Source organism: Nitrosospira sp. Nsp1 (assembly GCF_900100985.1).
Lineage (GTDB): Bacteria > Pseudomonadota > Gammaproteobacteria > Burkholderiales > Nitrosomonadaceae > Nitrosospira.
The window spans coordinates 55,511-113,181 of record NZ_FMUF01000010.1 but is presented as its reverse complement, the minus strand read 5'-3'; the positions used below and the strand labels follow the sequence as shown (position 1 = coordinate 113,181).

56 protein-coding genes (1 of these 56 cut by a window edge) are annotated in these 57,671 nt (G+C 53.7%); 32 read left to right on the top strand and 24 right to left on the bottom strand.

Features of this window, described 5'->3' with window-relative positions; translation table 11 throughout:
• Positions 1-50: 50 nt before the first annotated feature.
• The 3 genes from dnaG to rpsU all read right to left on the bottom strand — a co-directional run bounded on the left by dnaG (position 51) and on the right by rpsU (position 2,704).
• On the bottom strand, positions 51-1,832 hold the full coding sequence (dnaG, locus tag BLP78_RS08410; protein ID WP_090458367.1) for a DNA primase: 1,782 nt from the start codon (positions 1,830-1,832) through the stop codon (positions 51-53).
• Positions 1,833-1,979: 147 nt separating this feature from the next.
• Positions 1,980-2,426, bottom strand: a complete 447-nt coding sequence (locus BLP78_RS08405) for a GatB/YqeY domain-containing protein (protein ID WP_090458365.1) — start codon at positions 2,424-2,426, stop codon at positions 1,980-1,982.
• 65 nt (positions 2,427-2,491) lie between these two features.
• A complete protein-coding gene (gene rpsU, locus BLP78_RS08400) occupies positions 2,492-2,704 on the bottom strand; it encodes a 30S ribosomal protein S21 (RefSeq protein WP_004179462.1) in 213 nt (70 codons plus the stop codon).
• 150 nt (positions 2,705-2,854) lie between these two features.
• Here rpsU and tsaD point away from each other — a divergent pair, with 150 nt between their 5' ends.
• On the top strand, positions 2,855-3,898 hold the full coding sequence (gene tsaD, locus BLP78_RS08395) for a tRNA (adenosine(37)-N6)-threonylcarbamoyltransferase complex transferase subunit TsaD (protein WP_090458364.1): 1,044 nt from the start codon (positions 2,855-2,857) through the stop codon (positions 3,896-3,898).
• Here the strand turns inward: tsaD and plsY are convergent, their stop codons facing one another.
• The gene (gene plsY, locus BLP78_RS08390; RefSeq protein WP_090458362.1) at positions 3,899-4,495 is read right to left on the bottom strand and encodes a glycerol-3-phosphate 1-O-acyltransferase PlsY; all 597 of its coding nucleotides are present in this window, start codon (positions 4,493-4,495) and stop codon (positions 3,899-3,901) included. It lies immediately after the preceding gene.
• Between the two features lie 273 nt (positions 4,496-4,768).
• Between plsY and BLP78_RS08385 the strand changes: the two genes are divergently transcribed.
• On the top strand, positions 4,769-5,128 hold the full coding sequence (locus tag BLP78_RS08385) for a dihydroneopterin aldolase (protein WP_090458361.1): 360 nt from the start codon (positions 4,769-4,771) through the stop codon (positions 5,126-5,128).
• A 137-nt stretch (positions 5,129-5,265) separates the two neighbouring features.
• Here the strand turns inward: BLP78_RS08385 and BLP78_RS08380 are convergent, their stop codons facing one another.
• The 7 genes from BLP78_RS08380 to aroA form a co-directional block, all read right to left on the bottom strand.
• Positions 5,266-5,853, bottom strand: a complete 588-nt coding sequence (locus BLP78_RS08380) for a CBS domain-containing protein (protein ID WP_090458359.1) — start codon at positions 5,851-5,853, stop codon at positions 5,266-5,268.
• Between the two features lie 275 nt (positions 5,854-6,128).
• The gene (gene pyrF / locus BLP78_RS08375; RefSeq protein ID WP_090458357.1) at positions 6,129-6,833 is read right to left on the bottom strand and encodes an orotidine-5'-phosphate decarboxylase; all 705 of its coding nucleotides are present in this window, start codon (positions 6,831-6,833) and stop codon (positions 6,129-6,131) included.
• A gap of 176 nt (positions 6,834-7,009) precedes the next feature.
• On the bottom strand, positions 7,010-7,267 hold the full coding sequence (locus BLP78_RS08370; protein ID WP_090458355.1) for a LapA family protein: 258 nt from the start codon (positions 7,265-7,267) through the stop codon (positions 7,010-7,012).
• Between the two features lie 180 nt (positions 7,268-7,447).
• Positions 7,448-7,732, bottom strand: coding sequence for an integration host factor subunit beta (locus BLP78_RS08365; RefSeq protein ID WP_036575864.1), 285 nt, complete (start codon positions 7,730-7,732; stop codon positions 7,448-7,450).
• A 9-nt stretch (positions 7,733-7,741) separates the two neighbouring features.
• Positions 7,742-9,457, bottom strand: coding sequence for a 30S ribosomal protein S1 (rpsA, locus tag BLP78_RS08360; RefSeq protein WP_090458354.1), 1,716 nt, complete (start codon positions 9,455-9,457; stop codon positions 7,742-7,744).
• 410 nt (positions 9,458-9,867) lie between these two features.
• A complete protein-coding gene (cmk, locus tag BLP78_RS08355; RefSeq protein WP_090458352.1) occupies positions 9,868-10,554 on the bottom strand; it encodes a (d)CMP kinase in 687 nt (228 codons plus the stop codon).
• A 39-nt stretch (positions 10,555-10,593) separates the two neighbouring features.
• A complete protein-coding gene (aroA, locus tag BLP78_RS08350; protein WP_090458351.1) occupies positions 10,594-11,907 on the bottom strand; it encodes a 3-phosphoshikimate 1-carboxyvinyltransferase in 1,314 nt (437 codons plus the stop codon).
• Positions 11,908-12,482: 575 nt separating this feature from the next.
• Between aroA and cysK the strand changes: the two genes are divergently transcribed.
• The 7 genes from cysK (at position 12,483) to BLP78_RS08315 (ending at position 20,813) form a co-directional block, all read left to right on the top strand.
• A complete protein-coding gene (cysK, locus tag BLP78_RS08345; protein WP_090458349.1) occupies positions 12,483-13,460 on the top strand; it encodes a cysteine synthase A in 978 nt (325 codons plus the stop codon).
• A complete protein-coding gene (gene epsC, locus BLP78_RS08340; protein ID WP_090458381.1) occupies positions 13,460-14,410 on the top strand; it encodes a serine O-acetyltransferase EpsC in 951 nt (316 codons plus the stop codon). Before cysK ends, epsC begins: the two co-directional genes overlap by 1 nt.
• A 311-nt stretch (positions 14,411-14,721) precedes the next feature.
• Complete coding sequence (locus tag BLP78_RS08335; RefSeq protein ID WP_256330178.1) at positions 14,722-15,477, top strand: tetratricopeptide repeat protein; 756 nt, start codon at positions 14,722-14,724, stop codon at positions 15,475-15,477.
• A 302-nt stretch (positions 15,478-15,779) separates the two neighbouring features.
• The gene (locus tag BLP78_RS08330) at positions 15,780-17,195 is read left to right on the top strand and encodes a dihydrolipoyl dehydrogenase (protein WP_090458345.1); all 1,416 of its coding nucleotides are present in this window, start codon (positions 15,780-15,782) and stop codon (positions 17,193-17,195) included.
• 152 nt (positions 17,196-17,347) lie between these two features.
• Positions 17,348-17,917 (top strand): hypothetical protein, encoded by a 570-nt coding sequence (locus BLP78_RS08325; RefSeq protein ID WP_256330177.1) that lies wholly within the window; start codon positions 17,348-17,350, stop codon positions 17,915-17,917.
• Positions 17,918-17,919: 2 nt separating this feature from the next.
• On the top strand, positions 17,920-18,312 hold the full coding sequence (locus BLP78_RS08320; RefSeq protein ID WP_090458343.1) for a SirB2 family protein: 393 nt from the start codon (positions 17,920-17,922) through the stop codon (positions 18,310-18,312).
• Between the two features lie 176 nt (positions 18,313-18,488).
• A complete protein-coding gene (locus BLP78_RS08315; RefSeq protein WP_090458341.1) occupies positions 18,489-20,813 on the top strand; it encodes a penicillin-binding protein 1A in 2,325 nt (774 codons plus the stop codon).
• A 92-nt stretch (positions 20,814-20,905) separates the two neighbouring features.
• Here BLP78_RS08315 and hemB read toward each other — a convergent pair whose 3' ends face one another.
• The 4 genes from hemB to BLP78_RS08295 all read right to left on the bottom strand — a co-directional run bounded on the left by hemB (position 20,906) and on the right by BLP78_RS08295 (position 24,621).
• Entirely contained in the window at positions 20,906-21,913 is a 1,008-nt protein-coding gene (gene hemB / locus BLP78_RS08310; protein ID WP_090458340.1) for a porphobilinogen synthase, read from the bottom strand.
• 85 nt (positions 21,914-21,998) lie between these two features.
• The gene (gene yihA, locus BLP78_RS08305; RefSeq protein ID WP_090458338.1) at positions 21,999-22,733 is read right to left on the bottom strand and encodes a ribosome biogenesis GTP-binding protein YihA/YsxC; all 735 of its coding nucleotides are present in this window, start codon (positions 22,731-22,733) and stop codon (positions 21,999-22,001) included.
• Between the two features lie 152 nt (positions 22,734-22,885).
• Positions 22,886-23,647 carry a type III pantothenate kinase gene (locus BLP78_RS08300; RefSeq protein WP_256330176.1) on the bottom strand — a complete coding sequence of 254 codons (762 nt, stop codon included), beginning with the start codon at positions 23,645-23,647 and terminating at the stop codon, positions 22,886-22,888.
• On the bottom strand, positions 23,632-24,621 hold the full coding sequence (locus BLP78_RS08295) for a biotin--[acetyl-CoA-carboxylase] ligase (protein WP_090458336.1): 990 nt from the start codon (positions 24,619-24,621) through the stop codon (positions 23,632-23,634). Before BLP78_RS08295 ends, BLP78_RS08300 begins: the two co-directional genes overlap by 16 nt.
• 153 nt (positions 24,622-24,774) lie before the next feature.
• Between BLP78_RS08295 and BLP78_RS08290 the strand changes: the two genes are divergently transcribed.
• Complete coding sequence (locus BLP78_RS08290) at positions 24,775-26,478, top strand: glutamine--tRNA ligase/YqeY domain fusion protein (protein WP_090458334.1); 1,704 nt, start codon at positions 24,775-24,777, stop codon at positions 26,476-26,478.
• Here the strand turns inward: BLP78_RS08290 and BLP78_RS08285 are convergent.
• Entirely contained in the window at positions 26,452-26,712 is a 261-nt protein-coding gene (locus BLP78_RS08285; RefSeq protein ID WP_090458332.1) for a hypothetical protein, read from the bottom strand. The genes BLP78_RS08290 and BLP78_RS08285 overlap by 27 nt on opposite strands.
• 75 nt (positions 26,713-26,787) lie before the next feature.
• Here BLP78_RS08285 and trxA point away from each other — a divergent pair, with 75 nt between their 5' ends.
• The 4 genes from trxA to BLP78_RS08265 all read left to right on the top strand — a co-directional run bounded on the left by trxA (position 26,788) and on the right by BLP78_RS08265 (position 30,475).
• The gene (gene trxA, locus BLP78_RS08280) at positions 26,788-27,114 is read left to right on the top strand and encodes a thioredoxin TrxA (RefSeq protein WP_025041072.1); all 327 of its coding nucleotides are present in this window, start codon (positions 26,788-26,790) and stop codon (positions 27,112-27,114) included.
• A 142-nt stretch (positions 27,115-27,256) separates the two neighbouring features.
• Positions 27,257-28,516: a transcription termination factor Rho gene (rho, locus tag BLP78_RS08275; protein ID WP_025041073.1), complete on the top strand. Its 1,260-nt coding sequence runs from the start codon at positions 27,257-27,259 to the stop codon at positions 28,514-28,516.
• 135 nt (positions 28,517-28,651) lie between these two features.
• Entirely contained in the window at positions 28,652-28,876 is a 225-nt protein-coding gene (gene rpmE, locus BLP78_RS08270) for a 50S ribosomal protein L31 (RefSeq protein ID WP_090458330.1), read from the top strand.
• A gap of 114 nt (positions 28,877-28,990) precedes the next feature.
• Entirely contained in the window at positions 28,991-30,475 is a 1,485-nt protein-coding gene (locus tag BLP78_RS08265; protein WP_256330175.1) for a M48 family metalloprotease, read from the top strand.
• Positions 30,476-30,554: 79 nt separating this feature from the next.
• Here the strand turns inward: BLP78_RS08265 and BLP78_RS08260 are convergent, their stop codons facing one another.
• Together BLP78_RS08260 and BLP78_RS08255 are read right to left on the bottom strand one after the other, a co-directional pair.
• Entirely contained in the window at positions 30,555-31,217 is a 663-nt protein-coding gene (locus BLP78_RS08260) for a glycerophosphodiester phosphodiesterase (RefSeq protein WP_090458329.1), read from the bottom strand.
• 45 nt (positions 31,218-31,262) lie between these two features.
• On the bottom strand, positions 31,263-32,084 hold the full coding sequence (locus tag BLP78_RS08255) for an alpha/beta hydrolase (protein ID WP_090458327.1): 822 nt from the start codon (positions 32,082-32,084) through the stop codon (positions 31,263-31,265).
• Between the two features lie 166 nt (positions 32,085-32,250).
• Here BLP78_RS08255 and ppa point away from each other — a divergent pair, with 166 nt between their 5' ends.
• From ppa to BLP78_RS08240, 3 genes are all read left to right on the top strand, one after another.
• Complete coding sequence (gene ppa, locus BLP78_RS08250; protein ID WP_090458326.1) at positions 32,251-32,799, top strand: inorganic diphosphatase; 549 nt, start codon at positions 32,251-32,253, stop codon at positions 32,797-32,799.
• 82 nt (positions 32,800-32,881) lie between these two features.
• Positions 32,882-33,514 carry a GNAT family N-acetyltransferase gene (locus BLP78_RS08245; protein ID WP_090458324.1) on the top strand — a complete coding sequence of 211 codons (633 nt, stop codon included), beginning with the start codon at positions 32,882-32,884 and terminating at the stop codon, positions 33,512-33,514.
• 142 nt (positions 33,515-33,656) lie between these two features.
• Positions 33,657-34,385: an intradiol ring-cleavage dioxygenase gene (locus tag BLP78_RS08240; RefSeq protein WP_256330174.1), complete on the top strand. Its 729-nt coding sequence runs from the start codon at positions 33,657-33,659 to the stop codon at positions 34,383-34,385.
• Between the two features lie 91 nt (positions 34,386-34,476).
• Here the strand turns inward: BLP78_RS08240 and lon are convergent, their stop codons facing one another.
• The gene (gene lon, locus BLP78_RS08235; RefSeq protein WP_256330173.1) at positions 34,477-36,900 is read right to left on the bottom strand and encodes an endopeptidase La; all 2,424 of its coding nucleotides are present in this window, start codon (positions 36,898-36,900) and stop codon (positions 34,477-34,479) included.
• A gap of 386 nt (positions 36,901-37,286) precedes the next feature.
• Between lon and BLP78_RS08230 the strand changes: the two genes are divergently transcribed.
• Both BLP78_RS08230 and BLP78_RS08225 read left to right on the top strand, forming a co-directional pair.
• On the top strand, positions 37,287-37,598 hold the full coding sequence (locus tag BLP78_RS08230; RefSeq protein ID WP_090458321.1) for a hypothetical protein: 312 nt from the start codon (positions 37,287-37,289) through the stop codon (positions 37,596-37,598).
• A 26-nt stretch (positions 37,599-37,624) separates the two neighbouring features.
• Positions 37,625-37,996: a cupin domain-containing protein gene (locus BLP78_RS08225; RefSeq protein ID WP_090458319.1), complete on the top strand. Its 372-nt coding sequence runs from the start codon at positions 37,625-37,627 to the stop codon at positions 37,994-37,996.
• A gap of 192 nt (positions 37,997-38,188) precedes the next feature.
• Here BLP78_RS08225 and BLP78_RS08220 read toward each other — a convergent pair whose 3' ends face one another.
• From BLP78_RS08220 to BLP78_RS08210, 3 genes are all read right to left on the bottom strand, one after another.
• Positions 38,189-39,097, bottom strand: coding sequence for a DUF1259 domain-containing protein (locus BLP78_RS08220; RefSeq protein ID WP_090458317.1), 909 nt, complete (start codon positions 39,095-39,097; stop codon positions 38,189-38,191).
• Between the two features lie 158 nt (positions 39,098-39,255).
• On the bottom strand, positions 39,256-40,167 hold the full coding sequence (locus BLP78_RS08215) for a DUF6209 family protein (protein WP_090458315.1): 912 nt from the start codon (positions 40,165-40,167) through the stop codon (positions 39,256-39,258).
• A 27-nt stretch (positions 40,168-40,194) separates the two neighbouring features.
• Positions 40,195-42,927, bottom strand: a complete 2,733-nt coding sequence (locus tag BLP78_RS08210; protein ID WP_090458313.1) for a 3-keto-alpha-glucoside-1,2-lyase-like domain-containing protein — start codon at positions 42,925-42,927, stop codon at positions 40,195-40,197.
• 276 nt (positions 42,928-43,203) lie between these two features.
• Here BLP78_RS08210 and BLP78_RS08205 point away from each other — a divergent pair, with 276 nt between their 5' ends.
• From BLP78_RS08205 to BLP78_RS08190, 4 genes are all read left to right on the top strand, one after another.
• Positions 43,204-43,581, top strand: coding sequence for a hypothetical protein (locus tag BLP78_RS08205; protein WP_082204643.1), 378 nt, complete (start codon positions 43,204-43,206; stop codon positions 43,579-43,581).
• A 374-nt stretch (positions 43,582-43,955) separates the two neighbouring features.
• Positions 43,956-45,395, top strand: coding sequence for a TolC family protein (locus tag BLP78_RS08200; protein ID WP_090458312.1), 1,440 nt, complete (start codon positions 43,956-43,958; stop codon positions 45,393-45,395).
• Positions 45,392-46,933: an efflux RND transporter periplasmic adaptor subunit gene (locus tag BLP78_RS08195; RefSeq protein ID WP_176752821.1), complete on the top strand. Its 1,542-nt coding sequence runs from the start codon at positions 45,392-45,394 to the stop codon at positions 46,931-46,933. The genes BLP78_RS08200 and BLP78_RS08195 overlap by 4 nt, the downstream gene beginning before the upstream one ends.
• Before the next feature lie 62 nt (positions 46,934-46,995).
• Positions 46,996-50,163 carry an efflux RND transporter permease subunit gene (locus tag BLP78_RS08190; RefSeq protein WP_090458308.1) on the top strand — a complete coding sequence of 1,056 codons (3,168 nt, stop codon included), beginning with the start codon at positions 46,996-46,998 and terminating at the stop codon, positions 50,161-50,163.
• A 37-nt stretch (positions 50,164-50,200) separates the two neighbouring features.
• Here BLP78_RS08190 and BLP78_RS08185 read toward each other — a convergent pair whose 3' ends face one another.
• Positions 50,201-50,386 carry a hypothetical protein gene (locus BLP78_RS08185; protein ID WP_090458306.1) on the bottom strand — a complete coding sequence of 62 codons (186 nt, stop codon included), beginning with the start codon at positions 50,384-50,386 and terminating at the stop codon, positions 50,201-50,203.
• A 65-nt stretch (positions 50,387-50,451) separates the two neighbouring features.
• Here BLP78_RS08185 and BLP78_RS08180 point away from each other — a divergent pair, with 65 nt between their 5' ends.
• From BLP78_RS08180 to BLP78_RS08145, 8 genes are all read left to right on the top strand, one after another.
• On the top strand, positions 50,452-50,823 hold the full coding sequence (locus BLP78_RS08180; protein WP_090458305.1) for an exosortase system-associated protein, TIGR04073 family: 372 nt from the start codon (positions 50,452-50,454) through the stop codon (positions 50,821-50,823).
• 249 nt (positions 50,824-51,072) lie between these two features.
• Positions 51,073-51,375: a putative quinol monooxygenase gene (locus BLP78_RS08175; protein WP_025041092.1), complete on the top strand. Its 303-nt coding sequence runs from the start codon at positions 51,073-51,075 to the stop codon at positions 51,373-51,375.
• 160 nt (positions 51,376-51,535) lie between these two features.
• Entirely contained in the window at positions 51,536-52,753 is a 1,218-nt protein-coding gene (locus BLP78_RS08170; protein WP_090458303.1) for a DUF2863 family protein, read from the top strand.
• An 88-nt stretch (positions 52,754-52,841) separates the two neighbouring features.
• On the top strand, positions 52,842-53,249 hold the full coding sequence (msrB, locus tag BLP78_RS08165; protein ID WP_090458302.1) for a peptide-methionine (R)-S-oxide reductase MsrB: 408 nt from the start codon (positions 52,842-52,844) through the stop codon (positions 53,247-53,249).
• Positions 53,250-53,523: 274 nt separating this feature from the next.
• Positions 53,524-54,069: a septation protein A gene (locus BLP78_RS08160; RefSeq protein ID WP_025041095.1), complete on the top strand. Its 546-nt coding sequence runs from the start codon at positions 53,524-53,526 to the stop codon at positions 54,067-54,069.
• Positions 54,069-54,368 (top strand): YciI family protein, encoded by a 300-nt coding sequence (locus BLP78_RS08155; protein WP_090458300.1) that lies wholly within the window; start codon positions 54,069-54,071, stop codon positions 54,366-54,368. Before BLP78_RS08160 ends, BLP78_RS08155 begins: the two co-directional genes overlap by 1 nt.
• Before the next feature lie 250 nt (positions 54,369-54,618).
• On the top strand, positions 54,619-54,882 hold the full coding sequence (locus BLP78_RS08150; protein WP_090458298.1) for a BolA family protein: 264 nt from the start codon (positions 54,619-54,621) through the stop codon (positions 54,880-54,882).
• 26 nt (positions 54,883-54,908) lie between these two features.
• Positions 54,909-55,706 carry a peptidylprolyl isomerase gene (locus BLP78_RS08145; RefSeq protein WP_090458296.1) on the top strand — a complete coding sequence of 266 codons (798 nt, stop codon included), beginning with the start codon at positions 54,909-54,911 and terminating at the stop codon, positions 55,704-55,706.
• A gap of 117 nt (positions 55,707-55,823) precedes the next feature.
• On the opposite strand, the gene alr is transcribed toward BLP78_RS08145, so the two are convergent.
• Positions 55,824-56,897: an alanine racemase gene (alr, locus tag BLP78_RS08140; RefSeq protein ID WP_090458295.1), complete on the bottom strand. Its 1,074-nt coding sequence runs from the start codon at positions 56,895-56,897 to the stop codon at positions 55,824-55,826.
• A 199-nt stretch (positions 56,898-57,096) separates the two neighbouring features.
• Here alr and lplT point away from each other — a divergent pair, with 199 nt between their 5' ends.
• Positions 57,097-57,671, top strand: partial view of a lysophospholipid transporter LplT gene (gene lplT, locus BLP78_RS08135; RefSeq protein ID WP_090458293.1) — the start only. It continues 700 nt past the right edge of the window; 575 of the gene's 1,275 nt are visible here — the first part of the coding sequence; the start codon lies at positions 57,097-57,099; its stop codon lies off the right edge, out of view.

Here is a 57,671-nt window from a genome sequence, read left to right as displayed (position 1 = left end):
TATTATATCAAGATTCAATTACACTGTCCGTATGCTGTCCCACATCGCCTTCAAGAAATCGCCATTCGCTGGAGCTCCTGCTTTTCCTCAGGAGTAAGCGCGCTCAAGGACTTGTTGTGTAATGTCGCCATTCGCTCTTTACGTTTCATTTCACGCAACCGGGCCATTGCGCCGGAAAACTCTGCTTCCAGATCTATCTCACTATCCCACGTGAGCGTGTTGCTCTCCGCCTTCTCCAGGAGAATGCGATGGGAACTATCGTGAAAATATGCGATAGCCGAAGGTATTGCCGTGTTTCCTCCAACGTTGGGGTGCGTATCGATAAATTCAACCAGAGCCTTCAGCGCTGCCAATTCTTCAGCATATTCCTCGTTCTGTATGAGCAACTCTCTATCCAGCTTCTGGATATAGCCGGGGTCGTATAACAATACCTGCATCAACCAGCGATAAGGTGAGGCAGGTTGTGGTCGAGGAGCCCTTTCACGCGACCGGGAAGCTGAAACGCGCTTGATCTTTAACAGCCCTTCCAGCTCCCTCTGATCGAGGCCGCTGATCTCCGCCAATCTTTTTAACAGCATCAGCGCGAGCCCCGGCGCAGTAACCTTTGCAAGCAACGGCTTGGCATCCTGTACCAGTTTAGCTCGCCCTTCGCTAGTTTTGATGTCCGCACGCCCCGACAGTTCCCTAAACAGAAAAACGGATAACGGCAATGTCTGTTTTAACAAGGCTTCAAAGGCATCCTTGCCGAAATTGCGAACGTAGCTATCCGGATCTTCACCCTCGGGCAGGAAAAGAAAACTGACATTCTTACCGTCCACAAGTTGCCCAAGGCTATCCTCTAACGCCCGCCACGCCGCTTTCCTGCCTGCGTTGTCGCCATCGAAACAAAATACGACATTATCGGACTGGCGCAGAAGTTTCTGGACATGGTAAGGCGTTATTGCCGTGCCCAACGCGGCAACTGCGTACTCGATGCCATGCTGAAAAAGCGCCACCACATCCATGTATCCTTCTACCACGATGACACGTCCCGCCATGCGGATTGCCCTGCGGGCGGTGAAGAGGTTATAGAGTTCGTGGCCCTTCTGAAACACGGGTGTTTCGGGAGAGTTAAGATATTTGGGCTCACCCTGTTCCAGCACCCGCCCACCGAAACCTACAATCGCTCCTTTGAGGTTAAGAATGGGAAACATGATGCGATCGCGGAACCGGTCGTAGTATTTACCATCGTCGTTTGCGATTACCAGCCCGGACTCCACCAGCAGATTTTTCTGTGCCTTTGTCGGGGCGTCGGAAAATATGGCATCCAGGTTTCGCCAACCGGCCGGCGCATAACCAATGCTGAAGCGGGCAGCAGTCTCGCCCGTCAAACCACGCTTCTTCAGATAAATAATGGCATCTTTCGAATGCTTGAGCTGTTCCCGATAAAATCGGGCAGCCACATTCATTACCTCGAGCAAATCCCCGGAAGAGTTTTGGCCTCCTTGCGGCTTGTCTTGCGCCGACCCCGATTCCGCTGCTCCAGAACGGGGTTCCGTTTGTTGCACAGGAACCTGAAGCCCGATCCGGGCCGCCAGATCATTCACCGCTTCGACAAAATTCATGCCGTTGTATTCCATCACGAAGCCGATGGCGCTGCCGTGAGCACCACAGCCAAAACAGTGATAAAACTGCTTGGTGGGGCTTACCGTGAAAGAAGGTGTCTTTTCGCTATGAAACGGGCAGCACGCCGCATAATTTGCGCCGCCTTTCTTAAGCGGCAGGTCCCGCTCGATGACGTCGACGATATCTACACGGTTGAGCAGTTCGTGAATGAATGATTGTGAAATCATTTATAGTGGATCAAGCAATATTGTCCAAGGCAGGGCGCGAACAGGAAGTATTTTGTTGAAAGCAGGTACACGTACACTCCAGCAATCTCGATACGCGTGATATTTGTAACAGCCTTTGCAGCCATCCTGCGGCGATAAGCTGCGATATCAGGTGATGAGCCTGTTTTTTACCAAGGCCGATACTTTTCCCATATCGGCGCGCCCTGCAAGTTTGGGTTTGAGTATCGTCATCACCCGTCCCATGTCCTGCTGTCCTTTGGCGCCAACAGCGGCAATCGCTTCGCTTACGGCGCTTTCCACTTCGCTGTCGCTCAAAGCCTGGGGCATATAATGTTGCAGCACGCCCATTTCGTATTTCTCTACATCGGCTAAATCCTGACGATGAGCAGCCTCATACTGGGCAATGGAATCCTTGCGCTGTTTCAGCATCTTTTCGATCACAGCGACTACCGCAACGTCATCCAGCTCGATACGTTCATCCACCTCGCGCTGCTTGATAGCCGCCTGCAACAGCCGGATAGCATCCCGTCGCCGCGTATCGCCTGAACGCATGGCGGCCTTCATGTCTTCGGTGATTTGTTTTTTCAGATCCACAATGAACCAAACCGGACAGCGCTTATTATTATGGAAGTTTTACTCGTTTTTTTGACTGACTCTGACTAATAAAGTTTCGGAGGAAGCAATTGGCTGCGCAGACGTTTGTAAGTACGCTTAACTGCTGCTGCCAGCTTGCGCTTGCGTTCGGCCGTCGGTTTTTCGTAGAATTCCCGGGCACGCAACTCAGTGAGCAGACCGGTTTTTTCTATGGTACGCTTGAAACGTCGCATGGCAACTTCAAACGGCTCGTTTTCCTTGACTTTAATAGTGGTCATGAAGATTTGGTTCCTTTCTGGAAATGTTAAATGATTGACAAAGAGGGGCTGGATAAACAGTATCGTATGGTTGATCTAACTATAGACAGCGCACTATTATATAACAAGTGCCAAATGCTGTCGTGAAAGAGTAATTTCTCCCATATTCCATTGCTCATACTTGGCATTGAAACATCCTGCGACGAAACCGGGGTCGCGCTTTATCACACTCAGCAGGGACTGTTGAGCCACGCGCTTCATTCCCAGACGGAAATGCACGGGGAGTATGGTGGCGTGGTACCGGAACTTGCCTCACGCGACCACATCCGGCGGGTATTGCCTCTCGTCAGGCAAACGTGCGCGGCGGCCGGGCTCGACCTGAAAGCCCTCGACGCCATCGCCTATACTCAAGGACCGGGACTGGCGGGAGCGCTACTGGTAGGGGCGAGTATCGCAGCCGCCCTGGGTTTCGCACTGGAAATTCCCGTACTGGGCATCCATCACCTCGAGGGGCATCTCCTTTCTCCGCTGCTATCCGATCCCGCGCCGGCTTTTCCATTCGTGGCGCTGCTCGTATCGGGCGGCCATACCCAGTTAATGGAAGTGAGTGGCCTCGGGCTATATAAATTACTCGGTGAAACCGTGGATGATGCAGCAGGAGAAGCTTTCGACAAGACCGCCAAGCTGCTAGGACTGGGTTATCCCGGTGGTCCGGCGCTATCGAAACTTGCTGACGAGTTTTTTCAGTCAGGCCAACCAAATCAATTCAAGCTTCCCCGCCCCATGCTCCGCAGCGGCGATCTCAATTTCAGCTTCAGCGGGCTCAAGACAGCAGTATTGACGCTGGCCAGAAAACAACCCCTGACCCAGCAAACCCGAGGTGCCCTTGCTTCTGCTTTTCAGGAAGCCGTCGTTGACGTCCTGACGGAAAAGTCACTGGCGGCACTTTCAAGAACGGGTCTTACTCAACTGGTGGTTGCAGGTGGGGTGGGCGCAAACCATCAATTGCGAAGTAATCTCTGCCGGAAAGCCGAAAAAACGGGTGCCACTGTTTTTTTTCCCGAACTCGAATTTTGTACGGATAATGGCGCCATGATCGCATTTGCGGGAGCGATGCGACTACAGGCGCCAGAAACATGGAATAAAAAGCTGGATAATACGTTTACGATAAAAGCACGATGGGATCTGGAGATGCAGGACGCCGCGGGGGGATAATCATGAGGCGCTGTGCTTGCCGATGCGTGGTTCACCACCCGCAATCAAGCTGGCGATATTTGATTTATGCCGCCAGACAAGCAATACGGACATGATAAAAACGACAACGGTACGGGCTTCAAAACCGAAAAAAAACACGGTGAAAATTGGTGCGAACCCCGCCGCGGCTAAGGCGGCTAGCGATGAGAAGCGCCAGATCGCAGCAACGATGATCCAGGTCGCGATTGCCAGCAGCCCTATCCAGGGGTTAAACCCCAATAATACGCCCAGTGCCGTCGCGACCCCTTTCCCACCTTTGAAACGCAGGAATATCGGGAATAAATGCCCCAGAAACACTGCCAGCGCCACTACGGCAATCGCTTCCTCACCGAGCGAAAAACGTTGCGCCAAGACAACCGACAGCCAGCCTTTGCCGACATCCCCCAGCAGCGTGAACACGGCTGCCGCTTTCTTTCCACTGCGCAGCACATTCGTGGCCCCGGGATTTTTTGAGCCGTATGTACGAGGGTCGGGCAAGTGGAAGAGCCGAGCTGCCAGCACCCCAAAGGAAATGGATCCCAGCAAATAGGCCAGCAGGACAAGGGCCGGCAGCATCATTTAATTAGCGACATCTCTGCAGACAGAAGAATAAAAATTCCCGTGATTCTACGTTAAAACAGCTTCTGCCACGCGCACCCTTGTTTCTGCTGGAGCCTTTAATAAAGACTCCAGGATTTAATCGACGACTGAACTGGTAGAATTTGGGCGGTTCCAAGGGCGCGGCGACGGTTATAGCTGGACCTTTTCCTGGGGGAATCTGGTCTTGTCATGCTGCTGCACCGCTGTCGCGCCCCTCCGGCAAACCCGGGGATTTATTCAGAGACTTCATATATGGACATTATTTTTTTGCATGAGCTCAAGATCAAAACCTTGATTGGGATCTATCCATGGGAGCTCAACACTGCACAAACCATCCAACTCGATTTGGAGATCGGGCTGGTGACAAGCCGGGCTTGCCAAACTGATAATATCGAGGATGCGCTGGATTATGCCTTTATTGTCCAGCGCATCAATGAAACCCTTTCACAGAAGCATTTTTCTCTGCTGGAAGCCTTGGCTGAGCATATCGCGCAAATCGTCTTGACCGAATTCAAATCACCCTGGATAAAAGTCAGCGTTGCGAAACTCAGCGCGATACGCGGCGTGAAAAAAGTGGGAATATGCATCGAAAGAGGATCGAAGCTCGCGTAGAAACACGAATGCTTCAGGTTAGGTACGTTCAGTCAGCCAATACAAGCCCGGATGGGCTCGCATGCCGGGTAATTACGCCCCGAGAGTAGTTGAATGGAGCCTATCGCTCGCCAACTACCCCGCAACACACCCACATGCTAACTTGTGATCAATGCTTCTTCAATTTCGGTAAAAGTCCTCGCCACCTCTATCGGCAGAATAGCGGCACCAAGTTGCTTCTCGATCTGCGTCAACGAAAAAATACCGCACACCTCGAGATTGCCCTCGTGATCGCTCTCTATCACTAAAGAATGCTGCCGCCCGGCATTGCGTAAGCTGGCAACAACATTTGCGACTTTGCCATGCTGAACCTGTTCGATCGGAATAGCTTCCAGATGATCGAGCGGTGTCATGATATCAGCGACGAGAATCTCATTATGCTTCATGTGCCGCTCCTGAATGAAGCGGAGCGGCTTTTCACCGAGAATATCGGCCGCGGTAATCATGCCCACCAGAATCTGATCCTGGTTCAGCACCAGCAGTGAACGTATACCTCGCTCCATCATGTGTGTATTTGCGCGTTCCATCGTTTCATTGGGTTCGGTTGTACCCGCCTCGACAGTACGCAGGTCGGTCATCACATCAAAAGCGGGTGACATCAGAGTGACAAATTTAGGCGGAATGGGACGGACGACCCGGATAGCGCCCGCCAGACGCTGTGCAGGGAGAGGGTGATATTCGGACATGGCATTATCCTCCAGTAGTGGTGGATGGGATGCGCTTGAAATCTGAAAATACAATGCAAGCCTTCCCGTATTTGAACTCTACGCGCAACGAGACGGCGGGTCAATTCGGTAAGCAGCATATATCATCGCCGCCAAACCGAGGGCGTTCTTAAACTTGGGAGTGATAATTGGAAACGATCGGGGAAACGGAAGTTCTGGCAGGAACCAGGGCATTTCAAATTTAACCAACCGCAGGGTTATTGCGGAATTTCAAGCAGATAACCCCTGCCCATCCTTCAATTCACCGATTTCCTCGCGCCGATTTCCTCGTTTAGTCGCCGCAGCATTCCTACCGGGTCTTCTGCCTGTGTGACCGGCCTGCCAATGACGAGGTAATCCGCGCCATTTTCAATTGCCTGGCGCGGAGAAGTTACCCGCTTCTGGTCTCCCTGAGAAACGTCGGCCGGACGTATTCCCGGTGTGACGAGGCAAAAGCTCTCTCCCATCATTTTCCTGAGCATGGGCGCCTCCAGTGCTGACGCCACTACCCCATCCAGTCCGCAGTCGCGCGCCAGCAAGGCCAACCGCTGGACTACATCCTCAGGGTCGCCTTTCAGGCCAATCTCGTTCATATCCTCCGGCCCCATGCTGGTGAGGAGGGTGACGGCGATGAGCCTGGTATTTCCCGCCGGCACGGCTTCCCGGGCTGCCGTGAGCATTTTTCTCCCCCCAAGCGCATGGATATTCATCATCCAAACGCCCAGCCCTGCTGCAGCCTTGCATGCACCCGCCACAGTGCTGGGAATATCGTGAAATTTCAAATCGAGGAAAACCTCAAATCCGTTATCCATCAATTTCTCGACCAATTGCGGGCCCGTAGCGGTAAAAAGCTCCTTTCCCACTTTGACCCTGCATGATGCAGGGTCAAGCTTGGCTGTCAGGTCCAGCGCTTGCTTTGCGTCAGGAAAATCCAGGGCAATAATGATTCTTGGGTCGTTCATACGATCAGTCAGGCGTTCTCAATGAATTTGGCTGAAGCACTTACAGCTGCTCAGTATTGGATAGACGGGGCTTTCGATAGATATTGTAGCTTCGCAAGTCTTTGATGGCGCGCATATGCACGTTGACTCATTCCCGCTCTGCCTGAATAAGCGGAACGGATTGGTTCTTTTTTATCTTATCGCTGTTCATCCAGCAAAGGATATTTTTTTCTATATATCGAAATTTCCCGCCTCTGGCTGAATATCTTGCCGAGGCAGGATCCGATGCCAATCGCCACGCCGAGGGCGAAAAACAATAATATTATCAATACCAGCGGCGCGTGCCATTCATAACCGAAATAATAATGTAGCGTTACCGTTTCGACATTTCTCACGGTAAAGCCAAGCAGCAACAGAAACAGCGCGATGCGCAAGAACCATCTCAGGTAACGCATGATTCCTTTTCCCCGGGGCCAGACATCGTTAACAGCATGAACCGTGCAAATACCTCGAACCTCAATTTCTTCGCATTGCACCGATTGAATCGCACCAATTGAATCGCTTCACATAAGTTAAAAAAACGGCATGGTCCTTCGACCCTGCCGTCATTATACCTATCCATCCAATACGATTTTTCAGGTTTTGTTATCGACCCGCTCACGCATTTCCTTCCCCGCCTTGAAATGGGGAACATACTTTTCCGGCACCTTGACCTTCTCTCCGGATTTCGGATTACGCCCGACACGCGGCGGCCGGTAGTTGAGATCGAAGCTGCCGAATCCACGAATTTCAATACGCTGTCCCTGCGCTAAACTCTTGGCCATCGCATCAAGTATCACCTTGACTGCAAGCTCGGCATCCTTCGCGCCCAACTGCGGATAACGGGCTGCAAGCCTCGAGATCAGTTCAGACTTTGTCATGGATGCCCTTTATTGTTCAGTATTTTTAACATCCATCTTGGCTTTAAGCAACGCGCCCAAACTGGTGGTTCCCGCGCTTGCAGCACTATCCACTGTAACCTTGTGCATGGCGTCGGATTCCTCTGCGATATCCTTGGCCTTGATGGAAAGATTAATGCCGCGATTCTTGCGATCGACGTTGATTATCATTGCCTCGACCGTATCGCCTTCCTTCAAGTGCGAGCGGATGTCCTCGACTCTGTCGCGCGAAACTTCGGATGCACGCAGGTAGCCTTCGACATCATTCTCCAGCGCAATTACCGCACCCTTGGCATCAATCGACTTGACTGTGCCTTTGACGAGGCTATTCTTGTCGTTTATCGAGACAAAGCTGTTGAACGGGTCGCCTTCCAATTGCTTGATACCCAGCGAAATGCGCTCACGCTCGACATCGATGGATAACACCATGGCCTCAACTTCGTCGCCTTTCTTATAATTGCGGACTGCTTCTTCACCCGGTTGGCTCCATGAGAGATCGGAAAGATGCACCAACCCATCTATCCCACCCTGCAGTCCGATGAAAACACCAAAATCGGTGATGGACTTGATTTGCCCACGCACTTTGTCGCCTTTTTGATGGTTCATGGCAAAGTCGTCCCATGGATTGACCTTGCATTGCTTCATGCCGAGCGAGATACGCCGCCGTTCCTCATCGATTTCCAGGATCATCACTTCCACTTCGTCGCCCAACTGCACCACTTTAGAGGGGTAAACGTTTTTGTTGGTCCAATCCATTTCAGAGACATGCACGAGCCCTTCGATACCCTGCTCGATTTCAACAAACGCGCCATAATCGGTCAGATTGCTGACTTTTCCGAACAGGCGGGTATGCGGCGGATAACGCCGGGAGAGCCCTACCCATGGGTCTTCGCTCAATTGCTTCATGCCCAGCGATACGCGATTCTTTTCCTGATCGAACTTAAGCACTTTGGCAGTGACTTCATCACCGACGCTGATGACCTCGGAAGGGTGTTTCACACGCCGCCATGCAAGATCCGTGATGTGCAACAGGCCGTCTATACCGCCCAGGTCCACGAATGCGCCATAGTCCGTTATGTTCTTGACAATACCCTTGACTATCGCACCTTCCGTCAAATTCGCCAGCAAGGTCTGGCGATCCGCACCCTGGCTTTCTTCCAGAACTGCGCGACGCGATACAACCACATTGTTGCGCTTGCGATCAAGCTTGATGACCTTGAATTCCATCTCCTTGTTTTCGTATGGAGTCGTGTCCTTGACCGGACGGATATCCACCAGCGAACCAGGAAGAAAAGCGCGTATGCCGTTGATCATGGCAGTCAGACCACCCTTGACCTTGCCGCTTACGATGCCGGAGACGATGGCGCCGCTTTCCATCGCAGCCTCCAGGTCATGCCAGGCAGTGAGCCGTTTGGCCTTGTCGCGCGATAAACGGGTTTCGCCGTAGCCATCTTCGAGCGCTTCGATGGCGACACTCACGAAATCGCCGGACTTGACCTCGATTTCGCCTTTATCGTTCTTGAATTCTTCGACGGGAATGAAGCTTTCCGATTTCAGTCCGGCGTTTACAACCACAATGTTGTAATCAACACGAACAACCTGGGCGGTGATGACTTCACCGACACGCATTTCCTGGCGGGAAAGACTTTCTTCAAATAAGGCCGCAAAACTTTCGGAAGAATCTATAGCGGGGGAAGCAATAATCATTGTGGAAGATACCTGATTTGGGATCCCGTCAAAGAAAATCGACGGGGTTAAAAGTTAATAATAAGTGCCCGACCAGACCGCGCGCTCCTTTTGCTCGGAAAAAGCGCGATCAGACAGCACCAGCCATACTCCTTGACTACTTGACTACTTGACTACTTGACTACTTGATCCATTACCTGGACAACTCTATTTTCATATTTCAACTATTTTTCATGCGCCGAGACATGAATTCTTGCCATAAAAGCAACGTTTTATCCATAACACGTATTAGTCGAACGTGCTATTATCACACCGTAGCATTTGCGGCGTCTGCATTCTTCCTTTATTTTCCATTCTTTTTTCCGGCTCGCTTGCTGCGACTGCGGCCATCTGATGCAAGTGCATCGAGAGGCGAGGCTGACTTCAGTTTTTCACCTGCGACCTTTTGCACAGATTTCAATATATTGCTTTAGTACGCTATCCACGGCTTGTGTTATGTCGAGGGAAGTCGTATCCAGCAACGTTGTATCCGTACCCAGTTGCAAGGGCGCCACGCTCCGATTACTGTCGCGGGCATCGCGATCCCGTATATCCTGCAAAAGGGTGGCAATATTAGCACCTATCCCTTTTTCCATCAACTGCTTATGGCGCCGCTGGGCTCGCGTTTCAGCACTTGCCGTGAGAAATATTTTGAGAACGGCTTCGGGAAAAACGACCGATCCCATATCGCGGCCGTCCGCCACCAGACCGGGAAGCTGGCAAAATGCGCGCTGCCGCGCTAATAGCGCGGCTCTGACCAGCGGATAAGCAGCTATTCTGGAAGCCGAGTTACCGCACGCTTCCGTGCGGATCGCATCGGTGACGCTTTCGTTGCCCAACCAAATTTCTTCATCCTTAAAGACGACATCCAGGCTCGCGGCAACATCGCTTATTGTCCCTTCATCGCTCAGGTCGACCCCGGCACGCATCGTTGCCAGCGCTACCAACCGGTAGAGCGCACCACTGTCGAGATAGTGAAACCCCAGTTTTGCCGCCACCCGTTGTGCAACGGTGCCTTTGCCGGAAGCAGAAGGGCCATCAATGGCGATAACGGGAACATCATTAATATTCGTATTCATGAAAAACCGCCTCGATAAAATTTACCCGGATTCTGCCGGTCAGGGACTGACGATGGCCGCGAACTTTTCAAAATAGTCGGGAAAAGTCTTGGCGACGCAATCGGGTTCGTTGATACGCACAGGCGCGCCAAAGGACGCCAGCGAAAAGCACATAGCCATCCGGTGGTCGTCATACGTATCAATCGCTGCATCCCCGGTGAGTCTACCGGTTGGCGGAGTGATACGCAGAAAATTCGCGCCCTCCTCCACCACCGCCCCCAGCTTGCGCAATTCCTTTGCCATTGCCGCGAGGCGATCGGTTTCTTTCACCCGCCAACTGGCGATATTCCTGAGCGTGGTGGTACCAACGGCGAACAACGCCGCCACTGCAAGCGTCATTGCGGCGTCCGGAATATGGTTGCAGTCGAGATCAACGGCCCGCAGACCACCAGACGCAGGGGCGCTTGCCTCGATCCAGTTATTGCCCACGCTGATGCGTGCTCCCATTTCTTCCAGCACTTCAGCAAAACGGACATCTCCCTGAAGGCTGCCATGACCGATACCCTCTACTCTCACCGGGCCGGCACCGATGGCGCCGGCGGCGAGGAAATACGAAGCGGAGGATGCATCGCCCTCGACAAATATCTCCCCAGGGCTGAGATAGCGTTGGCTTGAGCGCATAGTGAAGCGGTGCCATTCCTCACGCTCCACCTGCACGCCGAAACGGGCCATCAGCGCTATGGTCAACTCGATATAAGGCCGCGAGATCAATTCTCCGACCACCGTTATCGTCGACGTATGATTGAAACGCATTGCGGACAAGGGCAAAGCCATCAGCAGACCCGTCAGGAACTGGCTGGACACATCGCCCCTCACCGTAATTTCCTCTCCGTGGATCCGTCCTGGCTTGATTTGAAGCGGCGGAAAACCTTCATTGCCCAGATAGGTTATATCCGCCCCCCACTGGCGTAGCGCACTCACCAGATCGCCGATAGGGCGTTCGTGCATGCGCGGTACACCCGATAATTTGTAATATCCCTGAGCCAGCGCCAGCACGGCGGTCAAAGGACGGAAAGCGGTGCCTGCATTGCCCAGGAATAAACTCGCTTCACTGATGGGGAAACGGAGAGGCAACTTTCCGCCTATGCCTTGCACCCGATAACAATTTTCATTGATCTGGGCGATGGGCACACCCAGCGCCTCAAGTGCTTCCAGCATTCGCGCCGTATCGTCGGAAATAAGCAGGTCACGTATAACCGTCGCGCCGTCGGCCAATGCAGCAAGCAATAGAATGCGGTTGGAAATGCTTTTGGAACCAGGCAGGCGCACCGTGCCCTGAGCAGTCTTGACGGCCGGGAGATCAATAAAACTCACGCCGTGCCTTAGGGATCATTGGGATCATCTTTGCCGATATGAATAAGAGTTGCATGAAGACTCGGGCAATCGCCCTGCCCTGTCTTTGAGATTCAATGCAGTGTCAGTGTCAAGAAGCGGCATCGTTCCTGGTTTACAATACTTGCAAATGCTGGACGCCCGGCTTGAATAAGCGGTCTCGTTTCCGGAGCAGGCTGCAAGCATCAAAGTAGTGCCTGAAGAGTGGGACGTCGCCTGCGTTCCACGATAGACCTCAGTCAAATGGTTACTCCGACGCTTATACTCATGTTAAAATAACTCAATGATTTCAGCGAGATATTATAGTGAAGGCAGCGTAAACCCTGCGATAAACCAAGTATTATAATCAATACGTCTTGAATAAACATTAAACCTGCCGTTCTGATGAACGCGCAACTCCTGGATGCGCCTCATCCCACGGTTGCAAGAAAGCCCATCTCGAACGGATTGGGCGGGTTGAAACGATTTTAAGTTCTGTCTTCCAAACATGTCCATCCTCACGGGCGTCATATTCGTGAACAGGCTTGCCCGGAACCCATACTGAAGGAAATCGCAGCATGACGCATTGGTTCAAGGATAACTCGCAGTCCATGGGGCATACCCCGTTGGTCCGGCTCAACCGCATTACCGACGGCGCTCCCGCAACGGTGCTGGCAAAGATCGAGGGGCGTAATCCCGCTTATTCCGTAAAATGCCGTATTGGCACGGCGATGATCGAGGACGCGGAAGCGCGCGGACTGCTCCTTGCAGGAAAAGAACTGGTGGAACCGACCAGCGGCAACACCGGCATCGCACTGGCGTCCGTTGCGGCCTCCCGCGGCATACCGCTGACCTTGACCATGCCTGAAACCATGAGCCTGGAACGGCGTAAACTGCTTGGCGCATATGGGGCAAAACTGGTATTGACGGAAGGGGCGCGGGGAATGAAAGGCGCCGTGTTGAAAGCCGAGGACATCGTTGCTTCCGATCCTGGCCGGTATGTACTGCTTCAGCAATTCAACAACCCGGCCAACCCGGCCATCCATGAACGCACTACCGGACCGGAAATCTGGAACGATACCGAGGGCGCCATTGATATTTTTGTTTCCGGCGTGGGTACAGGCGGTACTATAACCGGCGTTTCGCGCTACATCAAAAATACAAAGGGGAAAACGATCATTTCGGTTGCCGTTGAACCATCCGCCAGCCCGGTATTGACCCAATTGCGCGCGGGTGAGCCGCTGAAACCCGGACCGCACAAAATTCCTGGAATTGGTGCCGGTTTCGTTCCGGAAAATTTAGACCTGGCGCTGGTGGACGATATCGAGCAGGTCAGCAATGAAGATGCGTTGCGCTATGCCCGCCGCCTCGCACGCGAAGAAGGCATTATTTCCGGAATTTCATGCGGAGCGGCTGTGGCGGTGGCGATACGTTATGCCAAGCGTCTGGAAAACGCAGGCAAAACCATTGTGGTCATCCTTCCCGATTCGGGAGAACGTTACTTGAGTTCCATTCTCTTCGAGGATGCGCTCGATGGTCAGGGTTCGGTGCAATGATGGCAAAATCAGGAAAAACAGGATACTCATCATCGAAAGGGAAAAGTTTGGAAATCGACAAGGTTGTGGCCGAGCTGCGCGCCTTGCGTGTGAAATCACTGGAAAACCGGCAAAGGCGCGACAGGCCGCCTAAACTGCCCTCCCGCAAGATACTGGTCGGGATCGCGGATGGGCTGAGTGCCGTGTTGTTTCCGAACCGTCTGGGCTTACCCGAACTCACCAATGAGAGCGTCGATTATTACGTCGGACACACCCTGGATGTCACGCTCCGTGAACTGTTGGTTCAAGTGCGCCGTGAATTGCGCTTTACTTCCGGCCTGGAAACCACAAGCAATTCGGATCGAGAACAGGCTGCGGCCATCACCCAGGCATTCGCCCGGCAATTACCTCATGTACGAACGCTGCTGGAAAGCGACATTCAGGCGGCGTACGAGGGTGATCCGGCTGCCCGCAGTCTCGACGAGGTACTGGTCTGTTATCCCGGCATCACGGCCATAACGCATTATCGCCTCGCGCATGAACTGCACTGCCTGGGCGCGCCGCTGATTGCACGCATGATTTCGGAAATTGCCCATTCCGCCACCGGTATAGAGATCCATCCAGGGGCAAAGATTGGAGGCAGTTTTTTCATCGATCACGGCACCGGCGTAGTCATTGGTGAAACCGCTATCATTGGCGAACACGTACGCCTGTATCAAGCCGTGACGCTGGGCGCCAAACGCTTCCCCACGGATGAGCATGGTGCGCTGGTAAAAGGGAATATTCGGCATCCTATTGTCGAGGATGATGTAATTATCTACGCTGGCGCCACCATTCTTGGCCGTATCACCATCGGGCGCGGCTCGACCATTGGCGGCAACGTCTGGCTTACGCGCAGCATTCCGCCTGGCAGCGTTATCTCGCAGGCGCAGATACGTAATGAGGTATATGACGGTGGCGCCGGCATTTAAGCAGGCAAACCATATCGACATTGATACTGAACTTGAAATCATCCAGATCCGCTGGATCAGGCTGGGGATGGGTAGCCTGAATGCGCAGCCAACCTGAACTCATCAGCGAGCTAATCGTGCTGAGATGTGCCTGGTATTCCTGCCTGGGTTGACGTTCGGTCAGCCACTACTTAGACTCCACGAGATACAGGAACACCCACTTTTCGAGTAGAACAGCAACAATACCCAATATTATGTACCCGAAATGCATTAAGTGCGGAAGTAAAAAAACGCACGGCTCTCGTGTCCGACCCGGGGAACGGACAGTATCCATGCTGTTCCTTCGCCCCGTGCGCTGCCGCGATTGCAGAGAGCGCTTTTGGGTGCGAAATCCCCATGCTTATCTTGTAACGGGATCGACACTAACCCTGGGCGCGCTACTGATTGCGTTGGTCTGGCTGATCATAGAACAAAACATGGCTGACCTTTACGTCGGACCCGTATCTGAAAGCAAGCTGGAGAAACCCGCTATTCCCGGCGATGGCAATTCCGGACGCGATCATGAGGAACACTTTAGTGCGGCAACCACCGGCGTCAAACCCCCTGCCGGAGCGCCAGCGACGCGTAACACAGGGCCAGCCTCTCTTTCAGCACCAGGGCCAACGGATGATCATTATTTTACGGTACGGTTGTATCAAGACAGTGCGGAGAAGGGGGATAGCGATGCGCAATATAAGCTCGGTCTGTTATATTTGACTGGAAATGGCGCCCTTCAGGATTTTGCCGAGGCAGCGAAATGGCTTAAACTGGCAGCAGAACAAGGCTACGGACTTGCACAGTATGAGCTAGGCCTCATCTACCGCACCGGATATGGTCTTGCTGTCGATCAGGTACAGAGTTACGTATGGCTGAATCTCGCGGCTGCCGCCGGGGTTCAGCAAGCTGTAGCGGCTCGGGACGAAATCATGCGCTCTCTTAGCCCCAAACAACTTGCGCAAGCGCAAAAAACCTCGCGTGATTGGCTCGCCGCAAGGCCCAAGCCCAAAACAACCGGCGAAAAAGCTAACCAGGCGAAGCCGGAAGCGTAGCCAATATATTAAAGATAAAGACCATGCATCCCTGCAAGATCGCCTTAACACCAAGCATAACGCCGGGCAATACAGCGTTCCCGGAAACGGCAGGGATTGCGTCTGTGAAAACAGCATCGGCTTACTGATTACTTCAGCGAGCTTTTCGATTCGCATTGCCGCATTTGTCGTCAATTACCTGAAGTTATTTGAAGTTACAAGCCATCTCAGGCAGCCGGTTGAGCTAACTTTCAGCCCGTTACCATGTCATGTTCTTGCCCGTTCACCTTACCAACCACTAAGGGTCAATAGGAGAAGCCGTCATGAATGAATCATACGATGTCGCTATTGTCGGGGCCGGTACGGGGGGTTTGGCTGCATTGAATGAGGTGAAGAAGCGAACATCCAATTTCATCCTCATCAACGATGGACCATGGGGAACGGTCTGTGCCCGGGTGGGTTGCATGCCTTCCAAAACGCTGATCGAGGCAGCGAATGCCTTTCACACCCGTAACACGTTTGAGGAATTTGGTATTCGGGGAGCGGGTTCTCTCACACTCGACATTCCCGCTGCGCTGCGGTATGTACGCCGGCTGCGCAATGATTTTGTTGCCAGCACGCTGAAGACCACAGAAGCACTGGGCGAGCGCGCGATTTCCGGTCGCGCACGTTTGCTTGGAGCAGGAAAACTGGAAGTAAACGGGCGCGAACTCCGCGCACGCAGCATTATCATCGCTACCGGCTCACGCCCGGTCGTGCCTGAGCCATGGCATGCCTTCGGAAGGCAATTGCTCACTACGGATACATTATTCGAACAGCAAACGCTGCCTTCCCGTATGGCAGTGATAGGCTTGGGCCCGGTCGGCATGGAAATGGCCCAGGCACTTTCGCGGCTAGGCGTGAATGTAGCGGCGTTTGACCAGAAAACTGCCATTGCGGGATTGAGAGATCCCGGCGTCAATGCCGTTGCGACAGAACTTCTGCAACAGGAATTCCCCGTTCATCTGGGGCAAAAGGCTGATCTGCACGCTTCCAACGGTGGTATGCAAGTCCGTGCCGGAAGCAAAGAGGCCGTGGTTGACAGTGTTCTCGTTAGCTTGGGCCGGCGGCCAAATATCGACAACCTTGGGCTGGAAACGTTGGGTATCGAACTCGATGAGCACGGGCTGCCTCCAGTCGATCCTCATACTATGCAAATAGCCGATCTGCCGGTTTTCATGGCCGGCGACATCAATGACCGGATACCTCTTCTGCATGAGGCGGCGGATGAGGGACATATCGCCGGAATCAATGCGACCCGTCGCGACCCGATGTATTTCAAGCGTCGCGTCCCGCTTGCGATAGTCTTTACCGATCCTAATATCGCAATGATAGGCAGGCGCTTCAATTCACTCGACGCCAATAAAATACTGACGGGAGAAGCGTGTTTTAAACACCAGGGCCGCGCCAGGGTAGGTCAGCGCAACAAGGGCATCCTGCGTCTTTATGCCGAACCGGAAAGCGGTCGGCTGCTCGGCGCCGAAATGTGCGCCCCTGCCGGGGAGCATATGGCACATTTGGTGGCGCTGGCTATCGACCGTTCGCTCACGGTGCATGATATGCTGCGCTTGCCGTTTTATCACCCCACTCTGGAAGAAGGCCTGCGCAGCGCTTTGCGCCAACTATCGGCACAAGTTCCCGCTTGCGGCAAATCCGATCTTGCCAACTGTGACGCATTCGATTGCGAGGCTCTTGATTGATTCCACTTGGTTAAAATCAAACTGGGGGCGACGACTCCGCTGCATGTTTATGTGTGAAATACTTGAACATTTTAGCGCCTGGGCTGCCAAACTCAATCACAAGCACTAACGACCTGCGGGTCAGGGAGTAGCAACGCAAGCAGACAACAGGGGTGAGCCTTGGCATATTTGTGCTGGCATGGGTATCGAGAACATTTTTGCATAAGCGTTTCGAGCAGGAAGACCGGGAGATTATTTCTATGGATGAGTTCGCCTTTGCCAGAGTGGTCCATGTATTGGGCGTTGTGCTATGGATTGGTGGCGTGGCGATGGTCACTACCGTGCTGATTCCAGCCATGGCACAGATGAGGTCGGCATCCGAGCGAACGGAGTTTTTTGCGCGTATCGAAGGCCGCTTTGCGCCACAGGCTCGCGTCGTCACGTTGCTCGTCGGCTTGAGCGGATTCTACATGGTGCATTTTCTGAACGCATGGAGCCGTTTTGCCGAATTGGGCTTCTGGTGGATGCATGCCATGGTTCTGGTCTGGCTGATCTTTACCTTGATGTTGTTTGTGGTGGAACCGCTGGTGTTACGGAAACAGGCCCCGAAAACGGCGCAGCACGACGCCGAGAAGACTTTTCGCCGGATGCGGCGCATGCATTGGATATTACTCGGGTTAAGCCTCGTCACTATTGCGGGCGCTGTGGCGGGCAGCCATGGCTGGATGTTGAGTGGGGAGTGAGCATGAGTTACGCGGCGTTAAAAATGATTCATGTCACCAGCGTGGTAATCAGCTACCTGTTGTTTTCGTTGCGCAGCATATGGAAAATGCGTGAATCTTCCGCTTTGCAGCAGCGTTGGGTAAAAATTACACCGCACGTGGTGGATACCATACTGCTGACGAGTGCCATCGTACTGGCTACCAGGATTCACCAGGATCCGATACATGATTCATGGCTCAGCGCCAAAGTCATCGGCCTGCTGGTTTATATCGGTCTCGGAATGATGGCGCTGAAATTCGGCAAAACCCGTAAAGCAAGAATCTATGCGTGGATCGCGGCTCAGTTGACTTTTCTTTATATCGTACTGGTCGCCGTGACTAAAAATCCGGCGGTAGTTTCCTTTGCATCCCCGTAAACAGACAAGCCTGCAAGTTGAGACCTCCCGCCTCACTTCCCTGAAAAATACTCCAAAATGTGCCGTAGCGTTCCCAGCATTCGCTTCTGCCACATTGCTTCACGTAATACTGCGTCACGTAATGCCTTATAATTGCATATGTTCGTCTTAACTCTCTTTTTCAAAATTCTTCCTACATGCTAGCACGTTGGTGGGTTTACCTGCTCGCCGCATTTTTAGCGCTAGGTCTTATTGGAGTCTTGCTGACCGGCTTTGCCGCGCTGGTTACCATTCCCACATTGCCCTCGCTTGAAGCGCTGACCGATTACCGTCCGAAAATCCCTTTACGAGTGTACAGCGCTGAAGGTCTCCTGATCGGGGAGTTCGGCGAAGAACGTCGCGAGGTGGTCAAGATCAGCTCGGTCCCGGAGCGCCTCAAACAGGCGATTCTGGCCGCTGAGGACGACCGCTTCTATCAGCATGGCGGAGTGGATTATCCTGGCATATTGCGGGCAGCCTATTCGAATTTCACTTCCGGCGGTGCGCGGCAAGGGGCCAGTACCATTACCATGCAAGTCGCACGTAATTTTTTCCTGACCAAGGAAAAAACACTCACTCGGAAATTCAGCGAGGCTTTGCTGGCATTCAAAATTGAACACAGCCTGAGCAAAGACGAGATTCTTGAACTTTACTTCAACCAGATATATCTCGGGCAGCGCGCTTATGGCTTTGCTGCCGCATCGCAGGTCTATTTCGGAAAGAGCCTGGAGAAAATCAACCTTGCAGAAGCTGCAATGCTGGCGGGACTGCCCAAGGCGCCTTCACGCTTCAATCCGGTAGTCAATCTCAAGCGTGCGAAAACCCGGCAGCTTTATGTCCTCCGGCGCATGCGCGAACTCGGCTATATTTCCGATACAGCGTTCAAGGAAGCGGAAAAACATCCGCTGCAGGTCAAACGCGAATCACAGGAATTCGCAATGCACGCCGGTTTTGTGGCAGAAATGGCAAGGCAGGCAGTATATGAACGCCATCGTGAAGATACCTACACCAAAGGTTTCAAAGTCTATACCACGATACGACGACTGGATCAGGATGCAGCCTACAACGCGGTGCGGCAAGCCGTGATGGATTATGACAGCCGGCATGGGTATCGCGGCCCTGAAGCATTTATCAATCTGACACAAACTGGCCAGGATCGCGAAGAGATACTGGAAGACGCGTTACAGGAAGTGACCGACAGCGACGATATCCAGGCTGCCGTGGTGCTGGCGGCCAGCACGAAATCGGTCAAGGCGTACCGGCGGGGTGGGGAAATCATCGAGATTACCGGTGATGGTCTCAAGTTTGCCCAGAAATCCCTTTCCAGCAAGGCAGGCTCTGGTCAGCAATATATTCGTCCGGGCTCGCTCATCCGGATACGGAAGAACGAAAAAGGCGTGTGGCATATCGTGCAACTTCCTCAGGTCGAAGCCTCGCTGGTCGCAGTAAACTCGCATGACGGGGCAATTCGCGCCATTGTAGGCGGGTTCGACTTCAACCGGAACCAGTTCAACCATGTTATGCAGGCATGGCGCCAACCGGGCTCCAGTTTTAAACCGTTCATTTATTCCGCATCCCTGGAAAAAGGCTTTACGCCAGCCACCGTCGTCAACGACGCCCCCCTCTCCTTTACCGCCGAGGAAACAGGAAGCGATCAGTGGGATCCCCGAAATTACGAGGACACCTACGAAGGACCGGTACGCATGCGCGAAGCGCTCGCCAAATCCAAAAATCTGGTTTCCATTCGCATTCTTCAGGCAATTGACGTTCAATACGCGCAGGATTATGTTGCCCGCTTCGGCTTCGACCCCAAACTGCACCCCGCCTACCTGCCGATGGCGTTGGGTGCCGGGTCGGTGACCCCGATACAAATGGCGGTGGGTTACGCCGCGTTCGCCAATGGGGGCTTTCTCGTAACACCCTATTTCATCCAGCGCATCGAGGATGAGAGAGGCAACATACTGGAGCAGCCAAAACCCGTGCTGGCGGGAGAAAGCGCCAAGCAGATCATAGATCCGCGCAACGCCTTTCTTATGACCAGCATGATGCAGGATGTGGTACAGCGGGGAACCGCGACCAGAGCAAAACAGCTCGGCCGTGCCGACCTGGCCGGGAAAACCGGCACCACCAGCAATTATGTCGATGCATGGTTTTGTGGCTACCAGGCCGACCTGGTCGCTATCGCCTGGATCGGCTTTGATAACCCGAAATCACTGGGAAACAACGAAACCGGTGGCCGGGCTGCCTTGCCGATGTGGATGAGCTATATGAGCAAGGCATTGAAAGGCGTCCCGACAGCAGCCTATACACCGCCTGCCGGCATCACCACGGCGAAAATCAACCCTGAAACCGGTTTGAGGGAAGCCCACGGTACCATGACCGAATATTTCCTGGAAGAGCAGCTACCGCCCGAAGCGAACGACAAGGTGGACGAAGCGATAAAATCGGTGGAGGACGTGATCAGGGAGTTTTTGTCACCGTGAAATGATGAGGTCCATACCTCACACCAACCCAGGAAACAAGTAGGTCGGGCTCTGCCCGACAATCAAAGAAACGATGTCGGGCGGAGCCCGACCTACTTGATGCTGCTCAGCCACTCCGCCGCATCGAGGGCGTAATAGGTCAGGATGCCGTCAGCGCCGGCACGCTTGAAAGCCAATAACGATTCAAGAACGCAAGTTCTTTCGTCAAGCCAGCCGTTTTGCGCAGCAGCCTTGAGCATGGCATATTCACCGCTTACCTGGTAGACAAAAGTAGGAACGCCAAACCGATCCTTCACGCGGCGCACGATATCCAGATAAGGCAAACCAGGCTTTATCATCACCATATCGGCGCCTTCTTCCAGATCCAGACCTACCTCCCACAGCGCCTCGTCTGAATTGGCCGGATCCATCTGATATGTATACTTGTTACCCGCGCCCAGATTGGCGGCTGAGCCCACTGCATCGCGAAAAGGGCCGTAAAAAGCGGAAGCATATTTTGCGGAATAAGCAAGAATACGGGTATGAGTACACTTCTGACCTTCAAGCGCCTCCCGGATCGCTGCAATGCGCCCATCCATCATGTCGGAGGGTGCCACTATGTCCGCACCGGCCTGGGCATGCATCAGCGCCTGCTGTGCCAGCACGGTGACGGTTTCATCGTTCATCACATAGCCATGGGCATCGATCAACCCATCCTGGCCATGGCTGGTATAGGGGTCGAGTGCAACATCGGTAATAACGCCCAGCTCCGGAAATTCCTTCTTCAGCTCCCTTACTACCCGTGGCACGAGCCCTGCGGGATTGAAGGCTTCCGAGGCGGTGAGATTCTTGAGACCGGGCTCGATAACCGGGAATATCGCGATAGCCGGTATGCCGAGCCGCAGGCATTTTTCCGCTCGATGCATCAGCACATCCAGGCTTTGCCGCACAACACCCGGCATCGAGGATACGGTCTCCTCCCGATTTTCTCCATCCAGTACAAATACCGGATAAATCAGGTCGTCCGGATGCAGACGATTCTCCCGCATCAGGCGACGAGAAAATTCGTCGCGACGCATGCGCCGCATCCTCTTCTGTGGAAACTGGTTTAAAACTGGCATTGGTCTACCTAAAAAAAGAAAATTGATAAAAAATGAAAAACCGGGAACTTGTACTCGAATTCTGCGTCTTACTTGCAGACGTTGCTTAATTGTCTCCCGCTTTTCCTCCCTGAGCGGGTACCTTAATCCCTATTAAGGTATGTTTGCCCCCGGTTTTATTCCCCTTTAACCGGGGGTTTTTTATTTTTTGCTTCGGAACAGCATTCGATTCCCGAATCGAATCAGCTTCCAATCCCAGCCACGTGCCTAGCAAGGCCGTGGCGTCTTTCACCCCTTCCCTGGTTTTACTGGAAAATAACTGCACGCTGCATTGCGGATAAGCTTCGCGTAAATAAGCCAGCACCTCTTTGAGTATTTTCTCTGCCTGCTGTCTGGTCAGCTTATCCGATTTCGTGAGCAGCACATGCACCGGTTTTCCTGTTGACGCGAACCAGACCAGCATCTGGCGGTCAAGCGGGGTCAACGGGTGCCGCACATCCATGATAAGTACCATTCCACAGAGCGATTCCCGCGTCTGGAGATAAGTGCTGAGCAGGTGTTCCCAATGCCGCCGCACATCGATGGGTACTTTGGCGTAGCCATATCCGGGGAGGTCCACCAGAAAACGGTCGCCCCCCAGCTGAAAAAAATTCAAATGCTGAGTGCGTCCGGGCGTTTTGCTGACGAAAGCAAGGCGGCCCCGAGTAGCCAGCGCGTTGATTGCGCTGGATTTGCCCGCATTCGACCGCCCGGCAAAGGCTATCTCCACCCCGTTGGGTGACGGCAAATGGCTCAACTGATTGACAGTGGTGTAAAACGTTGCATGCTGAAAAACGGACATATTTCAACCAAAAGAGTAAATGCAGACAGCTAAAAACAAAATTTCCAAATAGCCTCTAAACAAGTCCACAAGGATACGAACGGACCGACAATCGCATTGAAAGGACGAAACCTGTTCAGAGGTTTCCAACTTGCTGCGGATAAAAGCTGAATTTACAGCGGTGCTTGCGAGTTCTCCTGGGCGATTGCCAGAAGGCCTTGCAATACCAGATTATCCATCACTTTGGCATTGACGTTAAGTTGCGGCAGCAGCCGCTGCGCTGAGCCCCCGCATAAAATACAGTCAGGCACGCGACCCAGGGTACCTGCGAGCGTCACGGCCATCCGCTCGATGGCGCCGGCCATTGCATGCATCGCGCCGCTGCATATGGCGTCCGCGGTGCTGTCGGGGTAATCGCAAAATTTCCCCTCTCCGGATTTCAGGGATACGATATCCCTCATCAGTATTTGCTGCATCAGATCAATACCCGGAGTAATAATGCCGCCAAGAAATTCACCTGTGTCGGTAAGAGCGTCAACCGTCATTGCGGTTCCGGCATCCACAACCAGGCATCCTTGCCGTTCCGATTCCCATGCGCCAATCAGGGCCGCCCAGCGATCACTGCCGAGTTGGGTGGGGTCCGCATAGTAGTTGCGCACGCCGCACTGGTAAGCAACCGCATGGACCCATTCCGGTTGGGTTTTCCATCGGACAAACAGCTCGGACAGATCGCTCCCGGCCTGCGCGTCGGCAACATGGGATACCATGATACGCGAGGGTTCCTCCAGAACCCCCCATTCTCGCTTCAGCAGCGCCTTTTTTCCTTGTGCCACGACTCCTTGTTTCAGCCGGTTGCTCCCGTCGTACAGTCCCCACTTGATATGGGTGTTGCCGGAATCAACTGCCAGCAAAATCGGCTTCAGGCTATTCTGCATAGCGTAATCTCGCCACCGCTGTAGCTACGAATACCTGCCGAGGTTTGCAGCAGCAACGATCCGTCATCCGCCACACCATGGACGGTGCCCTCCTGACTTGAGCCGTCGGGGAAGCGAAGTTTGACAATCTTGTTTTCGCAAAGATGGCGACTCACCCATTCTTCCTTGAATGGCGCAAAGCCTCGGCGCTCAAACTCTCTCAACGCGGCTGCGAGATCAATCAACAGCGCAGCCAATAATTCATTGCGGTCAGGCATTTTACCGGTAATCGAGTACACGTCCGTCACCCCCTGGTCTATACGCGCTTGTATATTATCCGACAGCTTCAGGTTTACGCCCACGCCAATGACGGCAGCGGAGGGACCCAGCATATCGCCGTGCAATTCGATGAGTATGCCTGCAAGCTTGCACAGGTTGTACATGACGTCGTTGGGCCACTTGAGTACCGCGCCCTCGATTCCCGCGGACTCGAGCGTGCGTATGATCGCCACTCCAATCGCGAGGCTCAGGCCGGACAGGAAGCTGGCACCCTGCTGAAATTGCCATGACATCGAAAAAGCAAGGCTGCCGCCCAAACCCGAATGCCATTGCCGTCCGCGCCGTCCACGTCCGCTGGTTTGCAATTCTGCCGCAACCACATGAATACCGGCCCTGCCGCAATTTATCCCTCTCGAAGCTTCATGGAGCAAAAAAGTGTTGGTCGAGTCGATGCTATCCATCACCTCAAGGTCGAAATTGCCTGCCTCGCTGCCGAGATGCTTCAGAATAGCCCCCCGTTCCAGCCATTGCACCGGGTCGAGCAGGCGATAGCCACGACCGTGAACCCTGTGTACCGTCAGACCGGCTTCATCCACGTCTCGTAGCGCGTTGGACACGCTGGCCCGGGAAACACCCAGGGTTTGTGCAATGGCAGCGCCCGAATGGAATTCGTTATCGCTCAACAGGCGCAGAATAGAAAAAGTGAGCGGCTTCATATTAACCCAGTGTAGTGCAAATTTTTCCGGCCTGCGCTACAGCTTGCGCATTAATCGGCGTGAAGGGTTTTTATCGGATTTAGCGTAATGCGCCAATCTCTCTATAATAGGTGAACCCAGGCTAAGCATAATGAATGACATGAGAGGCTAATTTTGAAAGATAACCCTGCAACCGGGCCCGCGGCGCTGCCCGTTTCCAACTTCATCCGTAATATCATCGAAGAAGATAACAGGACGGGTAAATGGAACGGACGCGTAGAAACCCGTTTTCCGCCTGAACCGAATGGCTACCTGCACATCGGCCATGCCAAAAGCATTTGCCTGAATTTTGGCCTTGCCCGTGATTATAACGGTATATGTCATTTGCGCTTTGACGACACCAATCCTGAAAAAGAGGAGCAGGAATATGTCGATTCAATACTTGATTCGGTTGAATGGCTGGGCTTCAGCTGGGGCAAGCACCTCCATTACGCCTCCGACTATTTCGATAAGCTTTACGAGTTTGCCGAGCACCTCATCAAGCGAGGCAAAGCGTATATAGACAGCCTTACTGCCGAGGAAATCCGTGCACTACGCGGAACACTGACCGAGGCTGGCGAGAATAGCCCTTATCGTGAACGCGCCACTGAAGAAAATCTTGACTTGTTTCGACGGATGAAAGCAGGGGAGTTTACGGATGGGACGCATGTTTTGCGCGCCAAAATCGACATGACGTCTCCCAACATCAACCTGCGCGACCCGGTTATATATCGCATCCGCCATGTTCATCATCACCGCACCGGCGATAAATGGTGCATTTACCCGATGTACGATTACACGCATTGCCTTTCCGATGCGCTGGAGAAAATCACTCACTCGCTTTGCACGCTGGAATTCGAAGATCACCGTCCACTCTATGATTGGGTATTGGATCAATTGGCGGATATCGTTCCCTGCCACCCGCAGCAAATCGAATTTGCGCGATTGAATCTCACCTATACCGTCATGAGCAAGCGCAAGCTGATCGAATTGGTTGAGGGGGGGGTCGTCGATGGCTGGGATGACCCGCGCATGAATACACTGGCGGGGGTACGACGCCGGGGCTACACGCCCGAATCCATCCGCCTTTTTGCCGAGCGTATCGGTGTCAGCAAGGCCGATTCATGGATAGAACTGGGTATGCTGGAAGATTGTCTTCGTGAAGACTTGAATGAACGTGCTCACCGGCGACTGGCTGTCCTGGAACCGCTAAAGGTCGTTATCGATAATTATCCGGAAAACAGCGAGGAGGATTGCGTGGCGCCCAACCATCCGCAAAAGCCGGAGTGGGGAAACCGCATCGTGCCCCTGTCGAAAATCATCTATATCGAGCGCAGCGACTTCATGGAAACACCATCGAAGGGCTACTTCCGCCTCTCGCCTGGCGCGGAAGTGCGGTTGCGTTATGCTTATATCGTAAAATGCGTGAATGTCGTGAAAGACGCCGCCGGGGAAGTCATCGAAATTCACTGCACTTATGATCCCGACACCAGGAGCGGCACCGCAGGCGCGGATAAGCGCAAGGTGAAGGGCAACATACATTGGCTTTCAGCAAACCATGCGCGACAGGCCGAAGTGCGGGTTTATGACCGTCTGTTTTCCCATGTCCAGCCCGACGCGGGGGGGCAGGATTACAAGGCTTTTCTGAACCCCCATTCGAAGAAAATTATCAATGCCTATGTAGAACCGGCACTCGGCCAGGCTGAACCGGAAGACCGTTTTCAATTCGAACGCCACGGCTACTTCATCGCCGACCGTGAGAGCTCGAAACCCGGAAAACCGGTGTTCAATCGAGCGGTTACGCTGCGGGATTCATGGAGCAAGCCCGCCAAGGCCTGAAACACGGCGGTTGAAATTACGATTGACGCCGATACCGAACTTGCTCAGTTCTACTGTGATATAATGCGAATTCAACTCAAGCCCGTCTTTCTTGAAAAAGCTGCTTCCCTTTCCTGCATTTTTTCGATAGCATATAAAAAATACAAAAGCAAAGCATCCGGAAAAGAAGCGATATATAATTTCTGATATTGCCACAGACCCCTGACTGAACTGCAGCTTCTTCATTTTCAGCATTATCGCATCGGTGTCGTTTGGCCCTGCCTGCCGTAGTCATTAGCCGCATATATTTAACTTGGACGAGAAAGTCACATGAGCCAGCATATCCTTTATATTTCCGATGGGACATTTGAAGCCGAAGTACTGCAATCCGCCGTGCCGGTGCTGGTTGACTACTGGGCTGAGTGGTGCGGACCCTGCAAGATGATCGCGCCGATCCTGGATGAAGTGGCCAAGGAATATGGAGATCGGCTGAAAGTGGCAAAACTGAATATTGACGAAAATCAGGCTACCCCGCCAAAATATGGCATCCGTGGCATTCCCACGCTTATGCTTTTCAAAAACGGCAATATCGAGGCAACCAAGGTTGGTGCACTATCAAAGTCCCAGCTTACCGCTTTTATTGACAGCCATATCTAAAATCGCTAATCTTGTAAATAACCGCCTCCCCAAGCGGAATCCTATTCGATCTACCGCTTCTAATTCTCGCTCTGCCCCATCAGTTTTTTCCAACGCGTCCTGACGCTTTACGCCCCTGTTCTTCACCCACGAGTTCCGCTCAATGCACCTATCCGACCTTAAGAACTTCCACGTCACCGAACTGGTGGAAATGGCTATCGCCAACGAAATTGACGGCGCCAACCGGCTGCGAAAACAGGACCTGATTTTCGCCTTACTGAAAAACCAGGCTCGTAAGGGGGAGAGCATCTACGGCGAAGGCACCCTGGAAGTGCTCCAGGATGGCTTCGGCTTCCTGCGATCTCCGGATACCTCATATCTGGCCGGACCCGATGATATTTATGTCTCCCCCAGCCAGATAAGGCGCTTCAACCTGCACACCGGTGATTCCATAGAGGGCGAAATTCGCACTCCCAAGGATGGCGAACGCTATTTTGCCCTGGTCAAGGTTGACAAGGTCAACAGCGAACCGCCGGAAAATTCCAAGCACAAGATTCTGTTTGAAAACCTCACCCCGCTATTCCCCACCGAGCGACTACTGCTCGAACGTGACATCAAGGCCGAAGAAAACGTTACCAGTCGCATCATCGATCTCATTGCTCCCATCGGGAAAGGCCAGCGCGGCCTGCTGGTAGCGAGCCCCAAGTCGGGAAAAACGGTCATGCTTCAGCATATCGCTCATGCGATCGCGGCCAATCACCCCGACGTCATCCTGATGGTATTGCTGATAGACGAGCGTCCCGAGGAAGTAACGGAGATGATCCGCTCGGTCAGGGGTGAGGTGGTTTCCTCCACTTTCGACGAGCCTGCGGTACGTCACGTGCAAGTGGCCGACATGGTGATCGAAAAAGCCAAGCGGCTGGTCGAACACAAGAAAGATGTGGTGATACTGCTGGATTCCATCACGCGACTGGCGCGCGCTTACAATACCGTGGTTCCTGCTTCCGGCAAGGTATTGACCGGTGGCGTCGATGCCAATGCATTGCAACGCCCCAAGCGTTTCTTTGGGGCCGCACGCAACATTGAAGAAGGCGGCTCCCTTACCATCATCGCCACCGCCCTGGTGGATACGGGCTCGCGCATGGACGATGTGATCTATGAAGAATTCAAGGGTACCGGCAACATGGAAATCCATCTTGACCGACGCATGGCGGAAAAACGCACTTACCCCGCCATCAACGTAAACCGCTCCGGCACCCGCAAGGAAGAATTGCTCATCAAACCGGATGTATTACAGAAAATCTGGGTGCTGCGCAAATTGCTCTACCCGATGGACGACATGGAAGCAATGGAATTCTTGCTCGACAAGATCAAGGCCACGAAAAATAACGCGGATTTCTTCGATTCCATGCGTCGGGTATAGTATTCCCGGAACAAAAACCGCGCCTAATGGAATACATTGTTGCAACCTCTCCCCGGATTATAAGATAATAAGAGTTTTTCCTGCTCCGCAGCTATCTACTGCCGACCGGGCACAGCTCAGCTCAAGGACTACGCCATGAAAGCAAACATTCATCCAAACTACCAGGAAATCACCGTTACCTGTAGTTGCGGTAACATATTCCAGACTCGCTCCACCATGGGCAAGCCTTTGCATATCGAAGTATGCTCGGTCTGCCATCCTTTCTATACCGGCAAGCAAAAAATTGTTGATACTGCCGGGCGAGTAGAAAAATTTCGCCAGAAATATGGAAAAAAGGTCGAAAAGCAACCAGCGGCTTAAAATCAATCATCAGGTATCTGCTGAAATAGAACAGGCAGAAAAAGAGCAGCTTCACGCTGCTCTTTTTCGTTTCCCTACGCTCTTTTATTTTCAGCGGTTAATCAAAATAATACGATGAGGATCGTAACCGCGTTTCAATTGACCCTCGCGCTCGGCTGCCTGCTTCAGTTCTCTGGTTGCGCGGTAAATCCGGTTACGGGCAACCGGAATTTCACGCTCATGTCGGAAGCCGATGAGATGCGCGAGGGGCGGCAAGCCGCTACCGAGATAAGCAAGACATATGATATTTATGACGATCTGCCGGCTTTGCAAAATTATGTTAACGAGATTGGGCAGAAGCTCGCCAGTAAAAGCCATCGCCCCCAGCTCGATTATCATTTCACGGTCGTGGACAGCCCCGAGGTAAACGCCTTTGCCCTGCCCGGCGGTCATATCTACGTCACACGGGGCATCCTGGCTTATCTTAATTCCGAAGCGGAACTTGCCGCCGTGCTAGGGCATGAGATTGGCCATGTTACGGCACGCCACAGCGTGCAGCAATATAGCGCTGCCACTGCAGCCAATGTTGCCGCCGCCATTGGCGGCCTGGCAGCAGGCATATTCATGCCGCAACTTGGTGGACAATTGGCACAAGGCGTTCAAAGCCTTCTCGGGGTTACCGGCAGTGCTCTGCTTTCAGGCTACGGCCGCAACCATGAACTGGAGGCGGACCGTCTGGGTGCGGAGTATCTTGCGCGAAGCGGTTACGATCCGCAGGCGATGATCAAAGTCATTTCCGTGCTCAAAAATCAAGAGCTGTTCGATATCGAAGCCGCGAAGCAGGAAGGACGCGAGCCACGCCGTTATCATGGTATTTTCGCCACCCACCCCGACAACGACACGCGATTGCAGGAGGTGGTTGGCGAAGCGAATCGATATGCCCAGCCGGGAAAACTCGATGATCACCGCGCAGAATTCCTGCACCAGACCGAGGGCATGATTTTCGGCGATGCCGCCAGCCAGGGGGTCGTGCGAGGAAACACGTTTCAACATAAGCAAATGGGTTTCACGTTATCTTTCCCGTCCGGCTGGCGTATCCGGAATAAACCGGATGAAGTGGTTGCGGTGAGTCCCGACGGGGAGGCCATGGTGGTGTTAGGACCTCTGGGTGACCAACGCGGGGCGCCAGCCGATCTTGCCCAGGAACGCTTTCGCCCTGAATCCCCTGCGGAAATTCTATCGATGACCAGTAATGGCCTGCCAGTAGCTGTCGTAACGCCCATTGCGCAGGGCGAGCGCCCCTTCAAGGCGGCCGTGATTTATTACGAAGACAAGGCATATCTTGTCGCGGGACGAGGCGACTCCCCCGCGGCGTTCGCCCGCTACCGGGATGCCATCTCCAGTACCATCGGAAGTTTTCGCGCACTTACCGATACGGAAAAAAAGTCTGCCAGGGCACTTGAGATCAGAACCATTAAAGCTGCCAATGGCTTGAGTTATGCTGAGCTGGCCAAAGAATCTCCCCTTGGGGTTAACGCCGAAAGTTACCTGCGCTTGCTCAACGGCCAGTATCCCGAGGGAGAGCCCGCCGCTGGCCAGATCATCAAAATCGTCAAATAAGCCATCGCTCTACCCTGCGTTACCTGAAGTCAACAGGGTGATTTATAGCATGCGTAATCCCCAAGTCTTTTTTTTGCCACTACGCATTTTGCACCAGAAGCGGATAATCGGTAATCACCCCATCCACGCCCAGTTCCCGGCAATCGTCGTGCTCGGCTTTGGTGACGGGACCATAAACGAAATTGCGGAAGCCATCCAAAGACGCCTGCTTCAATAGATCGCCGTCCAGCACATCATAATCCCATACGATATGATTGATCCTGGGATTGCCATTGTCGTTCAAGTCTGCCAGCAATGAACTCAGCGTTCGCGGCCGATGCGCCAGCAAAAGGCCGCAATTGACCTTGAGCGACGACGCACAGATCGCCACCAGGTCATGGCGAAAAGACGTGACGATAATACGATGGCCAGCCTGATGCTTTTTGATAACGCTAATCACGGCGGATAGCGCCTTCATTGCCTTGATCTCGACATTCCACAAGATGCCGGGAAAGTGTTCCAGCGCTTCATCCAGAGTGGGTACCTGATGCCCTGCGATTCGTTCGATGTCACTTCGGATCAACTCCGCCACCGCTTGTCCGGATGCAATAATACGATCATGAATCAGCACCGGCAAACCATCACGACTGATGCGCACGTCGGTTTCAATGCCGTTCGCGCCTACCGCCACCGCCGCTTCGAAAGCAGCCATGGTGTTTTCGGGAACCGCCTCGTGATATCCGCGATGAGCGATTACCAGCATGATCTGTGATCAGGGACCATATGAGTTCGTCGAAGCGCCGACGCTTCAGCGTGGAGGCACGTACCTATCGATAAATTCATTCAACACTTTCACCCAATCGTCTCGCATGTAAATGAAGCCATTATTGTGGCCGCCTTGCAGTTCCAGAAATTGCTTTGGATCGGGCGCTGCCTGGTATAGCGCCTGACCATGCGCAAACGGCACGATTTCATCCTCCGGACTATGCGCGACAAATACCGGGCAGGTAACGTTTCGCAAGTAATCAATCGTGTTGTACTCGAAACGGGACAGCAGCCGTACAGGCAAAAACGGGTACATTTTCGCGGCCATGTCGGGTACCGAAGTAAACGCGGAAGCCAGCACCAGCAGAGCCGGCTTTTCCTGTGTTGCGAGCCATGCCGCTATCGCGCCACCGAGGGATTCCCCGAATAAGACGATACTATCAGGCGACAAAGCTTTTTTTTCGATGAGGTATTGCCAGGCGACCTGAGCGTCAAGATAGGTGCCAGCCTCTGATGGCGTTCCGCTACTTTCGCCGTAACCGCGATAATCGAAAATGAATGTATTGTAACCGAGCCGGTAAAACATCGGCAGATAGTCCAGGCGGTGCGAAATGCTTCCGGCGTTGCCATGCATGAACAAAACCGTTGCGGTTGCAGCCGGGGCTGGTACAAACCAGCCCCGCAGGATTTCGCCGTCAGCGGCAGTGATCTCCACTGACTCGTAGGCAAGCCCCAGGTCATCTGGTGTTCCGGCAATGCTTCGCCCGGAATCCGGATAATAGATAAAACGCGGCTGCACAAAAAAAATTGCCGCCGCGAAAACGGCATACCCAGCCATCGCCATGAGGCCTAAATTGAACAGCATATTGGTGCCCGATAGGATGGAATTAGGGAATCCATGAATATTCCGAGCTTATCTGCTCAATTGCCCGTCATTTAACTACACGGAAGCTTATTCAGAGGTTTCTGGGTTAATCTGGCTACTCATAGTTATAATAGCCGCTTTTCAGCCATCAGTAACAGGAACGCAAATGAATCTCGACCGGGTTGGTTCAGGCCGTGACGTGCCCAACGATTTCAACGTCATCATAGAAATACCAATGAACGCCGATCCTATCAAGTACGAAGTTGACAAGGAAACCGGTGCAATGTTCGTGGATCGCTTCATGTCAACGTCGATGCACTACCCATGCAACTATGGTTATATTCCCCATACGCTATCGGACGATGGAGATCCGGTGGATGTGCTGGTAATCTCGCCGGTTCCGCTTATTTCTGGCGTGGTCGTGCGATGCAGGGCCCTGGGAATGTTGGAAATGACCGATGAAGCCGGTGAAGACGCCAAAGTATTAGCCGTGCCTGTTGACAAGCTATGCAGCCTCTACCGCAAAAAAAAATCCCATGATGATTTACCTGAGCTGATTCGTTCACAAATTGCACATTTTTTCGCTCATTACAAGGATCTGGAACCAAACAAGTGGGTCAAGGTAAATGGCTGGGTTGGTGTCAAAGAAGCAAAAGCGGAAATCGCGAACGGTGTAAAACGCTATAACGCAGCCAAAAAAAAGCCCATGTTTTAGGAAAGCCGCTGAACAGATCCCAGGCGTGAACGATGGAGATTGATACGGTACACAGTGAAAGGCAATATGAACGCATGCAATAATGAGCTGGCTTGAACCTATCCAGCTCAAGGGGGCGCTTGTAACCCTTGACCCGCTTGAAATTAATCACATCGATCCGTTAAGGGCAGCGGTAATGGATGGAGAGTTGTGGAAGCTCTGGTTTGCCAACGTGCCCTCCCCTGCCCAAATCGGCAATTATGTGGCTAAAGCCATTGAAAATGCCAGGAACGGGGATATCGCATTTGCGGTTCGGCTTAATGATGCGAACAGGATAGTGGGAACCACGCGCTTCTATAACGTGGACGAAAAGAACAGGCGGCCGATGCTTGGCTATACCTGGTACGCAAAATCCGCCTGTAAAACAGGAGTAAATACCGAAAGCAAGCTGTTGCTGCTGGAACATGTCTTTGAGCAAAAAAAAGCCATCGCGGTAGAGTTCAGGACACATTTTTTCAACCAGGCTTCAAGAACGGCAATTGAGCGACTGGGAGCGAAGCAGGACGGGATTTTACGCAATCACCAGATAATGCGTGACGGTTCGGTTCGTGATACGGTTGTCTATTCGATACTCCAGCATGAATGGCCCTCGGTAAAAAACAATTTAACAAGCAGGCTCTCGTTCCACAAACACGGCAATAAAGCTGCTGTGGCGGAAATTACGCCGACCTCATAACCTCCATTGGCGAAATTAAATCGATTTCATGAACTCGAAGGCAGCAGCGCTATCAAAGTAGTTGACCGACAACAACGCTGGTGCCACGGTCTACCAATTTATGGGAGAAAGCATGAATTCCGGCAGTTGCGAGGAATCATTCATGAATCGACGGAAAATGCTCACTTTGATCGGCGCAGCCGGCATTAACAGGCTCAGCGGATATTCATCCGCGAACGCCAGCGAGTCGGTACGCAGGACCCTCTCATGTATCCTCACTCCTCAGCAGACCGAAGGTCCCTACTTCGTCGATGAGCATTTGCATCGTTCGGATATTCGATCCGATCCTTCGGATGGATCGATAAAAGAAGGGCTGCCACTCGCACTTGAGATTCGTGTTTTTGCCACCGGCACAGGTACGAAGGCCGGCAATGGAATCGACTGCAAGCCCCTTGCGGGCGCTTCTGTGGATATTTGGCATTGTGATGCCCAGGGGATCTATTCCGATGTGACGGATAGCAGCTTCAACACCGTCGGCAAGAAATTCCTGCGCGGCTATCAAGTGACGGATACAAGCGGCAGCGTACGATTTCTCACGATTTACCCCGGCTGGTATCCCGGCAGAACGGTTCATATTCATTTCAAAATACGTGCCGACGTGAAATATGCACGGGCCCACGAGTTTACGTCGCAGCTCTACTTCAACGATTCGATTACGGACCTGGTGTATGCACGGCAGCAGGCATATGCAAGAAAAGGGGTCTACCTGCCGAGAACGAGAAATGAGGGCGACAGCATATTCCGCGAAGGAGGAGACCAGCTGATGCTTACGCTTCTGGAAACCGGAAAGGGGTACGCGACAACGTTCGATGTCGGGCTCGAAACGGGCTAGTTATTTTTTAGATGACGCGAATGCCGCACAGCAAGCCCGGGAATCCTTGAATCACATGCATGGACTCGAAGGCGGGTGGTTCAGAAACTTTTTATATCAGCTTGAATTCGGAGGCGGCGCGACTGGCGCCCCGTTGACCCAGCGCCGCCTGAATTGCGTCATCCACCGTTTCCAGGAAAACGAATTCCAGCGTGGCGCGCGTCGCTTCGGGCACATCCCGCAAATCCTTTTCATTACGCGCCGGCAGTAGTACCGCGCGCAGACCCGCACGCTGAGCCGCAAGCACCTTCTCCTTGATTCCCCCCACGGGCAATACCATTCCGCGCAAACTGATCTCCCCGGTCATTGCCACGTCGTGATTTATCGGCCGGTCGGTAAAAAGCGAAGCGAGCGCTATAAACATGGCTACCCCGGCGCTGGGGCCGTCTTTCGGGATGGCTCCCGCCGGCACGTGCACATGAACGTCCACGCCGTCAAACATTGACGCCGGAATATGCAAATCGCCCGCGAGCGCCTTTACCAGGGTGAGCGCGGCCTGAGCACTCTCTTTCATGACCCCGCCAAGCTGCCCTGTCAGAATCAGTTGGCCGCGCCCACTGACTCGCGTCGCTTCGATGAAAAGAATATCGCCACCTGCCGGCGTCCATGCAAGGCCGGTAGCCACACCCGGCAGGCTGGCGCGCAAACCGATCTCATGCTCATATTTGGCAGGGCCCAGGATACCATCCAGATCTGCGATATCGACACGCACCCTGAGCTGCGCACCATCGGCAACCCGCATGGCCGCATGACGCATCACACGCCCGATCTCGCGTTCGAATTGGCGTACGCCGGCCTCACGAGTGTAATTCGCAATGATGCTATTCAACGCCTCGACCGTTATTTCACACTGCCCTTCGGTCAGGCCGTTGCCCTCGCATTGGCGAGCCACCAGGTAACGTAGCGCGATCTGAAGTTTTTCCTCCCGGGTATAGCCGGGGATGTCGATAATCTCCATTCGATCGCGCACCGGGGGCGGCACGTTATCAATTACATTCGCCGTCGCAATAAAGACGACGCGGCTCAAGTCAAAAGGTACGCCGAGATAATTATCCCGAAAAGTCGAATTTTGTTCCGGGTCCAGCACCTCCAGCAGTGCGGCCGATGGGTCTCCGTGAAGACTGGCTGACATCTTGTCTACCTCGTCAAGCATCATCACGCAATTGCGTGCTTTGGCCTTGCGCAGACTCTGCACGATATTACCCGGCATAGCGCCAATGTATGTGCGGCGGTGACCGCGCATTTCCGCCTCGTCATGCACGCCACCCAAGGATACACGAACAAACGGCCGCTGCAGCGCCCGCGCGATGCTCTGACCGAGGGAAGTCTTGCCCACCCCCGGCGGGCCGACAAAACAAAGAATCGGCGCGCGCCCCTGAGGCTTCAGCTTTTGTACCGCCAGGAACTCGACAACGCGCTGCTTGACGCGCTCAAGCCCGAAGTGATCGGCTTCCAGGATCGCGCGCGCTGCATTCAGGTCGATCGGCATGTCGGCCGGAAGCCGCCAAGGCAACTCGGTCATCCACTCAAGATAAATGTGAAGCATCGAATATTCGCTTGAGGCGGAAGGCATGCGTTGCAGTCGTTGCAGCTCCTTGCGCGCCTGGGTCTCGATTTCATCCGGCATGCCGGCCTTGGCGATAGCCTCATCCAGTTCGGTGATCTCCTGGTCGTTGCCTTCAGTTTCACCCAGTTCCTTCTGGATCGTCTTTAATTGCTCACGCAACAGGAATTTGCGCTCGCGATCCACCAATTGCTCTTTCGTCCGCTCACCGATCTCCTGCGAGAGCCTGAGCACCTCGATGCGGCGCGACAAGATCTGAAGCACTTTTTTCAGCCGCTCTTCCGTACTCAAGGTCTCGAGCAGCATCTGCTTCTCACCGACTTCGGCATCGAGCAGGCTCGCGGCAATATCCGCCAGATGCGATGGTGCCCGTGTAGCTTGCAGCGCGTGCGCAAGCTCTGCCGGCACCCCGGGCAAGAGCGAGAGAATTTCCACGGTGCGTTCACGCAACTGCATTGCCAGCGCCTCGGCCTCTGTGGATACTTCGGCTGGCTCGGCGATGCGCCGTATACGAGCGGCAAGAAACGGATAACCTTCGACCAGTTCTTCGATGCAGAACCGCTCCAGCCCCTGGCATACGGCGTGACGCAGCCCATCGGCCGAAGTGAGGTGGCGAACGATGCTTATTATCGTGCCCATGTTGAACAAGGCATCGAGCTCCGGCTCGTCGACGGCCGCGTCCTTTTGCAGAACGATACCCAACGGCCAGTTTGAGTGCAGAGCATGCTCCACTGCGGCGATTGACTTTGCCCGGCCAACGGTAATCGCCGTCAATACGTGGGGAAACACTACAAGGTTGCGCATAGGCACTAGCGCGATCACGTCCTTGGGTAACTTGAACTGGGTGACGGCAGACTGTTCCATAACGATTCCCTCGGCAATAAACGATTCTTTGCTAAGTGTATAAGTCATAGGGGTCTGCTCAGCCTCTACCGTCATGCATGGGTATAAAAGACCGGTAGCCGAGCAGGATGAAAGACGATAAATTATCGCTTCCATGTTTCAGTCTAGCATTCGCTGGTCGAGCGTCAACTTGAATGAAATTATTTCTGGCTTAACAATGTTTTCACACTGCAGGAGGAACAGCCATAATGAGCGAGACAGCGCCTGAAATACCGGTATTCGCATTCGCACGTTCGTTGCACCGGAGCCGAGGGCAGGAAGCGTTCCAGATATCCCCGAGCTACGCGGGTTCTGAATAAAGCCTGAATAAATCTCACGCAGGCCCGGATTATTTCATACAATGAAGCAGTAACGGCCGTGCTTCGGCAAGGCTCAATTCATTGTCAGAGAAATAAATGAGCAGATATCTCGTACAACTTAGCTTCGTTTCCTTCGTAAAGTTCAATTCACTGGCATTCTGTTGTGCCAATACGTTATTTTCCCCCGTAAACGCATTTTTCACTTTTCAGAGCAGCGGTATAGGGAAAGCGCTTCTTGTTCTCCTTTTAGCGCCGTTTGCAGGCCTGCTTCTGGGCATAATCTTTGGCGCGCTCGCGTTCCCGCTTTATAAGGTGCTGACTACCCACAGCCAGTTTCTTGCGTCCCTTACCGGCAGATTCCAGGAAATACCGAGCAGTTCCGCGGACGAACCTGCCAAGGATGACTAAGCGCGGCCTGCCCGCGAGGAGGGCAATTGAAAGTTAAAGCAACGTTTGAGGAAGTATTTTCCCGCATTCCAGGTCCCGTTACCGCAGAGTGGCCCATGGGTGAACGATTCGCCGTTGCGCTTGCTCATGGCACCATGTCGGTCGAGTATTACGCACCCATCGGCCTCGATCCCCAGACACCGCATGAACAGGATGAGGTTTACTTCATCCATAAAGGCACGGGTGAGCTTGTCATCGGCAATGATCGTCATTCGTTCGAACCGGGCGATTGCCTGTTTGTAGCGGCCGATGTTGAGCACCGGTTCGAGAATTTTTCCGGCGATTTTGGCACGTGGGTTGTATTCTGGGGGCCTAAAGGCGGAGAAAGCGGCTGTGGAAGGGTTGAGGAAAATTCCTGACTCTCCAGTCTATTCAGGCGTAAAGAATGCGCAGTTCCTATGCGGATTCCATGAGCTTTGATCGATAACCCTCCAATTTGCGCACATATCGTAGCCGTGCCATCAGCGCTAATTCATCTGGCGAATTGTAATCCATATGCAACTGCTCGCTCGTGGCGGCCTAATGGGACTTATATTTGACGTTCCCAAGATTCATGAAGCACGTCGACTCGCATCCAGCGCCTTCCTGATCGTTTTTGCCAATTCTTGTGCGTTGCCCTTGCCCCAGTAGTGCATGAATAAATAATGCGGCTGATCATGGGTCATATGTTGATGGATCGCGACGACATTGATGTCGCCTGCCCGCATTATTTTTAGAACAGCCTGCATTTCATCTGGCAGCATTGCGAAATCTCCATCAACAACCGCTTGGCTATCTGTACCCCCAAATGCTGCCCATGTGTTGACACCCATTTCCTTGCCGACTTGCGCGCCATGCATGGTAGCGGAACGGCCAACCGTAATTTTGAACATGCCATCTTTTGATATGCCCTTTATTCCCAAGATTGTTTCGAGAGGCCCTGCGGAGATTCTGCTTTCCTTCGAGATTGCTTTAGGGAACTCGGGCACAGGTACAGGTTGTATAGCGCGAATTTCGACAATTTTATCATAAACCTTTTTTACGCCCGCGGCAAGCTGTGCGGCGCTACCCACGCCGCCAATATGCATGAAATAGATTTTCGGTTCATCGAAGAAAAAGTGATTGTGTAAAGCGGTAACTTCCAGTCCCGAATCAAATGCCATGCTCATGGCTGGATTAACCTCATCCTCGAACAGAACAGTGTCTCCCATCATCATCACTTGCCCATCCTGGGCAGGGACAAAAGCAACCCAAGAGGTCAAGCCCATGAATGGCGGCATCATCCATTTATCCACCTTGATTTTTACGTCGGTGCGTGGTTTGGATACCTTGAAAACATTTTCTTCGCTGGAGTATGTTCCTTTAAGACCCGTCAATTGTTCTATTTCAGCCGTATTCAAAGTATCGGGGGTATCGGCAGCGTGGGCTGTTGCGGCAACTAGCGCGAGTATAACGGTAATCAGGCGGATGAGAGCGGGCATGGCTGTTTCCTGGTTATGTAATTGACATGCAATAATTCGAAGAAGGCCTTTTGATTCCCGCTTTCGCGGGGAAGACAAGATTTGACAGTATCTTTATAAAAATGGATAGCAGGTAACAAACCTGGTTAAATGGGTTCGTCATAGCTGCCAGCCATTCATCAATATGGCATCTTGTGGGAATGGGCTGAATGGGCTGAATGCGCCGAAGTGTCGGCATCCTCGGATAGATGAAGTTGATGCAGGATGCCGTCAGTGAACACCTGGTAATTTATGTCGTAATACAGGCGATACTGGATTTTTCGTGCATCGGGCCGGGGCTGTACCGATCCCGGGGTGGCGGTTGAACCTTGATAGACCTTGCCCGAGAACTCATAACGGAATACCGGGCCAAAGCCGCTATAAGGCAGCGTCAGCGTTTCGGAATGTATCAGCTTGTCGCCATCGTCAAAGACATGAACGTCAATCCATGCGTTGGCGCCGAAAGTGGTTTCCCTGACCCATGCGGTCACCTTCAGCATCGTTTGCAAATCTGTGCCCTGGCGGGGGCCGCCTTCCGGCAGTGGTGGAAAGACATTGACCTTGACAGCGCTATGCTCCAGCACATTGACCGTCTCCGGACTTGTTATCGCACCGCTGCGATAAGCGACCGGCTGCATCGGGGTCTGCGCCGGCGCACCGTCGATCTCGAACCAGTAATTGGAGCCGAACCGGCTGTCCCAAGCGTCGCAACGCGTGCTGGTCTGATAAAAATTGTGGAACCAGATCTCCGCCTGCGCAGCGTCGTCCGGCACTGCGGTTTCAAATGGCGCAGGCACATGCCCGATAATCATGCCAGGCGGGCTTTCCTGATTTCGGACCGGGGCAATCACACTGCCGCTGACGATCTCTCCTCGAGGATGAAAGCGGATATATGCGGTGATATCGCCGAGCCCGGCGCCGTGCCATGTCGTGAAACAATGCGGCAGCCGGTGCATGTCATACTCGACCTTGATCCGTCCACTGCGCTCGATCATGCCATGCTGGAACTCGCGCCAATCCCTGAGGAACTGAATCGTTGCTTTGGATTTCATAATGCCCCCTGCTTTCTGCTGTATGGGCTACGCGGTCTTGATGCGAACATGGCGCCAGGCCACTGTGCTGCCCGCATAAGCCTGGATGCCGATGAATCCGGGGGATAGGCCGCGGTCCGCGTCAGTATTGTGGAATTTCGTCGTTTGCTTGCGTTCCCCGGTCTCGATGTTGGTGAGGAAGACGGTATAGTCGTTGCCCTGCGCGACGATCTCATATTCAAACCAGACAGCAGGAACGAGCGCGGGGCCGGGCGTATAGTTCTGCATGGCCGGTTCATTGAAATTCAGGTGCCAGACCCTGTCGCCAGCCTGAATTTTATAGATTGCGCCGGTACGGTTTTTAAATAAACCATCGGGCTCAGGCTTGATACCATAAAAATCCTTGCCGGAATCCCCGCGGGCGTTGTCGTCTATCTGGATCTCAAAACCAGCAATCACAGGTTTCCAGGCGGAATTTCCCGCATCGAAGGAAGGTTCGGGCGATGGTTGCTGCGAGATGCGATTTTGGAGAGCTGCGGTCAGGCCAAGCGTCGGGCGCGGGAAGCGGATGAATACACCGCTGTTGTGATTCGTGGCATCGAAGATGCGAAACTGCAGGCGCAACGTGAAATCGCCAAAGGCTTCCTGAGAGTAGTAGAACAGCCGTAACGCACCATCGCCATAGCTGACCATCTCGCCGTTGAGGTGAAGCATGCCACCACCGCCGGGTCCGGCAAGAGTCCAGTTTTTGAATGTTGCCGCCGTGCCGTCGAAGAGAGGGCGGAAGCCAGTCTCATCCTGAGGACTGATGACCGGGTCGGGCCCGAAGAGCACGCTACCATTAAGCACATCTCCCGTCCGACGGCCCAGCGCGACACCCGTGAGCATCGGGTTGGGTGAACCCAGCGAGGGGAAGAGCGCAGGGCTGGCGACGTAGCAGTTGGTGGTGTCGTGGATACGGCCAAAATCATTGGTTACAGCGTCTGCGATGTTGTCGCCCATGCGCATTGTGCCCGCATCGTGGTGAGTTGTACCCAAGTCGTCGCGGCGGTTCTTGAACGCGGCGAGCATGGCGAGTCGCTGCACCCGGGTACCAGAGGGTATCGGAATGGCGCCGTCAGGATTGGCGAGAAGTATCTCGAACGGTTCATTACCGGCAAAGATGAGCGCGATCTTATCGGCTACCGCATCCATGGCATCCCATGTGGCGCGATCGTTGTTGGTCTGTGCACTGCCGGGAAACTGCTGTGGACTGGCTTTGACGTTACCCAGATGAACAACGGCCTTCGGGCGCCCAAAGTCGCTTTCCTGCGTCGAAAGATCGATGAAGCTGTCCGGATTGCGAGTCGTCATTTCGCCGATGCCGCGGATGGTGATGACGACGGTCGCATCGTTCGCGCGGCGCATCGCTTCGATGAGCTCCAGATCCGGGATTTTCTTGAAAAGCTCGGCTTCGGAATCGATGCCCAGTTTGCCCAATCCCGAGGCGGTGATCTGGAAATGATAAGTCCGATTATTGGGCGCCTTGCCTTTGATGAGCAATGCCGATGCCTGGAGGCTGGGAATCAACGTAGCCGGCAAGTTGGCCGCAATGGCCGCGCGCGGTATCCGTATGGTGAGGTTGGTGCGCAGATGCGCAATGAGATTTTCACCCATGCGCTGTGCAGCGCGCCCCGCAAGCGACTGCTGAAAGGTAGTCAACGCCACGCGCGTGGTTTCAACCGTCCCAAGCGCGATTACCGACGCACTCTGCCGGCCATTTCGCGGCGGCGCGAGCAGAATATCCCGTGATGCGCCATTCTGCCAGATACGCGCGCCCGTCACGCGTATCCAATTATCAGGTTGTGTCTCGGTGATGAGTTCCTGTACGTGGCAGTTTGGCACAATCATGAGCCGCTTGCGTGCGTCCGCCACCGGTCCTACTCCGTCCGCCTCTTTGTTCGCCAACCTTGCTGCGCTGATCAAGCCGGGGATCGCACTGAATTTATTGGTTGGAAAGAATCCGGGCAGAGTTGTCGACTGTACCGCAAGTGGTGCTTCAAGTTTGAAAAGTTCGTGCAGGACTGCCTCGGGAGTGGTGTCGGTACTGGGCAAGCCCAGCCAGTCACGAAGCAGCGCGGCGGTCAGCGGCGGTTCTCCGGGGTCGGGGTAGCGCACCGCCGGATGCTCGAGGAGTTGAGCGAAAGTAAAGCCGGTTTCATTGCCCGGCATGTTGAGCCCGGCGTGGAGTTGTTTGCGCAGCGCGATGTGGAGCGGTCCGTAGATGAAGTCGTTAGTTTCTTTTACACCAATCTGCCGGCTCGACTGTGCGAAATATCCCTCAGCAGGAAGTGGCGGCCGCAGCGCTGTTTTTACCGCTGGTGGCCATGCCGCCATCTCCTCATCGAGCATCTCGGGCGACCACCCGCCCCATGTCAGCGAGCGTCCTCCGACAGCGAAGATCAGGCCGAGGTAGTTCAGCGCCGGATGATTTACCCAGGGCACACGAAAATCGGGCGCTCCACCCATAAACGGCATGTTTTGCACGTGCTCGGGTACTACGAATGGCCCGGCTTCGAGTACGAGAATCCGGCGGCTGCGCGTGGCGTCGGTAATAAAAAGATGTTCCGCCATTACCGCTCCGAAGGTGCCGCCGCCAATGATAATCACATCAAAGTCGCGCTGGCGCCCACCGACGGTCTGTGCGGCGCTATCGACTGCTTCCTGCAAGGTGTTGCAGAGGAACCTCCCCATATTGTCCAACGTAAACGAGGTGGATTCAGAGGCCAGCAATTGAGGCATGTCGTTTCCTCCTGATTAGATAACTATTTGATTATTGCTTCGGTTGATTGATAGAGAGCAGGAAAGTGCCATCGCGGTGTTGATGACCTCTGCGCTCATGGATCAAACATTCATATCACTATAGTTCACAAACTCGCGCATTTCCGAGAATGAGAGCAGCTGAATTGTTTGGGCAGTTCATTGCTCCCTATGCGAAATCCTGAGCTTGGCCTGTGCTAACGAGAAAAAAAGCAGCTATTGGCATTATTCGTTCCCGGGTATAGAATCCAAGAAGCCATGAACCCACGACGCCATATCCACTCCGTCATGCTTGTACTGTTCGTCACTATGATGACGAACGCATTTAGCTGGGCGTTTAACGGCGAGGTTTTCGCTCATGAGCTCGATCATGAGCATCACGTTCTTTCTCTCGATCCAACAGCTCATCTCGAGGCCCATCAGCATGCGGCTATAAATGATGAGGGCCACCTGGATGCCGCTACTCATTTGTGTCTTCACGCTGCAGGGCAGTATCAGCCCTTTTTCTTTACGGCTCCTTTAACTGTACCCGCTTTCACCGGTATGGAAGTTCTGGGAGTCTTTGTCTCTGCCACCGTTCCCGAATCCATTCCCGAGTCACCTCTGCATCCACCCCGAAACATCCTGGCAAGCTGAATCTGCAAGTCTCAGCATGCGTATCCCCCTGGCGTTGCTTTGGGCGGACCCGGCTCGCGGGGAGAACACTCGAGGCCTTTATCCTCGTGCCCATTGTGCCGCTGCGCCATGCGCGGACTTGCCCCATTCTCATCTACGTAAGGACCGGCTGACTCATAGGAGCGCCGGTTACGGAGTTTGATATCTACCCCGGATGTTTCATAAATTGACGCGCACCCTCGCTGGTCTTTTGTTTCGTATGAAAATTTTGTTCAGTCGGGCGTATGAATAACTACGCCACTCTTTCACAAAATCTCCCTACAAAACAAAATCCTGCGCAATCATCACGCGAATTTATAAAACATCCGGGTTACGTAGCCTTGCGGAGGATTTTCATGAGCTTTGATGTATCGTTCGCGCCGTCACGATATTCCGTGCTGGCTGGATGCCTTGTTCTTGCACTGAGCTGGCATTCTTCGGCAATTGCGGAAAATACCTTTGTCGGCGTCATTCCCGACAGAAATCCGCGCTTCCCCGATGCGCTCCAGCCTGAGGAAAAAGGCGATTTGACGTTACGGGACGCCGCGCTGCTTGCATTGCAGCGCAATCCCGAGCTGGCCTCTTTTGCCAAGGAGATGCGTGCCCTGAAAGGCGCAACGCTTCAAGCGGGGTTGCTGCGAAACCCCGAGTTATTGATCAATATCGAAAATGTCGGAAATATTCAACCGCTTCAGGGCGATGTCAACTCGCAAAAGGCGGTTACGCAAGAGGTTGTGCAACAAATCACGACTATCCGCATCAGCCAGTTGATCGAGCTCGGCGGGAAACGCGCGGCTCGAGTCAACGCGGCGCTGCTTGGTGAAGAACTGGCAGGTAAAGACTACGAAACAAGACGGGTGGAACTTATCGCCCGGATAGCAAATACCTTCACGGAAGTGCTGGCCGGACAAGAACGTGTGCGACTTGCCGAGGATAACCTGCAACTGGCGCAGGGGGTAGTCAGTACGACCGGAAAGCGTGTTCAGACCGGCAAGGTGCCTCCCATCGAGGAGACCAGGGCGGGAGTGACACTATCCACCACGCGGATCGAGCTTGAGCAAGCGCAGCGTGATCTGGCATCGGCGCGCAAACGGCTGACGTTGCTATGGGGAAACGCTTCCCCCCGATTTACCCGAGCGCTGGGAAATCTTGAATTATTGATCACTCTGCCGAGCTTTGATGTTCTCGCGGAACGCGTCCTCAGCAGCCCCGCAGCGCTTCGCGCCATGAAAAATATAGAGCAGCGTAAAGCACTGCTGGAGGTGGAACAGACCCGGCAGATACCGAATCTCACCGTGAACGCGGGTGTCGTTCACCACGCGCTGCTCGGGGGCAATACGCCTGTGGTCAGCCTGATGATGCCGTTGCCATTTTTCGACCGTAATCAAGGCAATGTCCGCGAAGCGCATCAACGTGTAGATAAGGCCATCGACGAACAGGCAGCCGTCGACCTGCGGCTTAAAGCCGAGCTCACGCTAGCGTATGAGGCTTTGTCGAGTGCACAAAACGAGGTAGGGATATTGCGCGACGAAATTCTGCCTGCGGCCAGAAGCGCGTTCGAGGTCACCAACAGAGGCTATGAGCTGGGTAAATTTGGATTTCTTGAAGTGCTGGATGCGCAACGGACTTTATTCCAGAACAGAATTCTTTACGTGCGCGCGCTCGCGAATTACCACCGCCTGGTCAATGAAATCGAACGTGTAATTGCAGCGCCCATTGATGAAGCGATGAATCCCGCTGTCATCAACGGCCATAATGCAAATGGCACAAATGGGAATTCGAGGAGCGCATTGTGAACAAGCGTCAAAGGATATCGATTGCAGCTGTCATTGCAACAGGGGTCGTGCTGGGTGGGTTAATCCTTATATGGGACAAGGCTCCTTCTCACGATACCCTGCATGAGATCCATGATGAAGCTGCCGCCTCCGGCGCTCACGAGGACCATGATCACCCCGCAACGGAAAAACGAACCGGACAAGAACCCGGCAAAGGTCGCAAGGGAGGAAAACTGTTTATCAAGGATGGATTCGGCGTAGAGGTCACCATTTTTGAAAAAGGGGTGCCGCCGCAATTGCGCCTCTACCTCTATGAAAACGGGAAACCTCTTCCACCCGCTGCCGCGAAAGTGACGGTCACGCTATCCCGGCTGGGTGCGCCGGCGCAGATATTCAACTTCAAGCCTGAGGCCGACTATCTGCTGGGCGACCAGGTAGTGGAGGAACCTCACTCGTTTGATATGGCGATTGCTGCCGAGCACGACGGTGAAACGTTTCGCTGGGGCTACAGCCAGGTCGAAGCAAGGGTAGCAATGCCGGACGAAATGCTGAAAGGCATCGGCGTCGAAATACGCACTGCCGGGCCAGCGACGCTCAGGCTGACACTCAAGCTGCCCGGCGAGATCGTATTCGATGAGCATACCATCGTGCAGGTCGTACCCCGGTTGCCGGGCATCGTGGATGCCGTCTATCGGCATCATGGCCAGCATGTGCAGAAAGGCGAGGTGCTCGCAGTCATCGAAAGCATGATGCTGGCGGATTTACGCAGCCAGCTCTTCGCGGCGCGAAAACGGCTGGGGCTGGCACGGATCACATTTGAACGCGAGAAGCAGTTGTGGGAGGAAAAAATCTCCGCAAAGCAGGATTATCTCACCGCCCAGCAGGCGCTGGCCGAAGCCGAGATCGCCTCCGATCTCGCTTTATCCAAATTACGTACGCTTGGCGTGCGGCCTGAGGCAATTCATCAGGAGCGCGATCTGTCCCGCTATGAGATCCAGGCGCCGATTCCCGGCCTTATTACCGCCAAAGCCATAGCCCAGGGCCAGACGCTCAAGGAGGATACGGCTATCTTCACCATAGCCGACGTATCCACGGTATGGACGCATATCACGGTTTATGCAAAAGACCTGGATGTACTCAAGATCGGGCAGAAGGCGAAGGTGAAAGCAACGGCGATCGATGTCGAGGGCGAAGGTGAAATCTCCTACATCAGCGCCCTTGTCGGTGCCGCGACCCGCACTGCCACCGCGCGGATCATACTGGATAACAAGGACGGCAGATGGCGCCCAGGCATGTTTGTCACCGCGGAACTGGTGGCCGAAGAAATTCAAGTGCCTGTCGCGGTTTCAGTCGATGCCATCCAGACACTGAATGACTGGTCGGTGGTATTCGGCCGCTACGGGGAGCATCTTGAAGCACGTCCGCTGAAGCTCGGCCGCAGCGATGGCAAGATGGTGGAGGTGCTTAGCGGGCTTTCCGCCGGGGAGCAGTATGCGGCGGGCAACAGCTTTGTCATCAAATCCGAACTCGGCAAGGCAGGCGCATCCCATGATCACTGAAAATCGGTGCGGCCAGCCGGCAAGCTGTAGGTCAGCCACAATATTTTCGATGGCGATACATCATGATTGAACGCATCTTGCAAGGTTCGATACACCGGCGCGTTTTCGTGATGGGAGCGGTGTTGGCGATGGCCGCGGTCGGGGTTTATAGTTTCCAGAAGCTGGCAATTGACGCCGTGCCGGACATTACCAATGTGCAGGTACAGATCAATACACCGGCGATAGGCTATTCGCCGGTGGAAGCGGAACAGCGTGTGACCTTTCCGATCGAGACGGTCATGGCCGGCCTTCCCCACCTTCACCACACCCGATCCCTCTCTCGCTATGGTTTATCCCAGGTGACGGTTATTTTCGAGGATGGCACCGACATCTATTTCGCGCGCCAGCTAGTCAACCAGCGCATCCAGGAGGCCAAGGCCAAGCTGCCCGTTGGAATTGTGCCCACGATGGGGCCGATCTCTACCGGCCTTGGGGAAATCTTCATGTGGACCGTGGACGCCGGGAAAGACGCACAAAAGCCGGACGGCACCGCATATAGCACGATCGACCTGCGGGAGATCCAGGACTGGATTATCCGGCCCCAGTTGCGCATGGTCAAAGGGGTAGCGGAGGTCAACGCAATAGGTGGCTATGTCAAGCAATTTCACGTCACACCCTATCCCGACAAACTGCTCTCCTTCGGACTGACATTACAGGATGTCATCATCGCCCTGGAGCGGAATAATCTTAACGTAGGCGCAGGCTATATCGAGAAAAGCGGTGAACAATACCTGGTTCGAGTGCCGGGGCAGGTGGCCAACCTGGATGAAATCGCCAATATTATTCTCGGTTCGCGGCAAGGTATACCCATACGTATCAAAGACGTTGCGGACATCCTGATAGGCAAGGAATTACGCAGCGGCGCCGCTACGCAGAATGGTGAGGAAATAGTCCTTGCCACCGCGCTCATGCTGATCGGGGAGAACAGCCGGACGGTCTCTCAAGCTGTCGCCGACAAGCTGGTAGAGGTTAATCGGACCCTGCCGGAAGGCATCGTCGCGACGCCGGTATACGATCGCACCGATCTGGTGGACAAAACCATCTGGACAGTCGCAACCAACCTGTTCGAGGGTGCAACCCTGGTAATCCTGGTGTTGTTCCTGTTCCTGGGAAACCTGCGTGCTGCGCTGATTACCGCGCTCGTTATTCCGCTTTCGATGCTGTTCACCTTCAGCGGCATGGTGGCCAATCATGTCAGCGCCAATCTGATGAGCCTGGGGGCACTTGATTTCGGCCTGATCGTAGACGGTTCCATCGTCATTGTCGAAAATGCCATCCGGCGGCTCGCGCACGAGCAGACGCGGCTGAGTCGACTGTTGACGCCGGCCGAGCGCTTTGCCGTGGTCTTCGATGCATCCAGGGAGGCCCGACGGGTGCTGATCTACGGCGAACTCATCATCATGGTGGTCTATCTGCCGATTTTCGCGCTGTCAGGCGTGGAAGGAAAGATGTTTCATCCCATGGCTTTCACGGTCGTGATCGCGCTGGTCGGCGCAATGATACTTTCCATAACATTCATTCCGGCGGCAATTGCGCTCTTCCTCTCCGGCAAGGTAGCGGAAAAAGAAAGCCCGGTAGTGGCGTGGGCGAAGAAAGTGTATGTACCTGCCCTCGCGGCGGCAATGCACAACAAGGCGCTCACCGTCACGCTTGCGGTGGTGATTGTGGTGCTGTCCGGACTGCTGACCACGCGGATGGGCAGTGAATTCATACCCAGCCTCAATGAAGGAGACATAGCTCTCCATGCCATACGCATCCCCGGTACAAGCCTGACTACTGCCGTCGAGATGCAGGACGAACTGGAGAAAAAAATCAAGGCATTTCCCGAAGTGGACAGGGTGTTCTCCAAGATCGGCACCGCCGAGATTGCGACCGATCCGATGCCGCCAAGCGTAGCGGATACCTTCGTTATCCTGAAGCCGCCGTCGGAATGGCCGGGGCCGCACCATACCAAGCCGCAGTTGGTTGCTGCGATTGAAAAGGCCGTGCGGGAAGTACCGGGTAACAATTACGAGTTCACCCAACCGATACAGATGCGTTTCAATGAACTGCTTTCCGGCGTACGCGCGGATGTCGCGGTAAAAGTATTCGGCGACAACATGGATACGCTGCTTGCTGTAGGGGAAGAGATCGAAAAAGTTCTTGGCACCATCCCTGGCGCGGCGGATGTGAGGACCGAGCAGATCAGCGGATTACCGGTATTGTCCATCCAAATGGATCGGGCAAAAATGGCGCGTTTCGGTTTGAATGCGGTGGATGTGCAGGATGCCGTTGCCATTTCCATTGGCGGCAGAAGCGCAGGCACTATCTATGAGGGGGATCGCCGCTTCGATTTGCAGGTTCGGCTGCCGGAATCACTACGCAGCGATATCGAAACCCTCGAGCGTTTACCGGTCAGGCTACCCGACTCGACCATGGGGGCTACGGCGGCCCCTGGCACTGGCGTAGTCGGCTACGTCATGCTGGGCGAGGTGGCTAATCTGGAAATCGTCCAGGGACCTAATCAGGTAAGCCGCGAAAACGGCAAGCGCAGGGTAGTGGTCACTGCTAACGTTCGCGGCAGGGACCTGGGATCCTTCGTTGAAGAAGCGGAAGCGCTCATCGCAGAGAAGGTGCAGAGTCCGCCGGGCTATTGGATAACCTGGGGAGGGCAATTCGAGCAATTGATTTCAGCGGCGCAGCGCCTTCAGATTGTCATTCCTGTGGCACTCGGATTGATTTTTGTTCTGCTCTATAACATGTTCGGCAATGTTCGGGACGGATTGCTGATGTTCAGCGGCGTTCCCTTCGCGCTTAGCGGCGGAATTGTGGCGCTGTGGTTGCGCGATATTCCACTGTCCATTTCAGCCGGCGTGGGATTCATTGCCCTGTCCGGCGTAGCCGTGCTGAATGGCCTGGTCATGCTGGCGTTTATCCGTGATTTACGAGCACAGGGCATGGCCCTGGATGAGGCTATTCAAACTGGCGCTCTCACCCGTTTACGCCCGGTATTAATGACGGCACTGGTGGCGGCGCTTGGGTTCGTCCCCATGGCGCTCGCCACTGGAACGGGTGCGGAAGTGCAGCGGCCACTGGCAACAGTGGTAATCGGCGGCATTCTTTCGTCCACCGCGTTGACTCTGCTGGTACTGCCCATATTGTACCGCCTGGTCCATGGCAGCGACGATGATCGCGATGGAATGCGGGGTTGAATACTCACCCCTTATTTATCCTTTAACCGCTCATTACTCATCGCGGGGCAAGCCTGAGAAAATTGTTGCAGATTCCTTCTGCCGGCCTATCCCGGCGCCCGGAAGAGGCGGCGGAACTGTAGCTTCCATATTCTCCATTCAATGCATCCATCACTTTCATCAGGCGCCTATCGCTTCTCGCCAACCCATGCGCCAAGCGGGACAGGGATAATACATTTGACATTGCATCTCATCCGTGCTAGTGTCAAATCGGGTTTGATTTATTCAATCCACCTTTCGGAGGTATCGATGAAAAGTACGCTGAAACCGTTACTGATACTATCTACTCTGATATTCTTCTCGTCCGAAGCCGCAGTGGCTGCCAGTTATGCGACCTACGGCCTGGGCGTAGGCAATAAACTCGCGCACGGCGCCGCGAATACCATAACAGGCATCGCGGAAGTTCCGAAGAGCATGCTGATGGAGACTAATGACAAAGGCTTGGGTTATGGACTCACCACAGGGTTGCTGACCGGTATTACCTACGGGGTCGGCCGTTCGCTGGCGGGGGTTGCGGATCTGGGTACCTTCTTTATCCCAGCCAAGCCGCTGGTCTCTCCCGGTTATGCCTGGCAGGATTACCGGACCCAGCAAACTCGATTCCAGCCAAACTGGAAGTAGAAATATATCATTTTGGCAGCGGACTGATCCTCTGCCCTTATACAAGAAGGGAGCTGCGGCTCCCTTCTTGTATAAGGGCATCAATGTAGCAACTACCGTCGGGCGGGCCGTCGCACGCTTCTGGTCTCCGTTCCCCTGCATGCCTGCTTGTGCTCCGATTCCACCGCCTCGCCAGTCTCGCCACTTATGGGAAACGGTATGATGCCTGCAGTTGCGCCTCGTTGTTCAACTTCAGAAAGGAAAGCCATTATGCTAAAGGTTGCGCTATTCGTACGATTACAAGCCAAACCAGGGAAGGAAACCGATGTAAGCAATTTTCTCGAGCAGGGACTTACACTCGCGAACCAGGAAGCCCAGACGCCGGTATGGTTCGCTCTTCGCCTGGGCCCATCCACTTTCGGCGTTTTCGATGCATTCGCCGATGAGGCGGGGCGGTCGGCGCATTTATCCGGTCCGATCGCAGAAGCACTGAGCGCCAACGCAGCCGATCTACTGGCGGAACCCCCGCAGATTGAGTATATAGACGTACTCGGCGCGAAGCTTCCACTCTGACGCCATCAGCGGCGAGAAAGCCGGGTAGTGCGGAGGAGCGGAGCAGATGATCCGCTCGTTCCTTCGCATCGTTCGATCCCCTTAAAGCGTATCCTCCTTCCATCCCTGGGATTTAAGTTAAAATATTTTTTTGATCATACATACGCGCACATCAATTTTAATGAAAAAAACTCGCGCTCCCCATCGCACCAAATCTCCGCGCGCAGTGCAAGAGCTTTGCCGCCTGGCGGCGGGGCTTGCCGCTTCAGGCAGCCGTATAGAAGACGCATTCTGGGAAAACCGGCTTGCGGCAAAGATACATGCCCAGCTGCGGACAAGCGACGATCAGAATCTCGAAGCGGCGCTGGATCAGCTTTATGATACCGACCCTGCGGGTTATAGCGAGTTCATTTATGCCATAGAAGCGGCAATTGAATGCAGCATATTGACACATGAAGATCGGCGCTATGATGTGCTGATGTTCGCCGTGCCGGTGCTGACCTGGTCGCGGTTTTCGATTCCTTCGGGTCCGGTAGACGAAGCAATGCTGGCTAATTTGCGCGTACAGTTGCAGACCCATGTGCTGGCGCCGAATGTCCAGTTCGTGCTCGCGGATTGCCTCTTCAGTCCCGACCAGTTACCGCGCGGCTATCACCTTACGCATGAGCTGGCTGGCAAGCTATGGGCGGCAGCGGCGGCGGGAGAGCGCAAGTTGCATATGAACCCCAACCGGCTGCCCGAAACTGGCCGTTTCCTCTCCGATACACGCTATCTTCTCGGGGGTATCGCGGTGCCGCAAGGGAAGGCCATGTTCCGCTGGCAGCAAACGGATGGGGCTGGCGAGACCCGGAGCAGCAACTTGCCGGCTCTGATGTTATCAAAAGACGAAATTGTGCCTGCATGGCAAACTCACGGTGGTGAAGCTTTGCGGAAGTTGTTCCTGGGGTGCGCGTTTGAATTGCTGATACCCGATGGCTTTTTTTCGGCCTGGCGCATGGCGGATCGCCTCGCGCGACCCTATTCCACGCATGCCACCGTTAATTTCCTGCAAACTACCCTGAACATTTCGCCTAACAGGCTGCGTGCGGTAATCGCACCGTTCTATGATCAGTGGCTGGAAGAATACCGTATAGGTTTCACGCTCAAGGATCGTAACGAGGTGCTGTATGGGATAGTATGGGCATTGGTTGGCGATGAAGATGAGAGCAGCGATATCGTAACCCAAATCGAAACGACCTTGCGGGAATGCGGTATAGGCCATACCATGTTGCTGCAAAATCATTTTCTTCTGGACTATTGCGAGGAGTGTGGCGCTCCATTGTTTCCAAACCCGGAAGGCGAAGTGGTACATGCTGAATTTCCGGAAGAAGGTGAAGTGGCTCCGGTACATCTACATTGACAGACACGCTTGGTCCGCTTGAAATATATCCCTGAAATATCCCTGAGATACCGTTCAGGTGGCGCTAAATTATTGACTGAAGGGAATCATGGACCGAAAAATCGTCAAGTCTGAACAGGAATGGCAAAAGCAGCTCACGCCTCAGCAGTACCATGTTTGTCGCGAGGGTGGTACCGAACCCGCTTTCACGGGTGAATACTGGAATTGCCACGACAACGGCGTATACCGTTGCGCATGTTGCGGCGCCGCGCTATTCAGTTCGGATACCAAGTTCGATTCAGGCACGGGCTGGCCTTCTTTCTGGCAACCCGTGGACCCGGCCAATGTCACTGCCGAGGAAGATGACAGCTTTTTCATGCACCGGACAGAGATACTGTGTGCTCGCTGCGACGCGCACCTGGGGCACGTATTCGACGACGGTCCTGAGCCAACCGGTTTACGCTATTGCATCAATTCCGGGTCACTCAAGCTCGATCGGGGAACGGGCAATATATAAACGGATCGATGCTGACTCGATTGCTTTATCAGTGGGGGTATATCGTTTTTATAACGCTGAGAGACATGCTGCGCGTTTTAACGGGAATCTGGTTCGACCATTTTTCATTCGTCCAACCTTTTAAGCCAAGGCGGAGAATTATCTGCCGGGGTTAAAATCTCCCGCAATTTAAGCGTCTATATTCGCTCATCTTTCTGGAAAATTTGAATAGATTTTTCCGTGGCTAGCGGCCATAATCACTCTTCAACGGCTCATGCCGGCCCAGCTGGACATTATGAAGCTTCTTTTTGATCTCTTTCCGGTAATCCTGTTTTTCGTCACCTTCAAAATTTATGGCATCTACGCAGCCACTGCCGTTGCCATTGGCGCCACTTTTGCACAAATCGGCTGGGTCTGGTTTCGCCACCGCAAGGTGGATACCATGCTGTGGGTCAGCCTTGTTATCATCGTTATTTTCGGCAGCGCGACATTGATTCTACAAGATGAAACATTCATCAAGTGGAAGCCGTCGGTACTTTACTGGTTTTTCGCCGCCGCGCTGCTGTTAGCCCCGCTGGTTTTCAAGAAGAACTTGATCCGTATCATGATGAAAGAACAGATCAAGCTGCCAGACCCCGTGTGGGGGCGCCTCAACGCCAGTTGGGCTGCATTTTTCGCGTTGATGGGCGGAGCGAATCTTTACGTGGCTTTCAATTATGATACTGATACCTGGGTCAACTTCAAATTGTTCGGGTTTATGGGCCTGATGGTGGCTTTTGTCTTATTGCAAGGTGTGATGCTGGGTAAATACATACAGGACAGCGAGGATAAAGAAGCGTGATGTTCTATGCGATAAGCGGGGAAGATATACCCGACAGCCTGGAAAAACGGCTGGCGGTCCGTCCGGAACATCTGGAACGCATCAAGGTATTACAGGAAGAGGGGCGTCTTATCCTGGCCGGACCCTATCCTGCAATTGACAGCCCCGATCCCGGCCCCGCAGGATTTTCCGGTAGCCTGATCGTGGCCGAATTCGAATCGCTGGAAGCAGCGCGAACCTGGGCGGAGGCCGATCCATATGCCACTTCCGGCGTATATGGCAAATTGACGGTCAGGCCGTTCAAAAAGGTTTTGCCTTAAACCTAAATCCGGTAGTTGACCGCTCATTTGATATGATCAGTGCTATGATTAATAACAATATTTCATATTATTTAACGCTCACCTTCCGGGTGAGAGCGCTACGGGGTGAATTGCACAGTTTTTGCAGTACATGGCTGCGTTGCAACTCCTTGGAATGGAACGACCATTCCGCGTCGTTGCGCCTTGCCCTGCACCCCAAAAACCGTACACTTCTCCCCGTCCAACTACCGGATTTAGGTTAAATAAACCGATGAGTACCGTCGAATTGATCAAGCAGAAGCTTTCTGCTCTTGAACCGGAAAAAATTGAAATCGTGGATGAAAGCGCCAGGCATGCAGGACATGAAGGCGCTAAAAGCGGAGGCGGGCATTACTTGCTTACCATTGTTTCCCATAAATTTTCCGGCAAATCCGCGTTGGCGCGACATCGTCTGGTCTATACCGCGCTGCAAGAGATGATGTATAAGGATATTCACGCATTAAGTGTAAAAGCGTATACTCCCCAAGAAATTTGATTTTGATCCCATGACAAGGAAGCCCCATGTATTTTATTAAATTTTCTCAACTCACAGCGCTAGGTATTTCCGGACTGATTGCCGTGACGGCTGCTCAGGCTCAAACTGGGTCAACCATGGCCAAGGTGAACGGAGTCGCCATTCCTCAGTCGCGTATCGAATTTATAATGAAAGCGCGCGCTGCCCAGGATCAGCCGGATTCTCCTGAAGCCAGAAAAGCCTTGCGCGAGGACCTCATAACCGAGGAAGTCATAGCTCAGGAAGCGAAAAAGAAGGGGCTCGACAAGGACCCGGATTTCGTAACCCAACTCGAGATGGCGCGTCAAACAGCTCTGGTCAGGGCCTACCAGGTCGATTACATAAAGAACCATCCGGTGAGCGATGAAGAGCTGCGCAAAGAATATGAAACGGTCAAAACTCAGATGGGTGACAAGGAATACAAGGCGCATCATATTTTAGTCGCCACTGAGGCAGAAGCTAAAGATATTATCGCCCGTATCAAAAAAGGTACCAAGCTTGAGAAGATTGCCGAGGAAAAATCCCTGGATAGCGGTAGCAAGAATAAGGGTGGTGAACTCGACTGGAGTCCCGCTGCAAGCTATGTTCAGCCTTTTGCAGAAGCGTTGACCAAATTGACCAAGGGCCACCTTACCGAACAGCCGGTGAAAAGCCCTTTCGGCTGGCATGTCATACGGCTGGACGACGTGCGGCCCCTGAAGGTCCCACCATTCGAAGAAATAAAGCAAAACCTGGCCCAGCGCGTATTGCAACGTCAGTTCGCGGCATCGGTTGGCGATTTGCGATCCAAGGCGAAGGTTGAATAACCCAAGTTCACCTGCTTGCTGGATAAAAAAGGCGGTCAGTTGACCGCCTTTTTTTTTGGACTCAGTTTGAACAGGTTCAAGGAGAAGCCCGCTTTCACCTGCCAAATCAAATCGGGATCAGGTTACTATCTGCATGCGCGGCGCCAACGCGCACAACAACTCATAGCCTACCGTACCGGCTGATTGCGCCACCTCGTCAACGGGCATTCCCTTTCCCCAGAGCGTTACGGGGGTGCCTACCCCGGCGCTTTCTATTTCGCTCAGATCTACATGCAGCATATCCATGGACACACGCCCGACAATGCGGGTGCGCCTGCCGTTCACCAGTATGGGGGTGCCGGTGGGCGCATGACGCGGGTAGCCGTCCGCATAACCCCCCGCCACAATTCCCACGCGCATTGACCTGTCCGCCCGAAAAGTATGACCATATCCGACGCCATCTCTCTGCTCAAGCGTTTGCACCGCGATGATCTTGCTCGATACCGTCATTGCCGGGTGCAAATCCAGCTCGCCAGCCGTGGTGTCGGCGAATGGGGAGGCACCATAAAGCATGATGCCGGGCCGTACCCAATCGGCATGTGTTTCGGGAAAACGCAGGATAGCAGCGGAATTGGCCATTGAACGGGGCAGATACCGCCCTTCGGCGGCAGCGTTGAAACGTTGTAGCTGCGCGGCAATGCTCTCGCTTCTGCATGACTCATCCGCGCGGGCAAAATGCGTCATCACTGTAATTTGACCTACAGCAGGATTCGCCTTGAGGGTTTCCAGCGCGGCGGGAAACTCATCAAGCGTGAATCCCAGCCGATTCATGCCGGTATTGAGCTTCAGAAATACATCCAGCTTGCCGCGAGGCCTGGATGCCGACAGCATGGCGAGCTGCTCACGGTGATGGACTACGGTGCTTAAATGGTATTGCTCGATCCAACCCAATTCGCTGATATCGAAAAAACCTTCGAGTAGCAAAATCTTCTGGCGATATCCCGCCTCGCGCAGCCGCACGGCCGCGTCCAGCTCGAGCATTGCGAACCCCTCTGCTCGAGCCAGCGCTTCGGCGGCACGCAGCAACCCATGGCCATATGCGTCAGCCTTGATCACTGCCATCACGCGCGAGTTGGGGGCGTGCCGGCGAACGACAGACAGATTATATTCGAGCGCGGAGAGATCGATCAGTGCCTGGATGGGGCGTGACATCAGCAGGGCAACCTCTGCATGAATCCACTGGAGAGCATTCCGGATTCAAGCAGAGGTTTCTTGGGAGATAACGAAAATTTCATAAGTGATCCTGAATCAGATGGTGCCAATTTTATAGCGCAACGGTTTCGTGATATTGCCCGGATGAGCATTGTATAATTCCTCGCCTTACGGTGAGAAAGTTTTAGGAGAGCAAAGCTTGAAACGCGGATTCTATACCATCATGGCAGCGCAGTTTTTCTCTTCACTAGCAGACAACGCGCTGCTGGTCGTCGCCATTGCGCTTTTGGTAGAACTGCACGCGCCTGCTTACCTCACTCCGATGCTCAAATTTGTGTTCGTTTTGTTTTATGTGATTCTTGCCCCGTTCGTTGGCGCTTTTGCCGATTCCATGGCCAAGGGGTGGGTGATGTTCATTAGCAACAGCATCAAGATCGTGGGTTGCAGCCTGCTTTTTCTGGCATCGCATCAGTATTTTGCTCTAGCTGCCTACGCGGTCGTCGGGCTTGGCGCCGCGGCTTACTCTCCCGCTAAATACGGCATACTCACTGAACTGTTGCCCCCCGAAAAACTGGTCGTCGCCAATGGCTGGATCGAAGGTTTGACCGTTGCCTCGATCATAATAGGCACGGTACTGGGCGGGTTGCTGATCTCACCCTCGATCTCCGCCCTATTTTTGACACTCGACTTTCCACTCATAGACACAGGTGTGAATACCGTTGCGGAAGCTGCCATACTTCTTATCGCCGTATTCTATACCACCGCCGCCATCTT

Coding starts and splice junctions, on each gene's coding strand:
- dnaG (WP_090458367.1), bottom strand. CDS start 1,832: ATGATTTCACAATCATTCATTCACGAACTGCTCAACCGTGTAGATATC.
- rpsU (WP_004179462.1), bottom strand. CDS start 2,704: ATGACCACTATTAAAGTCAAGGAAAACGAGCCGTTTGAAGTTGCCATG.
- plsY (WP_090458362.1), bottom strand. CDS start 4,495: ATGATGCTGCCGGCCCTTGTCCTGCTGGCCTATTTGCTGGGATCCATT.
- BLP78_RS08385 (WP_090458361.1), top strand. CDS start 4,769: ATGGACATTATTTTTTTGCATGAGCTCAAGATCAAAACCTTGATTGGG.
- BLP78_RS08380 (WP_090458359.1), bottom strand. CDS start 5,853: ATGTCCGAATATCACCCTCTCCCTGCACAGCGTCTGGCGGGCGCTATC.
- pyrF (WP_090458357.1), bottom strand. CDS start 6,833: ATGAACGACCCAAGAATCATTATTGCCCTGGATTTTCCTGACGCAAAG.
- BLP78_RS08370 (WP_090458355.1), bottom strand. CDS start 7,267: ATGCGTTACCTGAGATGGTTCTTGCGCATCGCGCTGTTTCTGTTGCTG.
- BLP78_RS08365 (WP_036575864.1), bottom strand. CDS start 7,732: ATGACAAAGTCTGAACTGATCTCGAGGCTTGCAGCCCGTTATCCGCAG.
- rpsA (WP_090458354.1), bottom strand. CDS start 9,457: ATGATTATTGCTTCCCCCGCTATAGATTCTTCCGAAAGTTTTGCGGCC.
- cmk (WP_090458352.1), bottom strand. CDS start 10,554: ATGAATACGAATATTAATGATGTTCCCGTTATCGCCATTGATGGCCCT.
- cysK (WP_090458349.1), top strand. CDS start 12,483: ATGACGCATTGGTTCAAGGATAACTCGCAGTCCATGGGGCATACCCCG.
- epsC (WP_090458381.1), top strand. CDS start 13,460: ATGGCAAAATCAGGAAAAACAGGATACTCATCATCGAAAGGGAAAAGT.
- BLP78_RS08335 (WP_256330178.1), top strand. CDS start 14,722: ATGCTGTTCCTTCGCCCCGTGCGCTGCCGCGATTGCAGAGAGCGCTTT.
- BLP78_RS08330 (WP_090458345.1), top strand. CDS start 15,780: ATGAATGAATCATACGATGTCGCTATTGTCGGGGCCGGTACGGGGGGT.
- BLP78_RS08320 (WP_090458343.1), top strand. CDS start 17,920: ATGAGTTACGCGGCGTTAAAAATGATTCATGTCACCAGCGTGGTAATC.
- BLP78_RS08315 (WP_090458341.1), top strand. CDS start 18,489: ATGCTAGCACGTTGGTGGGTTTACCTGCTCGCCGCATTTTTAGCGCTA.
- hemB (WP_090458340.1), bottom strand. CDS start 21,913: ATGCCAGTTTTAAACCAGTTTCCACAGAAGAGGATGCGGCGCATGCGT.
- yihA (WP_090458338.1), bottom strand. CDS start 22,733: ATGTCCGTTTTTCAGCATGCAACGTTTTACACCACTGTCAATCAGTTG.
- BLP78_RS08300 (WP_256330176.1), bottom strand. CDS start 23,647: ATGCAGAATAGCCTGAAGCCGATTTTGCTGGCAGTTGATTCCGGCAAC.
- BLP78_RS08295 (WP_090458336.1), bottom strand. CDS start 24,621: ATGAAGCCGCTCACTTTTTCTATTCTGCGCCTGTTGAGCGATAACGAA.
- BLP78_RS08285 (WP_090458332.1), bottom strand. CDS start 26,712: ATGCTGAAAATGAAGAAGCTGCAGTTCAGTCAGGGGTCTGTGGCAATA.
- trxA (WP_025041072.1), top strand. CDS start 26,788: ATGAGCCAGCATATCCTTTATATTTCCGATGGGACATTTGAAGCCGAA.
- rho (WP_025041073.1), top strand. CDS start 27,257: ATGCACCTATCCGACCTTAAGAACTTCCACGTCACCGAACTGGTGGAA.
- rpmE (WP_090458330.1), top strand. CDS start 28,652: ATGAAAGCAAACATTCATCCAAACTACCAGGAAATCACCGTTACCTGT.
- BLP78_RS08265 (WP_256330175.1), top strand. CDS start 28,991: ATGAGGATCGTAACCGCGTTTCAATTGACCCTCGCGCTCGGCTGCCTG.
- BLP78_RS08260 (WP_090458329.1), bottom strand. CDS start 31,217: ATGCTGGTAATCGCTCATCGCGGATATCACGAGGCGGTTCCCGAAAAC.
- BLP78_RS08255 (WP_090458327.1), bottom strand. CDS start 32,084: ATGCTGTTCAATTTAGGCCTCATGGCGATGGCTGGGTATGCCGTTTTC.
- ppa (WP_090458326.1), top strand. CDS start 32,251: ATGAATCTCGACCGGGTTGGTTCAGGCCGTGACGTGCCCAACGATTTC.
- BLP78_RS08245 (WP_090458324.1), top strand. CDS start 32,882: ATGAGCTGGCTTGAACCTATCCAGCTCAAGGGGGCGCTTGTAACCCTT.
- BLP78_RS08240 (WP_256330174.1), top strand. CDS start 33,657: ATGAATCGACGGAAAATGCTCACTTTGATCGGCGCAGCCGGCATTAAC.
- lon (WP_256330173.1), bottom strand. CDS start 36,900: ATGACTTATACACTTAGCAAAGAATCGTTTATTGCCGAGGGAATCGTT.
- BLP78_RS08230 (WP_090458321.1), top strand. CDS start 37,287: ATGAGCAGATATCTCGTACAACTTAGCTTCGTTTCCTTCGTAAAGTTC.
- BLP78_RS08220 (WP_090458317.1), bottom strand. CDS start 39,097: ATGCCCGCTCTCATCCGCCTGATTACCGTTATACTCGCGCTAGTTGCC.
- BLP78_RS08215 (WP_090458315.1), bottom strand. CDS start 40,167: ATGAAATCCAAAGCAACGATTCAGTTCCTCAGGGATTGGCGCGAGTTC.
- BLP78_RS08210 (WP_090458313.1), bottom strand. CDS start 42,927: ATGCCTCAATTGCTGGCCTCTGAATCCACCTCGTTTACGTTGGACAAT.
- BLP78_RS08205 (WP_082204643.1), top strand. CDS start 43,204: ATGAACCCACGACGCCATATCCACTCCGTCATGCTTGTACTGTTCGTC.
- BLP78_RS08200 (WP_090458312.1), top strand. CDS start 43,956: ATGAGCTTTGATGTATCGTTCGCGCCGTCACGATATTCCGTGCTGGCT.
- BLP78_RS08190 (WP_090458308.1), top strand. CDS start 46,996: ATGATTGAACGCATCTTGCAAGGTTCGATACACCGGCGCGTTTTCGTG.
- BLP78_RS08185 (WP_090458306.1), bottom strand. CDS start 50,386: ATGTCAAATGTATTATCCCTGTCCCGCTTGGCGCATGGGTTGGCGAGA.
- BLP78_RS08180 (WP_090458305.1), top strand. CDS start 50,452: ATGAAAAGTACGCTGAAACCGTTACTGATACTATCTACTCTGATATTC.
- BLP78_RS08175 (WP_025041092.1), top strand. CDS start 51,073: ATGCTAAAGGTTGCGCTATTCGTACGATTACAAGCCAAACCAGGGAAG.
- BLP78_RS08170 (WP_090458303.1), top strand. CDS start 51,536: ATGAAAAAAACTCGCGCTCCCCATCGCACCAAATCTCCGCGCGCAGTG.
- msrB (WP_090458302.1), top strand. CDS start 52,842: ATGGACCGAAAAATCGTCAAGTCTGAACAGGAATGGCAAAAGCAGCTC.
- BLP78_RS08160 (WP_025041095.1), top strand. CDS start 53,524: ATGAAGCTTCTTTTTGATCTCTTTCCGGTAATCCTGTTTTTCGTCACC.
- BLP78_RS08155 (WP_090458300.1), top strand. CDS start 54,069: ATGTTCTATGCGATAAGCGGGGAAGATATACCCGACAGCCTGGAAAAA.
- BLP78_RS08150 (WP_090458298.1), top strand. CDS start 54,619: ATGAGTACCGTCGAATTGATCAAGCAGAAGCTTTCTGCTCTTGAACCG.
- BLP78_RS08145 (WP_090458296.1), top strand. CDS start 54,909: ATGTATTTTATTAAATTTTCTCAACTCACAGCGCTAGGTATTTCCGGA.
- alr (WP_090458295.1), bottom strand. CDS start 56,897: ATGTCACGCCCCATCCAGGCACTGATCGATCTCTCCGCGCTCGAATAT.